The sequence below is a fragment of the Bradyrhizobium sp. 956_D2_N1_4 genome (assembly GCF_052076025.1).
GTDB lineage: Bacteria > Pseudomonadota > Alphaproteobacteria > Rhizobiales > Xanthobacteraceae > Bradyrhizobium > Bradyrhizobium barranii.
In genome coordinates this window covers 7,646,717-7,702,708 of sequence record NZ_CP197237.1, presented here as the reverse complement: position 1 = coordinate 7,702,708, position 55,992 = coordinate 7,646,717, and the positions used below count along the sequence as shown (strand labels likewise).

Here is a 55,992-nt window from a genome sequence, read left to right as displayed (position 1 = left end):
CAAACGCATATCGGACATGGTTCACCCTCTCCACGCCCTATAGCGGGAGCGGGCCGTTCCGGCAACCGATCAGGCCTTCAAAAGGCCCGTGGCGCGGGTCTCCCCAAGCACAGATGCAACGCTAGAGCATGAGCTCCAGGTCTTTCCTGAGCACGATCTGACCATCGCGCTCGACAACATAAGTGGCCTTGTAGGAGCCGCGTTCCCACCCCCCGGGAGGTCGCTTCTTCCCCGCAAAGAGCATGAATTGCGCCTTGTTGGCCTGAAGTGGTGCAGACCGATTTTCCGCGATGACGTTCTCGAGGGGATCCTTGATGACCAGCCATTGCGCATCGCCCGCCTTCAGCCCGATGGCCCGCACGAACGCGACGATCGCCATCGAACCGGCGGACGGCTTTTGGCTCTCGGCACTGCCGTCCTCGATGAGTTCCATCGTGACCGGCCCCGTCGTAAAGCCCGCATTGAGGATGGCTCGTTCCTGGTACTCGAGTTTCGGGCGGAGGGCAGCAAGCCAGAGCGATTGACCGCCCTCGCAAGACTCGGGGCGAACACCATACGCAAAGGGATCGACCACCGCGCCATTGTGCCTCACGGTGAAATGCAGGTGAGGATACTCCGTGAGGCCGGAGAGCCCGACACGGCCGATCGGCTGTCCGAGGTCGACCTTGTCTCCAGGCTTGACCAACACACTGCCGGCGGCGAGGTGGCAGTACTGGGTTTCCCACTGCTCCGGATGTTCGATGACGATGCCATTGCCACATTCGGCCTCGCGCACCGCTTCGCGTCCCGATTTTGTGAAAGCGCCGTCCGGCGCGTCATTGCGTGTACGAAGAACGCGACCGCCTGCCGCCGCGCGCACGTCCACGCCGGCCTTTTGCGCTGCCAGTGAGGGCAAACGAAAATCGGTGCCGTTGTGGTCGTCATAAGTCAGCGTGCCGCACTTGTAATCTCGCGCCGACCGCGACGGATCGAGATCCGTGTAATTCTGGATGTAGCAGGTGCGGCCAGGCTCGCAGGTAATCGGCAGCGCCAATTGAATGCTCTGGGCATGTGCAGGGAAGCCGGCCCCGGCCAATGCCAAGGCAGCGAACGCCCGGTAGAGAAAACCTGCGCAGCTCATGCGCCTCGACATCGCGGAGAACCCCGTACTCAGTCAGGCGAATGCTTGCCAGCCGTCCGCAATCTCATCGGACCCTCTTCGTCCAATCGACCCTCGGAGGCCGGCCGGCTCACCCAGTTCTCGCGCCTGCCGGCGCCAAAAGGCGACTGGGTGAGATGATACAGAAGAAAGAACTCCGACTGCCGATTGATCCCCAGTTTGAGCATGATCCTCTTGGTGTAGGTTCGCACCGTTGCCTCGGTCAGCCCAAGCTCGGCTCCAATATCGCGAGGGCACTGGAATTGAAGAATCCGGGCGACGATTCTTTCCTCAGCCCAATTCAAGCCGAAGGCAGATGCGATGCAGTGCGCGCCCTGCACGTCATCGAATTGCGGCACGACGATGAGGGCCTGTCCCAGCTTGTCATGCGTTGGAACAGCGCCGATCTTGGCGAAGGCGAATTGCTGACGATCCGTCGAAAGCGGTACCGTAGTGTTGAACCATCCATGAGTCCCGCTCTCGATGAGCACTTTCCCGATTGCCCCCCGCAAGCTCTCGGTCACGGAAGCGCATGAGCCAGCAAGCCTGCCTCCTTCCATCCTGAGCAGCTCGCGCTTGGCAAGCAGCACGCGTCCACCACGATTGACTGCGTAAATGTGCAGGCCCTGGTCCACGACGATGGCGGGAAAGGTCAGCTCTTCGAGCCAGAGTTGCGCATCGACCTGCCCCGGCGCTTGCCGGGCAAGTGAATGAGCAGCCTTCCATAACGGGCGCACGGTATGCGCCAAGCCCGGAATCTCCGATGCCGCAAGCGCGGCCGGTCGCCATCCAGCCACGAACACGACCGTGGTTCGCTCATCGGAAGCAAACCTGCCAATGACTGAATGACTCTTTACCGGGGGTTCCGCGCCGATCAACTTGCGGACGAAGGAGGTCCGGGAATTGATCGGCTCGAGCGAGGCGACGTCCTCGGCTGTACCCTTGCGCGCAAATCGCTCAACCATCGCCGCGCATGACGGATCGGCAGGAGCATCTCCGATCCTGGCTTCTTCCAGCCCGGAGGCGGATAGCATGGCTACGTAGCAGCTCCGGCAGCCGAGCAATTCCGCCATGGCCTTCGCGAAATATTCCATTGCGGCCTGTTGCGGGCGTGGCTCCGGACAAGACCCAGACGGACCGCATCCGTCATTGCCTTGCTTCGAGGCGCGCTCGACGCAATCGGAACGAAAATCATCCTGTGCGGAAGGTAGTGCCTTACTGCACTCATGCACGGTCGCCTCCCTCATAGGCCGGCCCACCCCTTACCAGCGCTTAATTCTCCCTGAACGCACGGTTGATCCGTAACGTCATCGGCTGCAAAAGATATTCCGCAAAGGTTCGTTCCCCCGTCTCGACAAATATCTCGACAGGCATTCCAGGCATCAATGTGGAGATGTAGGAGGCCGTCGGCGCGTTGGGGTCCAGCTCAACCTCGGCCAAATAGGAGCTGTCACCGGAATGGGTGTCGGTCAGTGCGTCTGCCGCAACGCCGACCACCCTTCCCTCAAGCATCGGCCGGCGGCGAATGTTCAGCGCGTGAACTCGCACACGCGCCATCTGTCCGACATAGACCTCTTCCCGATCGGCAGGCTTCAATGTCGCCTCGATGACAAGCCGATCTTGCATCGGAACGATTTCCAAAAGGGTTTCCCGAGGTCCAAGCACGGCATTGAGGTCCCTGCTGTTGAGGCCGACGATCCTTCCACTTTCCGGGGCACGCAATTCAGACCGGACAAGCTGGGCACGCAACGCGGCAATTCGATGTCTGAGGTCGCCGATCTCCTCGCTGGTCGCATGCCGCTGCTTGGCGATATCCTGATTTTGGTTGAACCCCAGCTGCCGGCGTCTGTCCTGCAACTCCGCGATCTTGCCCTGCATCTCCGAGATTGACGCGGCATTACGATCGACCTGTCCGGTGGCCTCGGCTTCGGCGCGTTGCAAGGCCAGCAAACGTGGTTTCCGGGCGAGGCCCTTTGCGAGGAGATAACTCGTGTCGGCGATTTCTTCCCGCAACAGCTTGAGTTGCTGTTCAAGCCCTTGGGTGTTGCTCTGCAGGCCGCGGATGGTGTCCGCGTTTTGCAGCATCTGCTGATCGATCACCTTGCGCTCGTTCTCAATCGCGGCCAGTCGCGCGGCAAATTCGGCCTCCTGGGTTTGAATGGCGATACGTGCGGAGAGACGCGTCGCACTTTCCCGCAATTCGTCCGGAAACCGGATTGACTTCGCGGCGTCCTGCTCCGCCGCCAGCCGGGCCTCCATCGCCAGATCAGCAAAGAACTTCGTTTCGAGGGAACCAAGGCTCCCTTCGATCTGCGCGGTGTCGAGCCGTGCAATGAGTTGACCGGCTTCGACGTGATCGTTCTCCCGGACATAGATCGATTTGATGATTCCGCCTTCCAGATGTTGCACAGCCTTGCGCTTCGAATGGACCTTGATGAATCCTGGTGCCACGACAGCGCCGCGGAGCGGAACCGTGGTTGCCCACAAGCCGAAGCCGCAAAATTGCAGGACGAGCAATACACAGCCCCATGCGATGATCCGTCGCATGTCGGATCGCGGTTGCTCCGTCGGCCAGGTCTTCGACGGACCTGCAACAGGCGCGGACATCGCGGAGGCATGACCGGTCTGCGTCATGGAATGACCCTCCTGCCTGGCAACCTCTGAGGTTCGACATTGCGCGGGAGCCCTGGCGAACCCGGTACCGGTGCCGGCCGCTGGGCGCGAAGAACATCATATGGCGGTCCGAAGGCGACCTGGTTGCCGTCCCTCAACAGCAGCACGGCATCGGCGATGGTCAACAGCCGCGGCCGGTGGGTGACGATCACCGACGCCGCGCCGCGCGCTTTGGCCGATTGAATGGCGGAGCACAACGCTTCTTCGCCGTCCGGGTCGAGATTGGCATTGGGCTCATCCAGCAGGATCAATTTGCGATCGCCGAAGAAGGCGCGTGCAAGACCAATGCGCTGACGCTGGCCACCGGATAGCCTGCAGCCGTCGCGGCCGATCTCGGTCTGGTAGCCGGCCGGAAGGGACAGGATCATCTCATGCGCCTGCGCGAGCATGGCCGCGGCGACGATGGCCTCGTCCCGTGCGTATTCGTCGAACCCGGCAATGGCTTCGGCCACCGTTCCATCCAGGAGCTGCACGTCCTGGGGGAGATAGCCGACGAATTGCCCAAGCTGGTCGGGATCCCAGGTATGGAGTGCTGCGTGGTCCAACCGGATCGTACCGCTGGTCGGCCGATCGAGGCCTGCCATCAAGCGCAGCAATGTGGATTTTCCGGCGCCGGTCGGCCCGATCACGACGACAAGCTCGGACGGCCGGCATTGAAATGATATGCCCGCGAGGATGGGACGCTGCGTCCCGCCAATCCGGAATGTCACCCGTTCGACCTTGAGCATGCCGGCTGGCGGCGGAAGCAACGTCTTCCGCGGACGCGCAAGCACCGGCATCGCGGCGTTGCAGACCTGCGTCCAGGCGTCCTGCGCAGATGCCAGCGCGCGCCAGGCCGAGACCAATCCTTCCATGGGCTGCAATGTGCGCGCTATCAGGATCGAGCTCGCGATCAGACTGCCGGACAGCACCTCGTTCTGGAGCACGAGCCAGGCACCGCATCCGATCGCGGCAATCTGCAGAATGGTCCTGACCATTCGCGCGGCGGCGCTGATCGTGTAGATGCGTTCGCTGGCCCGCACCACCGGAGCCAGGGCTTCGTCATTGAGGCTCATGAACGCGCGGATGGCGCCCCGGGTCCAGCCCATCGCCCGCACCACGCTGGAGTGCCGGACGATTCCATCGAGCAAGGCCTGCGTCTTCAACGCGGCCTGCGAAGCCTGCGCAATTTCCCCGCGCGCGATCCAGTGGCTTGCGACACCCATCGCCAGCAGGACCCCCACCCCGATCAGGGCTATGACGCCATACCAGGGGTGCAGGAAGAACAGGATGAGAATGAACACCGGGAGGAATGGAGCATCTATCAGCGATGTGACCGTTCCGCTCGACAGGAAAGTTCTCAACTCGCGAAGCTTGACCAGATCGTGCTGCCGGCCGTCGCCCGGCGCCGCGCCGGTGATGCTGCCTTCAAGGATGATCGGAGCGAGGCAGTGCTCGAACCCGACCGCGAACCGGCTCAACAGGCGGTTACGAAACGTGTCGAAGGCGGCGCTGAAGGCGAGAGCGCCGACGGCGATGACGGTGAGGCCGACAAGCGTCTCGACGCTTCCGCTGCTGAGCACGCGGTCGAACACTTCGATGGAAAAGAAAGGTACGACCAGCAGCAGCAGGTTTACGGACACGCTGAAACAGACGATCCACACCAATGCGAATCGTCCCGGAATCAAGGCCACCAGCAATCTCTGACCAGATGCTGGGATCACACCACGGTTACGCGAATACATAACTTGCCGGCACTATCACTGACTGAAATGAGGGCGGGGCGGCCTGACAGCCGCCCCGCTACTAGTCGGGACTAGACAACGTCAACGGCCGTATAACCGGCGGCAGTGTTGATTTCGGCGATCGACTCGAACGGTGTCGCGCCGCCCGTGATGCCATCGAGCTGGATGGCGCCGAAGCCGAAATCCAGCACGGTGTTGGTGCCGTCGTCGTCCACTACCACTGTAGCCGGGTCAAAGCCTGGCGGAGCGTCGACAACAACGGCATCGCCATCGGCAAAGCTGAGATCGGTGACTTCATCGTTGCCGAAGTTCGTAGCTGTGTTGTCGCCGAAATTGTGCGTATCGGTACCAGCACCGCCCGTCAGCACATCATCGCCGAGTCCACCGTTGAGGACGTCGGCGCCATTGCCGCCGGACAACTCGTCATCGCCGTTACCGCCGTTCAGGGTGTCATTGCCGGCGCCGCCCGACAGGATGTCAGCCCCAGCCCCGCCGTTCAGGACATCGGTGCCGTCGCCGCCATCGAGCGTGTCATCTCCGGCGTCGCCGTCGAGCGTGTCGTTGCCGGTTCCGCCGCTCATTTCGTCATCACCGGCGCCGCCGCTCATGGCATCGTTGCCCGCGCCGCCGGCCATCTCGTCGTCTCCGGCATCGCCGAACATCGTATCGTTACCGGCGCCGCCGTCCATGATGTCGTCGCCCGCGTCGCCGTGCATGGTGTCGTTACCATCGCCACCGTCGAGCGTATCGGCGCCCAAACCGCCGTTCAGGATGTCGTCACCGGTACCGCCGTTCAGCACGTCATTGCCAAGTCCGCCGTTCAGCGTGTCGTTGCCGGCATCGCCATTCAGAGTGTCATCTCCGAATCCACCGTTGAGTAGGTCGTTACCGTCGCCGCCATTCAAGACGTCATTGCCGGCGTCGCCGCTCAACGTATCGTCGCCGGCGTCGCCCCACAGGGTGTCGGCACCCGCACCGCCATGAATGTCATCATTGCCGTCGCCGCCGTGGATGCTGTCGTCGCCGGCGTCACCAAAGAGCTGGTCAGCGCCGTTTCCGCCATCGATGGTGTCGTTGCCTTGGTCGCCATGGATGATGTCGGCGCCGGCATTTCCGTTCAGCGTGTCGTCGCCCGCGCCGCCGTTGATCGTGTCGTCGCCGGCGCCACCGGTGATCGTATCGATACCGGCATTTCCATCAAGGATGTCGTTGCCGGCACCGCCATCGATGGAATCATTGCCCGCACCGCCGCTTACGTCATCATTGCCGTCCAGGCCAGTAATGGTGTCGTTGCCTTGAAGGCCAAAGATCTGATCGTCTAAATTCGTGCCAGGCAACACATCGTCGCCTGCTGTTCCGATGATCAGTGCCATGATCTTCACTCCCTTTGCATGGAAATGCGCGATGCGGGTCGCCTTGCGGCCCGTCACGGACGTCGCAGATTTCGGGTTGGCTTGATGCCCATCACCGATCGATGTGGGCTCCGATCAAGCAACCTTGGATGAAAGGAGAGCGATCCAGCAATCCCCATTTGGGGACAAAAGAATACGGCAAGCTGGTGGACCCAATGACGGCCACGGTCTTCGTCTCAGGCGCGAACGACCCTCAGGTGTTCAAGCAAATGAGTCCATCAAGGTGATGCAAGGTGATGTCGACGTGAGTGCGAGCGGAGATGTCCGCGACGCTCTCCCGATCGCGTACGATGATCGCACGCGCGTGCTGTCCGCGAGAGCCGGATGATGCTCGCGTCAATCCAGGATAGGCTCTCGCGACGATCCGTCTTCAGGGCTGCGGGCCGTCATAGCCCTCGATGATGATGAGGTCGGCGATGGAGTGCGGCTGGCGCACCTTGATGTTGGCTTGGTATTCCGGCGAGTTGTAGCAGGCGATCGCGGTCTCGTAGTCGGGAAATTCAATCACGACGTTGCGCGAGCGGCTGGCGCCTTCGACGGTGGTGAACTTGCCGGCGCGAACGACGAAGCGGCCACCCCATTTCTTGAAGATCGGACCGTTGGCGACGGCATAGGGCTTGTAGCCCTCGTCACTGCTCACATCCACGCGCCCGATCCAGTAGCCCTTTGCCATTGTTCTTCTCCCTGTTTGTTGATGTCTGTCTAAGCATGATCCGACCGGAAAACCGCTGCACGCTTTCTCCGAATCATGCGCCGAGCGCCTGCGCAATCTCGGCCTGGATGGCTTCCGCGATCGCCTTGGGGTCTGGGGCTTCAACCACCGGCCGTCCGACAACGAGATAATCGGCGCCCGCGGCAATTGCGCGGCCGGGCGTCATGATGCGTTTCTGGTCGCCGCTCGCAGAACCCGCCGGCCGGATGCCGGGGGTGACGAGATGCATCTGGTGGCCGACGATCTTGCGCAAGGCGCCGACCTCCTCGGGCGATGACACCAGCCCGTCGACGCCGAGCACCTGCGCCTGCTGCGCGCGCGCTTCGACCAGCTCGGAGACGCTGAGCCGATAGCCGGCCGCATGCAGATCGTCGTCGTTGTAGGACGTCAGCACCGTGACGGCGAGAATCTTCAGGCTCGCGCTGCCGCGGCCTTCGACCGCGCCCTTCATGGTCTGCGGATAGGCGTGCACGGTGACGAAGGTTGCACCCAGCCTGGCCACGCTCTCCACACCACGCGTGACGGTGTTGCCGATGTCGTGCATCTTGAGATCGGCGAACACCTTCTTGCCCTTGTCGGCGAGCTTGCCGATCAGCGGCAGGCCGCCGGCATAAGCGAGCTGATAGCCGATCTTGTAGAAGGTGACGCTGTCGCCGAGCCTTTCGATCATCGCCTCCGCGGCGTCAACGCTGGGCAGGTCGAGCGCAACGATCAGGCGGTCCTTCGGGGCGATCTCGGCTGGCGTCATGTCACCTCACATCATGCGTTGGGAAATGTCGATCAATTGCCGCACCAGCTCCTTCAACGCGGCGATGTCGCCCTCGTTCTTCAGCCTGTCCATATCGTCATAGGCCTGGTCGGCAAAGGCGAGCGTGAGCTGGCTGGCAATCACATTGGCGTGGCAGGAGGTCAGGATCAGCCGCAGCGCCTGGAGTGCACGGGCCGCACCGAGCCGGCTCTGCGAGGCGCCGGCGAGCGCGAAGGCGCGGTTGCGAAACACGTCGCCGCGCGTCTCGTGCAGCTCATGTACGCGGCTGATCCAGTCGATCGCGTTCTTGAGCAGCGGCGGCACCGAGGCGTTATATTCGGGCGAAACGATCAGCACGCCATGATGCGCGCCGATCATGCGCTTGAGATTGATCGCGTGCTTGGGCGCGCCCGACTTGGCCTGGAGATCGCCGTCATAGATCGGCAGCGGAAAATCGGCGAGCGAGATGCGGGTGACGTCGACGCCGGCCTGGGCGAATTCATAGGCGGCGACCGCCGCCAGCTTCGCATTGTGCGAGCCGGTGCGCAGCGAGCCGGGAATGACCAGGATTTTGGGTGCGGACATCCACTTCCATGCGTTCGGCGAAACGAGTCCGCCGCGCAAAAGGGAATGCCGACGGAATTAGTCCTTGCGATACACCCAGACGCGGGCCGGCGGAAGGTTCATCCAGATCCGTTCCGAGGCCTCTGTGGACACGCCGGGCAGCGATTTCGGGATCGGCGGCACCACCGCATAGGTGAACTGCACGAAGGGCGCGCCCGGGGTCAGCGCCGCGAAGGCGTCGCGGACCAGCCGGAGCCGCGTCAGCATCGGTTTTGTCACGAGCGGCAGGCCGGAGACGACGGCGGAGGCCGGCGCGCTGAGCACGTTCCAGAGCGTGTCGCGCAGGCGATAGGCATCGCCCTGCACCACCTTGGCTTGCGGATAGCGGTCGCGCAGCAAGGCGCAGAAGCCGGGATTGTATTCGACGAGGACGAGGCGCTTCTGGTCGACGCCGCGCTCGACCAGGGCCGAGGTGATGGCGCCGGTGCCGGGCCCGAGCTCGACCACGGGTGCGTCTGAATTGACGTCGACGTAATGCGCCATGGTCCGGGCGAGCAGCTTGCCCGAAGGCATCACTGCACCCATGTGCAGCGGCTTTTCGATCCACGACCTTAGAAAGCGCACCTCGTCGTCGAGACGGGGCTTCTTCAACGCACGCGCGGACGATGGCAATGGCATGTCGGGACCGGACGGGACCGCGGGACCGCGGCGTGTCAGAAAATGGTCATAAACAGGTATAGGCCGAAGGCGATACGGTCAAGACGAGTCAGGTTGCCCGATTACTGAATAGATCCTTGACCTTGGCGAAGAAGCCGACCGATTCCGGCTGGGTATTGCCGGAGGAGAGCTTTTCGAATTCCGCCAGCAATTCCTGCTGCTTCTTGGTGAGATTCTGCGGGGTCTCGACGGCAACCTGGACGTACATGTCGCCCATCTGGCGCGAGCGCAGCACCGGCATGCCTTTTGATGCAATGCGGAATCGGCGGCCCGACTGGGTTCCGGCCGGCACCTTCACCTTGGTTTTGCCGCTGTCGATGGTCGGCACCTCGAATTCGCCGCCGAGGGCGGCCGTCACCATCGAGATCGGCACCCGGCAGTGCAAATCGGCGCCGTCGCGCTGGAAGAGCTGGTGCTGGGCCAGCGACAGGAAGATGTAGAGGTCGCCGGGCGGGCCGCCGCGAACCCCGGCCTCGCCCTCGCCGGCGAGCCTGATCCGGGTGCCGTCCTCGACCCCCGGGGGAATGTTGACCGACAGCGTCCGCTCGCGGGTGACCCGGCCCTGGCCGGAGCAGGACGGGCAGGCATCCTCGATCATCTGGCCGCGGCCCTGGCAGCTCGGACAGGTGCGCTCCAGCGTGAAGAAGCCCTGCGACTGTCGCACGCGGCCGGCGCCGCCGCAGCTCGAGCAGGTCTTCGGCTTGGTGCCGGCCTTGGCGCCGATGCCCGAGCAGGCCTCGCAGGTGACCGAGACCGGAATCTCGATCTGCGCGGTCTTGCCGCCAAAGGCTTCCTCGAGCGTGATTTCCATGTTGTAGCGCAGGTCGGCGCCACGCTCGCGGCCGCCACGGCCGCGCTGCCCGGCCATGCCGAACAGGTCTTCGAAGATGTCGGAGAAGGAGGAGGCGAAGCCCGCGCCGAAACCGGCACCGCCGCCGCCCTGCTCGAAGGCCGCATGGCCGAAGCGGTCATAGGCCGCGCGCTTGTCCTTGTCCTTGAGGACCTCGTAGGCCTCGTTGATTTCCTTGAACTTGACTTCGCTGGTGTCGTCCCCGGGATTGCGGTCCGGGTGGAATTTCATCGCAAGCTTGCGGAAGGACGATTTCAGGACGGAATCGTCGGCAGTGCGTTCGACTTCGAGCGTTTCGTAATAGCAGCGCTTGGTGGACGTGGACATGTTGAACTCGGTCTATCCAATCGCGATTCAAGTCGGAGCGGAACAACGTCGCCAGGAGACGATATAGGCAGCCCTTTGCTTCGCGGCAGAGGGCGGCACGGCGACGTTCATCATAACGGCTGGGAATTGATCGATCGTAACGGGGACACGCCCCGCCGAGCCCGACACGACGGCCTCCCCCGTGGGGGAGGAGGCCGGTAGCGCGTGTGGGGTCCAAGCCGTCCGCATCATCACCCTCTTGGGGATCAGGCGGACTTCTTGTTGTTCTTGTCGTCGTCGACTTCGGTGAATTCCGCGTCGACGACGTCGTCCTTGGCCGCATCCTTCTTGGCGTCGGCCTCGGCCTGCTGCTTGTACATGGCCTCGCCGAGCTTCATCGAAGCCTGGGCCAGCGTCTGGGTCTTGGCCTTGATCGCCTCGGCATCGTCGCCCTTCAGCGCTTCCTTGAGGTCGCTGACGGCATCCTCGATGGCGCGGCGCTCGGGCTCGGCGACCTTCGAACCGTGCTCGGCGAGAGCCTTCTCGGTCGAATGCACCAGGCCATCCGCCTCGTTCTTGGCGGTGACGGCCTCGCGGCGCTTCTTGTCCGCCTCGGCGTTGGCCTCGGCGTCCTTGACCATCTTCTCGATGTCGGCTTCCGACAGGCCGCCGGAGGCCTGGATGCGGATCTGCTGCTCCTTGGCCGTGGCCTTGTCCTTGGCCGAGACGTTGACGATGCCGTTGGCGTCGATGTCGAAGGTCACCTCGATCTGCGGCATGCCGCGCGGGGCCGGCGGAATGCCCATCAGGTCGAACTGGCCGAGCATCTTGTTGTCGGCCGCCATTTCACGCTCGCCCTGGAAGACGCGGATGGTGACCGCGTTCTGGTTGTCCTCGGCGGTCGAGAACACCTGGCTCTTCTTGGTCGGGATCGTGGTGTTGCGGTCGATGATGCGGGTGAACACGCCGCCCAGCGTCTCGATGCCCAGCGACAGCGGAGTCACGTCGAGCAGCAGCACGTCCTTGACGTCGCCCTGGAGCACGCCGGCCTGGATCGCGGCACCGATCGCCACGACTTCGTCCGGGTTGACGCCCTTGTGCGGCTCCTTGCCGAACAGCTGCTTCACGACTTCCTGGACCTTCGGCATGCGCGACATGCCGCCGACCAGAACGACTTCGCCGATCTCACCGGCGGTGACGCCGGCGTCCTTCAGCGCCTTGCGGCAGGGCTCGACCGTCTTCTGAACGAGGTCGTCGACCAGCGCCTCGAACTTGGCGCGGGTGAGCTTCATCGTCAGATGCTTGGGGCCGGTCTGGTCCGCGGTGATGAAGGGCAGGTTGATCTCGGTCTGCGTCGTCGACGACAGCTCGATCTTGGCCTTTTCAGCGGCTTCCTTCAGGCGCTGCAACGCGAGCTTGTCGTTGCGCAGGTTGATGCCCTGCTCCTTCTGGAACTCGTCGGCCAGATAACCCACGAGGCGCATGTCGAAGTCTTCGCCGCCGAGGAAGGTGTCGCCGTTGGTCGACTTCACCTCGAACACGCCGTCGCCGATTTCGAGAATGGAGATATCGAACGTGCCGCCGCCGAGATCGTACACGGCGATCGTGCCGGTCTTGGTCTTGTCCAGACCATAGGCGAGCGCGGCCGCGGTCGGCTCGTTGATGATGCGCAGCACTTCAAGGCCCGCGATCTTGCCGGCGTCCTTGGTCGCCTGGCGCTGGGCGTCGTTGAAGTAAGCGGGAACGGTGATGACGGCCTGGTCGACCTTCTGGCCGAGATGGGCTTCCGCGGTCTCCTTCATCTTCTGCAGGATGAAGGCAGACACCTGCGAGGGCGAGTAGGTCTGGCCGTCGGCCTCGACCCAGGCGTCGCCGTTGGAAGCCTTCACGATCTTGTACGGAACGAGCTTCTTGTCCTTCTCGACCATCGGGTCGTCGTAGCGGCGGCCGATGAGGCGCTTCACTGCGAAGAACGTACGCTCGGGATTTGTAACGGCCTGGCGCTTGGCAGGCTGGCCGACGAGGCGCTCACCGTCGTCCGTCACGGCGACGATCGAAGGCGTCGTGCGCATGCCTTCGGAATTCTCGATGACTTTGGCGTTCTTGCCATCCATCACGGCGACGCACGAATTCGTGGTGCCGAGGTCGATCCCAATGACCTTTCCCATGGTCCTGATATCCTTGTTTTTGCGGCAGGTTGGCTGGGCCCAAGAGGCACCCGCTCCAAACCCCCTAAGATCAAACATCCGCGATATTGCGATGGTTGACGCTCATATAGGAGGGGGGGAGGGGCCCGCAAGGACCGAACGCAAGTTTCGGCCATGAAAACATTGGGTTTTGGAAGATCATATCCGGGCTCAACCGCCCTTGCGGGTGAGGAATTATTAACAGGTTCAGGCGTCAGCCGGCCCCCGCCACCGTGATCTGCCCCGCCCTGTTACCGGCGGGCCAAACCCGTTAAAAGGCGGGCGGCCGGACCGCCGCCATCAAGGCGGCTTTGCGCGACAAAGCGGCCCAATGGCCGACCATCGAACGGCCTCAATGTGAACCAATCAGAGTGCCCATGAAGCTCATTCGCCCCCTCGCCGCGCTCGCCGTCCTCGTCGCCACGGCGCTTCCCGCCCTTGCGGCCGATGCCGTTTTCCCGCCCGGCTTGCGCCTCGGCATGGTGCCGCTGGTCGGCCTGAGCACGGCCAAAACGTTTCCGGGCTTCGAGAGCGAGGACGGCAGCGTCAAGGTGCTGATCACCGAGCTACCGCCGGCGGCCTATGGCGAGGTCGTGAGCGCCTTCAATTCCAATCCCGGCGGCACCGCCGGCGTCAAGCAGGACAAGATCGAGACCCCCGCGGGTCTTGCCTATTTCACCATGGAAAGCGGCAAGGCCGGCGAGACGCCGGTGAAGCGCTACTCGATGATCGTGCCGGGCGCCGGTTTCTCCGGCTATGTCGCGGTGCAGATCCCGGAGAACGCAACCAAGATCTACACCGACGAGGCGGTGCGGCAGATGTTTGCGAGCGCCGTCACCCGCAAGCAGGTCTCGGCCGAAGAGCAGATCGGGCTGATGCCGTTCAAGATCACCGATCTCGCCGATTTCAAGGACATCCGCACCCTGGCGCCGGGCTCCAGCATCATCCTGGCCGACGGCAATGAGAGTTCGGGCTATGAATCCAAGCCGTTCATGATCCTCGGCCTGATCGGCGCCACCCCGCAGCAGGCCGACGACCGCGCCCGCTTCGCCCAGGAGGCCGCGCTCCAGATCCCCGGCGTGCGCGAGTCGCGCGTCACCATGTCCGAGCCGATCCGCATCAACGGCCAGCAGGGTTTCGAGACCCGGATCGACGGCGTCAGCGGCAAGGACAAGACGCCCGTGACCGTGGTGCAGTGGATTCGCTTCTCGAGCGGCGGCGCCTCGCTGCGCATCATCGCCAGCGCCCCGCGCGACCAGTGGTCAGCCGCCTTCACCCGCTTCCGCGCCGTGCGCGACGGCATCCAGCCCAAGGGTTAGTCTCAAGGGTTAGCCCAAGCGCTGGACAGAACCGGCTGCATTTTCGGGCTTCTGTTCGTATACGAACGGAACTAGGCTTCCCTTCCGTTGGATCATCCTGGAGGGAGGCGAACGATGCTCGATCGACGACAAATCCTCGCGGCGCTTGGGACAAGCGCTCTCGTAGCCCTTGCTCCAACCGCGCTCCTTGCGGCCGCATCGATCAAGCCGGACGATGCTTCCGCGCTGCTCGTGATCGACGTGCAAAACTGCTTCCTGCCCGGCGGCAGCCTCGCCGTGAAGGAAGGCGAGCAGGTCGTTCCCGTCATCAACAAGATGGCGAAAGCCTTTGCGAACGTGGTGATGACCCAGGACTGGCACACGCCGGGCCACATTTCATTTGCGTCGGTGCACTCCGGCAAGAAGCCGTTCGAGACCGTCGATCTCCCTTACGGCAAGCAGGTGCTGTGGCCCGACCATTGCGTGCAGGGCACCGACGGCGCCGCGCTGTCGAAGGATCTCGCGATCCCGCATGCCGAGCTCATCATCCGCAAGGGTTTTCACAAGGACGTCGACAGCTATTCGGCCTTCCTGGAAGCCGACGGCAAGACCTCGACGGGCCTCGCCGGTTACCTGAAGGGCCGCAAGATCAAGCGCGTCTTCGTCGCCGGCCTTGCGACAGACTTCTGCGTCGCCTGGACCGCGCTCGATGCGCGCAAGGCGGGCTTCGAGGTCTATGTGGTGGAGGACGCCTGCCGCGGCATCGACACGCAGGGTTCGCTCGCAAAAGCCTGGGCCGACATGGCCAAGGCCGGCGTGAAGCGGATTCAGTCCGCGGATATCGCGGTGAGCGCGTAAGGCACGCACATCGGCCAGACCCTCATGGTGAGGAGGCGCGTCAGCGCCGTCTCGAACCATGCAGGCCGAGCTGCGAGAGCCGGGCCTTCATCCTTCGAGACGCGCGCGAGCGCGCTCCTCAGGATGAGGATCACACCGCTCAGTTCACTTCGTTGCTGTTCGCAGCCGGCGCAGCCTTGGTGCCGCCCTTGGCGACGCCGACCAGCGCCGGGCGCAGCACGCGCTCGCCGATGGTGTAGCCGGCCTGCATGACCTGCACGACGGTGCCCGCAGGCACCGACGCATCCGGCACCTCGTACATTGCCTGCTGGAAGTTCGGGTCGAACTTCTGGCCCTGCGGATCGAACTTCTTGACGCCGTGCTTTTCCAGCGCGTTGAGCAGCGAGCGCTCGGTGAGCTCGACGCCCTCGATCAGCGAGGTCAGGCCCGGATCGGCCGCGGCACGGGCCTCGGCCGGAACGGCATCGAGCGCACGCTGGAGATTGTCGGCGATGTCGAGCACGTCGCGGGCGAAGCCGGTGATGCCGTAGAGGCGGGCATCGGCGACTTCCTTGGTGGTGCGCTTGCGCAGATTTTCCATCTCGGCCAGCGTCCGCAGCATGCGGTCGCGCGCCTCGGCGGCTTCCTTCTGCAACAGCTCGACCGAGCCGGGCTCCGGATCGTCGGGCATGATGTAGGGTTTTGACACCACGGGCTCATCGGTCGGTGGGGTCGTGTCGTCGGGCTGCCGGTCTCGATCGGTCATCGGCTCTCTTCTCGAACTCGTCTCAAGGGATTGTTGGCCCGGATATCGTGCCTAAGCTCACGAAAATCAAGCGCCCGTGATCGGAGGAAACGCCGGTCAGCCCCCCAGGAGGCGGCTGACGATGCGCGCGGCGTAGTCCACGGTCGGGATTACGCGGGCATAATTCAGCCGCGTCGGCCCGATCACGCCCAAAACACCGACGATGTGGCCGGCGGCATCCCGATAGGGCGAGATGATGGTGGAGGAGCCTGACAAGGAAAACAGTTTGTTCTCCGAACCGATGAAGATCCGCACGCCCTCGGCGGTCTCGGCGCGTCCCAGAAGGTCGATCACGCCGCGCTTGGTCTCGAGATCGTCGAACAAGAGCCGAACGCGCTCCAGATCCTCCAGCGCGTGCAGATCCTCGAGCAGGTTGGCGTGGCCGCGAACGATCAGCTGGCGGTCCTCGTTCTCGCCGCCGGACCAGCTCGCAATACCGGCCGAAATCACCTTCTGCGTCAGTTGGTCGAGCTCGGCGCGGGCTTCGCCGAGCGCGGTTTCGAGCTCGAGCCGCGCCTCGGCCAGCGTGCGGCCCCGGATCCGCGCATTGAGGAAATTACCGGCTTCCGTCAGCGCCGAGGAGGGAACTCCCGGCGGCAGCGACAACACGCGGTTTTCGACCTGACCGTCCTCGCCGACCAGGATCACCAGGGCTTTTTCGGGTTCCAGCCGGACGAATTCGATGTGTTTCAGCCGCGCATTGGATTTCGGGGTCAACACGACCGCTGCGGCGCGGGTGAGACCGGACAGCCGCGTCAGCGCCTCCGACAGCGCCGCCTCGACCGATTGGGCGTGACCCACCGACGTCAACTGGCTCTGGATCGACTGCCGCTCGGCGTCATTGAGGTCGCCGACCTGCATCAGGGCGTCGACGAAGAAGCGTAAGCCGAGTTCCGTCGGCAAGCGGCCGGCAGAGGTGTGCGGGGCATAGATCAGGCCGAGCTGTTCCAGATCGGCCATGACGTTGCGGACCGAGGCCGGCGACAGCGGCATCGCGATCAGCCGCGAGATATTGCGCGAGCCGACCGGCTCGCCGGTCGCGAGATAGCTTTCGACAATTTGACGAAAGATGTCGCGGGAGCGCTCGTTGAGCTGGGCGAGGCCTGCGCGCGGCGCGATCAGATGGATCGGATCGTGATGGGCCACGGACGGTAACTCCTCTCAGACGCTTATAATTTGTCCATCCCGGAGGGTTCTGACAAGCGTGGCGTTTGCGGGGTGGAAAACTGGGGGTGAAAAAGCCTTGCCGCCCACCCTCACCCCACCTACAAGCACCGCGAATAGCCCTTTTCCGAGAGTTTTGGAGGATTTCCCATGCGGCCAAGCCGCCGTGCGCCCGACGAATTGCGCCCCGTGACGCTGGAGCGCGGCGTGGTCAAATATGCGGAAGGCTCCTGCCTGGTGAAATTCGGCGACACCCATGTGCTGGTCACCGCCACGCTGGAAGACCGCCTGCCGCCGTGGCTGAAGGGCCAGGGCCGCGGCTGGGTCACCGCCGAATACGGCATGCTGCCGCGCGCGACCTCCGAACGAACCCGCCGCGAGGCCTCCGCGGGCAAGCAAAGCGGCCGCACCGTCGAGATTCAGCGCCTGATCGGCCGCTCGCTTCGCACCATCGTCGATCTCGAAGCGCTCGGTGAGCGCCAGATCACGGTCGATTGCGACGTGCTCCAGGCCGACGGCGGCACGCGCACGGCCTCGATCACCGGCGCCTGGGTCGCGCTCGCCGATTGCATCAACTGGATGAAGGCGCGCAACATGATCAAGGCCAAGGTGCTGCGCGACAACGTCGCCGCGATCTCCTGCGGCATCTACAACGGCACGCCCGTGCTCGACCTCGACTATGCCGAGGATTCGGAGGCCCAGACCGACGCCAATTTCGTCCTGACCGGCGATGGCCGCATCATCGAGGTGCAGGGCACCGCGGAACGCGAACCGTTCACACAAGACGAATTCCTCGCGCTGATGGCGCTGGCCCAGAAGGGTATCGCGCGGCTCGTGGACTTGCAGAAACTGGCCGTCGCGTAGTCAATAGGCACATGCACCGCCGAATCACCGGAAAGCTCGTCATCGCCACCCACAATCCCGGCAAGCTCGCCGAGATGAAGGAGTTGCTCGCGCCTTGCGGCATCGAGGCGGTGTCGGCCGGTGAGCTCGGCCTGCCCGAGCCCGACGAGACCGGCAACGATTTCCGCAGCAATGCCGCGATCAAGGCGATCGCGGCGGCGCGGGCGACCAAGCTTCCCGCCTTCGCCGACGATTCCGGCATCGTGGTCGACGCGCTCGATGGCGCGCCCGGCATCTACAGCGCGCGCTGGGCCGGTCCAGCCAAGGATTTTGCCGCCGCGATGGCGCAGATCGAGCGCCTGTTGCAGGAGCGCGGCGCCACCACGCCCGACAAGCGCACCGCGCATTTCGTATCCGCGCTCTGCGTCGCCTGGCCCGACGATCATCTCGAAGAGGTCGAGGCGCGCGTCGACGGCACCTTGGTCTGGCCGCCGCGCGGCACCGCCGGCTTCGGCTATGATCCGATGTTCCTGCCCAATGGCCACGATCGCACGTTCGGCGAGATGACCAGTATCGAGAAGCACGGCCTGCCGCCGCTTGGCCTCGGCCTGTCGCATCGCGCCCGCGCCTTCGTGAAACTGGCGGAGATCTGCCTTGAGCCGCGCTAAGCAAGCTTTCGGCGTCTATGTACACTGGCCGTTCTGCCTGTCGAAGTGCCCCTATTGCGACTTCAACAGCCACGTCCGCCACGCCGCGATCGACGAGACGCGCTTCGCTTCAGCTTTCGCGCGTGAAATCGAAACCACCGCACAGCGTGCGCCCGGGCGTGAAGTCACCTCGATCTTCCTCGGCGGCGGCACGCCGTCGCTGATGCAGCCCGCAACCGTCGGCGCGGTGCTCGATGCCATCGGCAAGCATTGGCACGTCGCCAGCGATGTCGAAGTGACGCTGGAAGCAAACCCGACCAGCGTCGAGGCCACGCGCTTTGCCGGCTATCGCGCCGCCGGCGTCAACCGCGTCTCGCTCGGCGTGCAGGCCCTCGACGATGCCTCGCTGAAGGCGCTGGGCCGCATGCACAGCGCCCGCGAGGCGCTCGATGCCGTCGCCATCGCGCGCCGCTCGTTCGACCGTTATTCGTTCGACCTGATCTACGCCCGCCCCGACCAGACGCCGGCGATGTGGGCCGACGAGCTGCGCCTCGCGATCGATGAAGCGGCCGAGCATCTGTCGCTCTATCAATTGACGATCGAGGAAGGCACGCCGTTCTTCGGCCTGCACCAGGCCGGCAAATTGAAGACGCCGGACGAAGCGGTCGCGCGCGCGCTCTACGACGTGACGCAGGAGACCTGCGACAAGCTCGGCCTGCCCGCCTACGAGATTTCAAATCACGCGCGGCGCGGCGCCGAGTGCCGGCACAATCTGGTGTACTGGCGCGGCGATGAATATGCCGGCATCGGCCCCGGTGCCCATGGTCGCCTCGACATCGACGGTATCAGGCACGCCACCGCCACCGAGAAGCGTCCCGAGGCCTGGCTGATGCGCGTCGAGACCAACGGCCACGGCAACGTCACCGACGATCTCCTCAACAGCGAGGAGCGCGCCGACGAATTTTTGCTGATGGGGCTCCGCCTCGCCGAGGGCATCGACCCCGAGCGCTACAGCGCGCTGTCGGGCCGACCGCTCGATCCCAAGCGCATCGCGCTGTTGCGCGAGGAGGGTGCGATCATCGTGGATGCGACGGGGCGCTTGCGCGTGACCAGCAGCGGCTTCCCGGTGCTGGACGCGGTGGTCGCGGATCTCGCCGCGTAGCGAGCTGCCGTAGGGTGGGCAAAGCGGAAGCGTGCCCACCATTTCCATACGATGCACGGAGAGATGGTGGGCACGGCGCGAAGCGCGCCTTTGCCCACCCTACGGCACCGTCGCCCCGAACTACGCCCCAAAGCTCTTCGGCGAGCCCGCGACCGCCACACCGCCACCCGTCGTCACCTTCATCACGGCGAGGCCGCGCTCGTTGGTGCCATCGGCGCGGAAGCGGAACAGGCCGTCGATGCCGGCGAAGCCGGAAGGGTTGGTGAGCACGTCAGGCGAGAAGCGCGTCGGGCCCTGCGTGCGCGCGAGCGCGGCGACGAGGGCGACCGCGTCATAGGCGAGCGTCGCGGTGCGGATCGGCTCGGCGCCGTATTTGGTGCGGTAGCGGCCGGAGAAGGCGCGGAAGCCGGCCGGGTCCGGCGCGGCGTAGAGACCGCCTTGCAAGTTCGCATTGGCATAGACGCGCGGGTTGTCCCACAGGCCGGTGCCGAGCAGCTGGATGTTGCGCAAATTGGCGCCTGCGGCCGTCATCGCATCGGCCACCGCGACGACGGCATCGCCGTCATCGGCGATGAACAGCGCATCCGCGCTGCCGAGCTGCTGCGCCACTGTGCGTGCCGGCGTCGCGCGATCGGCGCCGTATTTCTCGAAGGCGACAATGCGGCCGCCGCGCCGCGGCACCGCCGCCTTCACCGCGGCCTCGACGACATTGCCATAGGCATTGTCGGGCACCAGCACGGCAATGGAGCGCTTGCCGATGCTGGCGGAATATTCGACGATTCGGTTGACGTCAGACTCCGGCAGGAAGCTCAGCAGAAAGACGCCGCGGCCGGCGATGCTGGAATCGGTCGAGAACGCGATCACCGAGATGCCGCGCGTACGCGCGACCTGCGCCACCGCCGGCACCGACTGCGCGAACAGCGGGCCCAGGATGATCTCGGCGCCTTCGTCGACCGCCTGCTGCGCGCCCGCCTGCGCGCCTTGTGGGCTGCCGTTGTCGTCCTTGATCAGGAGCTGGATGTTGGGATTCTGGAACTCGGCCAGTGCCATCTCGGCGGCGTTGCGCATCGACTGCGCGGCGAGGCCGGCATTGCCGGCGGCCGAGAGCGGCAGGATCACGGCAACCTTCACCCCGCCGCTGCCGGCGGTGGTGGCCTGTTGCGGCGGTCCGGCCGGCTGAGCCGGGGCCGGGGAGGAGCTGCTGAACGGGTTGGAGAACTGGCTGAGACTCTGCTGCACGCCGGCGCAGGCCGACAGCAAGGGGGCGCCGAGCAACAGGCCGAGTGCGCTCCGCCGGGTCGCCCCCGATAATCGGGAGCCCTGAACGGGAGATTTAGGATCGCGCGGGCCCAGCATCACAACTTCTCTTCTGACCGACCGTCGGCCGGCCGGTCACAACATTCTTTCCACGACACAAGCCGCGGATTCAGGCATATTGTCGGCAAATAGTTAACTAAAACAAAAGGATAATGACCACTTAACGCGGCCACACCTCTAGCCCTGGCTAGCTGTCCACCATCCGTCACCCGCATCAAGGCGGCGTTTCCGCCGCGAATGTGGCGCCGACGCTTCATTCCCTCTGCAATGTGATGCCGGATGGATCACATTCCAGTCCTTCCTCACCCCTGACCTGGCGCGATCTTTTTCCGAGGACCGGTTCCCAGCCCCGGGGATCATGCCTAAGTTCGATTCATTATGCGCGTAAAGCCGAGCCCGATAAATACACCTGAAACGACGGATCCCGCCTCGCGCGGTTTCTCCATCGACGCCCATCGGCTGACGGCGCCGAAGGCGGCGCCGGGCCTCCATCTGGTCGCCACCCCCATCGGCAATCTCGGCGACATCACGCTGCGCGCGCTTCAGACGCTCGCCGGCGTCGACGTCATCGCCTGCGAGGACACCCGCATCACGCGGCGCCTGACCGAGCGCTACGCGATCACGGCCCAGCTCAAGCAATATCACGAGCACAACGCGGAAGCGGCGCGTCCGAAGATCCTGGAGGCGCTGGGGCAGGGCGGCTCGATCGCGCTGGTGTCGGATGCCGGCACGCCGCTGATCTCCGACCCCGGTTTCAAGCTGGTGCGCGAGGTCTGCGCAGCCGGCCATGCGGTCTACGCGCTGCCCGGCCCGTCCTCGGTGCTGGCCGCGCTGTCGGTCGCCGCATTGCCGACCGACCGCTTCTTCTTCGAGGGCTTTCTGCCGGCGAAATCCGCCGCGCGAAAGTCGCGCCTTGCGGAGCTCGCCCGCATCGATGCGACGCTGGTGATGTTCGACTCCGGCAACCGCGTCCAGGACACGCTCGCCGAGCTTGCCGAGATCATGGGGACGCGCGAAGCCGCGATCTGCCGCGAATTGACGAAACTGCACGAGGAGATTTCGCGCGCGCCGCTGCAGGAGCTGGCACGCGGAGCGGACACGCTGGAGACGCGCGGCGAATTCGTGCTGGTGATCGCGCCGCCTGCGGCGGACGCGGAGCTGCTGACGCCGGATGCGCTCGACGGCCTGCTGCGCGAGCAGCTCGCCACGCACAGCGTCAAGGATGCCGTCGCGCATGCGGTCGCGCTCTCGGGCCGGCCGCGCCGCGAGGTCTATGCCCGCGCGCTCGAGCTCGCAAAGGGCCTGAGGGACGGCGATGGCGAAGACTGAGGGCGCGGAACCGAAAGTCGCCTCGCCCGAACGCGTCGCCGCGTTCCGCACCGGCATCTCCGCGGAGAGCCGCGCCGCCGCCTATCTCATGGCCAAGGGCTACCGCATCCTCGCCAAGCGCTACCGCACCCCACATGGCGAGATCGACATCGTGGCGCGCCGCCGCAACCTGATCGCCTTCGTCGAGGTCAAGGCCCGCGCGACGCTGGATGACGCCGCCTTCGCCGTGACCCCGCGCCAACAGCAGCGCATCATCGACGCCGCGCAAGGCTGGCTCGTGGCGCATCCCGAGCATGCCGAATTCGAACTGCGATTCGACGCCATGCTGATTGCGCCGCGCTCACTTCCGCGCCATGTGTTGGCGGCATTCGACGCCTCGACCTGAAAGGCAGACCATGAAACTGAACGTCGCCGTCCAGATGGACCCCATCGCCCGTATCAACATCAAGGGCGATTCCACCTTTGCACTGCTCCTGGAGGCGCAGAAGCGCGGCCACGGCCTGTCCTATTACACGCCCGACAAGCTCTCGATGGTCGGCGAGGAGATCGTCGCGCCCATCCAGCTCCTGACCGTGCGCGACGAGCCCGGCAATCACTTCACGCTGGGTGAGCCCAGGCGCGAAGCGCTCAACGGCTTCGACGTGGTGCTGCTGCGCCAGGATCCGCCGTTCGATCTCGCCTACATCACCTCGACGCACTTTCTTGAGCGCATCCATCCGAAGACGCTGGTCGTCAACAACCCCGCCTCGGTGCGCAACGCGCCGGAAAAACTGTTCGTGATGAACTTTCCGCAGCTGATGCCGCCGACGCTGATCTCGCGCGACCTCGACGAGATCAACGCGTTCCGGGATAAGCACGGCGCCGTCGTCATGAAGCCGCTGCACGGTCATGGCGGCGCGGCGGTGTTCCGCGTGATGCCGCAGGACATGAATTTCGGCTCGCTGTTCGACATGTTCTCGGTGACCTTCAAGGAGCCGTGGGTGATCCAGCAGTTCATCCCCGAGGTGAAGCACGGCGACAAGCGCATCATCCTCGTCAACGGCGAGTTCGCCGGCGCGGTGAACCGCGTGCCGGCCGCCGACGACCTCCGCTCCAACATGGTGCGTGGCGGCGCCGCGCAGGAGACCGAGCTCACGCCACGCGAGCGCGAGATCTGCGCGACGGTTGGCCCGGCGCTGCGCGAGCACGGCCTGCTGTTCGTCGGCATCGACGTCATCAACGGCAACCTCACCGAGATCAACGTGACATCGCCGACGGGCATCCGCGCCATCGCGCGGCTCGGCGGGCCTGATGTCGCGGCGAAGGTCTGGGACGTGATCGAGCAGAAGCGGGCGAAGTAGCACCGGCCTGTAGCCCGGATGGAGCGCAGCGAAATCCGGGATCACACCGCGCGCTGCACGACCCCGGATTGCGCTTCGCTCCATCCGGGCTACGGACATCAATGGAAACACGAGGAACGACGCTCCTCACCCTGAGGAGCCGCGCTTGCGCGGCGTCTCGAAGGGCGAAGCCACCGGCCGGGCCTTCATCCTTCGAGACGCTTGCTACGCAAGCTCCTCAGGATGAGGAGCGACTACCGCGCACGCTGCGCGAAGCGCCCATGACTAAACCACCCATTCACCATGACGTCGCGCGCATCGTTCGAACGAACGTCCCGCCCTGCGTGAATCTACGGGGCCATTGGCCGAGCGGATAACGCGACGTTCACCATCTGCCCAGAACGCGCATCGTCACGGGCCATCACACTCGGCCTCGCAACACCCCTTATACTTTTACTCCCTACTCATCGACGCAGGGGAACCCGCCACGTGCGGTTCGAGTGCCCCGCGTAAGAGTAGAAGCGTATGAACACCGCACGCATTGTCGTTCTCGTCATCGCGCTGGGCGCCGGCGGCGTCGCTGCGTATCTGGCGAGCGGCTTTGACAACAAGCCCGCGCCCGCCCTTCCCGTCGCCGAGAAGTTGCCGACGGTCGAGGTGCTGATCGCGAAGAACGACATTCAGCTCGGCCAGGCGGTGAAGCCCGAGGATCTGCAATGGCAGTCCTGGCCGGCGGCGACCGCGAGCAGCGCCTTCATTCGCCGCGACAGCAGGCCCGACGCCCAGACCCAGATCGCAGGCTCGATCGCGCGCGTGCCGTTGATGCAGGGCGAACCGATCCGCGAGCAGAAGCTGGTGCGGGCCGAGGGCTCGGGCTTCATGGCCGCGATCCTGCCCTCCGGCATGCGGGCCGTCTCCACCGAAATTTCAGCCGAGACCGGCGCCGGCGGCTTCATCCTGCCGAACGACCGCGTCGACATCGTCCTGACGCGGCGCCTGAAGAACCCCGATGGCGCCAACGGCGCGACCGGCGGCAACGACCTGATCCTGTCGGAGGTCATCCTGAGCAACATCCGTGTGCTCGCGATCGACCAGGCTCCGAAAGAAAAAGACGGCCAGAACGCCGTGCTCGGCAAGACCGTCACGCTCGAGCTCAAGCCGGACCAGGTCGCGACGCTGTCGGCCTCGCGCCAGGGCGGCACGCTGACGCTCGCGTTGCGAAGCATCGCCGATGCCAACGCGTCGGAGATTTCGATCGAAGACCTGGCGGCCAAGCGGCCCGGCGGCGTGAACGTGATCCGCTACGGGGTGCAGGCACGGCAACTGACGTCACAGAAGTGATGATGGGGACACCATGAACTACGGGGATGATCGGACGGGCCTGCGCATTCGGAGGAAGCGCGCGCGCTCGTTCTGGACGGGGGCGGTGCTGATGCTGGGGCTGATCGCAGCCCCCGATTTCGTCAACGCGGCGGATGCGCCGGTCGGCGACCAGGCGCCGATGCAGGCGCCGGATCTCGGCGTGTCGCCGGTTTCGACCATCGCGCCTGCGCGCACGCGCTCGCTGTCGCTCGGCGTCGGCAAGTCCGTCGTCATCGACCTGCCGCGCGAGGTCAAGGACGTGCTGGTGGCCGATCCCAAGATCGCCAATGCAGTGATCCGCTCGTCGCAACGCGCCTATATCATCGGCGGCCAGGTCGGCCAGACCAACGTCGTGTTCTTCACCGCCGACGGCCAGCAGGTTGCTTCCTACGACATTGCGGTGAAGCGCGATCTCAACGGCATGCGCACGGCGCTGCGCCAGTCGCTGCCGGGCGTGCAGATCGAAGGCGTCGGCGACAGCGTGATGCTGACCGGCTCGGTGTCGAGCCCGATCGAGGCCCAGCAGGCCGGCGATGTCGCCGCAAAGCTCGTTGGCGGCGCTGACAAGGTCGTCAACAACATCGTCGTGCGCGGTCGCGACCAGGTGATGCTCAAGGTCGTCGTCGGCGAAGTCCGCCGCGACATCGTCAAGCAGCTGGGCGTCGACCTCAGCGCCAGCCTGAATGCCGGCACTGCGGTCGTGAACTTCAACAACTCCAACCCGTTCTCGGTCAGCGGCGGACCGATCGTCGGCAGCAACGGGCTCGGCGTGGCCGGGCTCGCCAAGGGCGTCGCCACCGTCAGCGCCACGATGCGCGCGATGGAGAGCGCCGGCGTGATGCGTACGCTGGCCGAACCGAGCCTGACCGCGATCTCGGGCGAATCCGCCACCTTCATCGCCGGCGGTGAATTTCCGATCCCCGCAGGCTATTCCTGCGATCCGGTCACGCACGTCTGTACCACCCAGGTCACCTACAAGAAGTTCGGCATCTCCCTGAACTTCACCCCGCTCGTGCTCAGCGAAGGCCGTATCAGCCTGCGCGTGATGACCGAGGTCTCGGAGCTGTCGAACACGAACGCGATCACGCTGACGCAGGCGGTGTCCTCGACCTCGAGCAACTCGATCACGATCCCCTCGGTCCAGACCCGCCGCGCCGAGACCACGCTGGAAATTCCCTCCGGGGGCTCGATGGCGATGGCCGGCCTGATCCAGCAGAAGACCAAGCAGGCGATCAACGGCCTGCCCGGCGTCGACCAGGTGCCGATCATCGGCGCGCTGTTCCGCAGCCAGGACTTCGTCAACAACGAGACCGAGCTGATGGTGATCGTGACGCCCTACGTGGTGCGCGCGGTCGCCCAGAAGGAATTATCGCGGCCCGACGACGGCTTTGCGCCGGCCTCGGACGCGCAGACGGCGCTGCTCGGCCGCATGAACCGGCTCTATGGCATCGCGCGCAGCGTCGATCCGATCGAAGGCAGCCGCGGCGATTTCGGCTTCATCATCGACTGAGACGGACGGTTTGGGGACCGGGACAGGAAACGGGGCAAGAGGGGACAAAGCGATGACGAAGACGATTGCCGATCGACGTCGCAAGCTGCGGATCGCGCTGGCGCTGACGGGGCTCTCCGTCGTGCTCGGCGCCTGCAACACCACCGGTGACATCGTCACCCAGACGGTGCCGACCGACTATCGCCAGCGCCACCCGATCGCGGTGCAGGAAGCCAAGAAGTCGATCGTGATCTTCGTCGGCAAGGCGCGCGGGGGCCTCTCCACCGCGCAGCACGCGGACGTCGCGGGCATTGCCAGGGACTGGGTGCGCGAAGGCACCGGTTCAGTGGTCGTCGACGTGCCGAGCGACGCTGCGAATTCACGCGCCGCAGCGGCGACCTATCACGAAATCCGGTCGGTGCTCGCATCCGGCGGCGTGCCGTCGCGCGCCATCGTCCAGCATCCCTATCGGCCCGAGGATCCCGGACTGCTGCCGACCATCCGCCTGAGCTATTCGAAGATCGCCGCGGTCGCCGGCCCCTGCGGGCTGTGGCCGGAAGACGTCGGTCCGAACATCCTCGACCCCGGCTACAACGAGAACCGGCCGTACTTCAATCTGGGTTGCGCCAGCCAGCGCAACCTCGCGGCCATGATCGACAACCCCGCCGACCTCGAGCAGCCGAGGGCGGAGACGCCTGCCTACACCGCACGGCGCGAGATCGCCTTCGAGCGCTACCGCAAGGGCATGGCGACCACGACCATGTATCCCGAGGCCGAAAAGGCCAAACTCAGCGACACAGGCAAATGACAAGTCTTCACGACGACGAAGAAGCGGACGACCCGCGGCACCCCGAGGACCACATTGCGCCGGTTCCTCGCATCTCGGTGCAGGCCTTTTGCGAGACCGAGCAGACGCTCGCCGCGATCACCGCGGCCGGGCAAGATCGCCGTCTCGCCAAGGCGCATCTCACCGCCAAGGGCGGCGGCCTTGCCGCGGCCATCGAAGTCTATGACACGATGCCGACGCCGAACGTCATCGTGATCGAATCCGACGGCACACGCGATATCCTCGAGGGCCTCGACGATCTCGCCGGCGTCTGCGATCCCGGCACCCGCGTGGTCGTGATCGGCAACCCCAACGACACCGCGCCCTATCGCGAGCTGGTCCGCCGCGGCGTCAACGACTACGTGGTGGGACCGGTCGAAACGCTCGACGTCGTCCGTTCGATCTGCAGCCTGTTCTCGGCGTCGGAAGCCATCATCACCGGCCGCGTCATCGCGGTGGTCGGCGCCAAGGGCGGCGTCGGTGCGTCCACGGTCGCGCACAACGTGGCCTGGACCATCGCGCGCGACCTCGCGCTCGATTCCGTCGTGATCGATCTCGACCTCGCCTTCGGCACCGCCGGCCTCGACTACAACCAGGACCCGGCGCAGGGCATCGCCAACGCGGTGCTCTCGCAGGACCGGCCGGACACGGCGCTGATGGAGCGCCTGCTCGCCAAATGCACCGAGCGCCTCAGTCTGCTCGCTGCGCCCGCGACGCTCGACCGCGTCTACGATTTCGGCGCCGAAGCTTTTGATGCGATCTTCGACACGCTGCGCATGACCACACCCTGCATCGTGCTCGACGTTCCCCACCAATGGTCGGGCTGGACGCGCCGCGCGCTCGTCAATGCCGACGACATCGTGATCGTGGCCGAGCCCGATCTCGCCAATCTGCGCAACACCAGGAACATGCTGAGCGTGCTCAAGGCGGCACGGCCCAACGACCGGCCGCCGCTGTACTGCATCAACCAGGTCGGCATGCACAAGCGCGCGGAGATCGACGTCAAGGCGTTCGCCAAGACCATGGAGAGCCAGCCGATCGCGGCGATCCCGTTCGACTCGAAACTGTTCTCGACCGCGGCCAATAACGGCCAGATGATCGCAGAGGTCTCCAAGAACCACCGCACCACCCTTCTGTTCCAGAACATGGCGAACCGCCTCGCCGGGCGTGGCGAGGTGAAGAAGCCGAAGCGCTCGCTGCTCGGGCCGCTCCTGAAGAGGCTCAAGGGCAGGGCGGGTCGCGGGTCAGCCCCGCATCGCAAGGTGTCGTAAGCACCAACGCGAACGAGAAACGAGGGCGGGCTACTTGTCCGCCCGCTGCTGCTTCTTCGCCAGCAACTGCCGTAGCGCCGTGACCTTTGCCGCGGCCTGATCCGGCGGCAGGTCGGCCTTCACGATGGTCTCGGCCTCGGCCTGCTTTCCCTGCAGTCCCACGACGAGCGCCAGATTGGCGCGCACGCGGGAATCGGCGCGATTGCGCTCATAGGCGCGGCGCAGCGTTTCCTCGGCCCGCGGCAGATTGTTCTGGAGCATGTAGGACAGGCCGAGATTGGACAGAACCTGCGGCTCCTCGGGCACGATCTTCAGCGCTGCCGAATAATATTGCTGCGCCTCTTCGTTCCGGCCGAGCTGATCGAGCGCCGCGCCTTGCGCCGACAGGATGCGCCAGTCGGGATCCTCAGGCGTATGCGCGCGGCTGAGCACATCGAAGGCCTGCTGGAAATTGCCGCTGTCGGCGAGCGCGCGGCCGTAGCCGGCGAGCAGCGCCTTGTTGCTGGGATGGGCGAGCACGGCCTGCTCCATCACCGCAACGGCCTGGGCGCGCTGGCCGGTCTCGCGCAGCGCCATGCCATATTCGAGCGCGACGTTGGGATCGGAAGGCTTGGCGCGATAGCGCTCGCGAAGCGCGTCCATGTCCGGCTTCGGATCGGCCCTGCCAGCCGTTTCCGACTTGCCGCCGAGCGCGCCGGTGATGTCCTCCAGACTCGTGGTCTGGCAGCCGCCGAGGGCAAGCATCACGAGCGCGGAAAGCAGGAATCTCGCCGGCGGAGAGGCAAGGGACGAACGCTTGGGCATACTCTGATCACTCGGCGACTGATCAGCGATGCTTACCGATTAACGCTAAAGTCCAGTTAAGGAACCCGGTCCGTCCGGCTCAATCGGTGAACTCGGCGCCGAATTCGCAGCCGATGCGCCAGCGCAGGCGGCATTGGCGGGAATAATCGGGCGCGAAGATGATGGTGAATTGCGGCGGCACTTCCAGAAACTCCGCCACCACTTTCACGCCGCCATCCGAGATATCCGTGATCGTGCAATCCCTCGGCAGCGAGCCCGCGCCAAAGTGAATCTTGGCGAGCCGAGTGCACACCCGTCGTTCGCTTCTGCGGCGATTTGCAAGCATTTTAATTGTTCACCCGTTAGATCACGGCCCATCCCGCAGCTCTAGGAGTAGCGAACATTCGTTGGGATGTGCTGATGAGAGCCGCTCGCATTCGAGGCGTAGTGTCTGCGTGATGTTTACGACCGGTTAGGGTTTTCCGGGCCCTCGGACTGTTCTCGTATTGTTCTTGCAAGAAAGATCGGGCTCTGCTACCCCTAATTGTGCGAGAGGGCAGGCTGGTTCGAGCATGGTTCAGCGGGTTTCTACCGTCGCCTTTGAGGGGATAGAGGCCCGCGCGGTCGACGTGCAGGTGCAGGTCGCGCCCGGCCTCCCTGCGTTCGCCATCGTCGGCCTGCCCGACAAGGCGGTGTCGGAGGCACGGGAGCGCGTTCGCTCGGCGCTGATTGCCTCGGGGCTGGCGCTGCCGGCGCGGCGGATCATCGTCAATCTGGCGCCCGCCGACCTGCCCAAGGAGGGCAGCCATTACGACCTGCCGATCGCGCTCGGGCTGATGGCCGCGATCGGCGCGATCCCGCCGGATGCGCTGACCGGTTTTACCGTTCTCGGCGAACTCGGCCTCGACGGCTCGATCGCGCCGGTGGCCGGCGTGCTTCCCGCCGCGATCGGCGCCAATGTGCGCGAGGAAGGCTTGATCTGTCCGGCGGCCTGCGGCTCGGAAGCGGCGTGGGCGAGCCCGGACATCCAGATCATCGCGGCGCAATCGCTGATCCAGATCGCCAACCATTTCAAGGGCACGCAGGTGCTGTCGCGGCCCACGCCGCGCGTGCACGAGGTCGCCGCCTCCCCGCTCGACCTGCGCGACATCAAGGGCCAGGAGAGCGCCAAGCGCGCGCTGGAGATCGCGGCCGCTGGCGGACATCACCTGCTCATGATCGGCGCGCCCGGTGCGGGCAAGTCGATGCTGGCGGCGCGCCTGCCCTCGATCCTGCCGCCGCTGTCGCCGGGCGAATTGCTCGAAGTCTCCATGATCGCTTCCGTCGCCGGCGAGATCGAGGGTGGCGCGCTGACCGCGCGGCGGCCGTTCCGCTCGCCGCATCATTCCGCGAGCATGGCCGCGCTCACCGGCGGCGGCATCCGCGCAAAACCCGGCGAGATCTCGCTCGCGCATCAGGGCGTGTTGTTCCTCGACGAGCTGCCCGAGTTCGATCCGCGGGTGCTGGATTCGCTGCGCCAGCCGCTGGAGAACGGCGAGGTCTCCGTCTCCCGTGCCAATCATCGCGTGACTTATCCTGCGCGCTTCATGCTGGTCGCGGCGATGAATCCGTGCCGCTGCGGCCATGCGTTCGAGCCCGGCTATGCCTGCAAGCGCGGCCGCATCGATCGCTGCACCGGCGACTACCAGGCGCGCATCTCCGGTCCGCTGATGGACCGCATCGATTTGCGCATCGAGGTTCCCGCGGTGACCGCAGCCGATCTGATCCTGCCGCCGGCGGCGGAAGGCTCGGCGGAAGTCGCCGCGCGCGTGGCAGCCGCGCGCGACATTCAGCTCGCGCGTTACGCGGATGCGGGCCTGCCGCATGTTCGCACCAATGCCGAGGCGCCGGCCTCGGTGTTGGAGGACGTCGCCAAGCCGGATGCGCAAGGCGCCAAATTACTGCGCGACGCCGCCGAGACCATGCGGCTGTCGGCGCGCGGCTATCACCGCGTCCTGCGGGTGGCGCGCACGCTCGCCGATCTCGACGGCGCCGACAAGATCGGCCGGCTGCATCTCGCCGAGGCGCTGTCCTACCGCGCACTCGCGGAGGATGTGCGGCAGATGGCCTGATCCTTCCGCGCATCAACCCGGCGGTAACGAGTTTCCTTTACGCTCTGCAAACCATAAGGCCCACGCGTTCCCCTATGAGTTCCACACAGGGCCGGGCGAGTAGAGTGTCATGTTGCGTTTCAAGATCCTGGCCTCGGTTGTTCCCCTGCTGGCGGCCGCGGTGTTCGCCCGCGGCGAGATCGGATCGGTCTCGCATCCCTGCATCGCGCTGGGCGAGACTTCAGTCGAGCTGACATCCCTGTTCTGGACGGCCGGCGTCCATGTCGCCTTCACCGACGATCTGTCGCGGGCCACGGTGCGGGTTCAGATCACCGACGATCCGGACGCGGCGGACTTCGCGGTCGTGGACGACGGTCTCGGCTCCGAACCGGATTCCTGTCAGGCCAATCCGGCGACGCGCCTCGTCACGATTGCCACGGAGCCGGTCGACGGCGGCCCGGTGATTTACCTGTCCACCGACGGGCCAGCCGATTACCGCATCTATGTGCGCTCGAAGACGTTTTCGCAGCGCGAGGCTGCGGCGCTGATCGTCGGCGCCAATGGCGGCCACCGCCCGCTTCCGCTCCAGGCCGCCTCGCTCTGAAGCGTTAACACCTCGTCAACCCTGTTTGGAGGCCGAACCAAAGCCTCAAGCTGTTCGCAAGGTCGACGAGACATCGTCGCAATTGGCGACACGGGGTTTCGGAGCAAGAGTCGGGGTCGATGGCGATGGATCGGACGTTCCGGATCAAGGTGCGCATGCGCCGCTTCAGGCGACAGCATCCCCGCATCGCGTTCGCGATCCGCTCCTTCATGATTTTCTCGGCAACCTTCGGCGGCGCCTATGGCTTCGTCTCCGGCAGCCGCTCCGAGAACTCCGGCTACGACCCCAATACGTTTGCGGTCGGCGCGAGCTTCCTGTTCGCGCTCGCCTGCCTCGGCCTTGCCACGCTCAGCATGCGGCTGCGCTTCGTCAACAAGCGGATGCGTAAGCTCGCCGCCCACAACGAGACGCTGATCGACCGCAATTGGGAACTGAAGGAGGCGGAGGAACGCGCGCGCAGCCTGTTCGAACAGCAGGGCGACCTGATCGTGCTGCGCGACCACCAGGGCCGCATCACCTTCGCCAACGACGCCTATTGCGCGCTCGCAGGACAGGCGCGCAACGTGCTGGTCGGCACGCGTTTCGATTTCGACGTCCTCGAGCAGGGCGACAGCGCCCGCGAAAGCAACGGCACGCGCATTCACGACCAGAGGATCACCACCCCGCACGGCGCGCGCTGGATCGCCTGGCGCGAGGGCTATGTCCGTCTCGATGCCGGCCAGCCCGCCGAACTGCAGAGCGTCGGACGCGACGTCACCGACCGCACCGAGACCGAGCGCGCGCTGTCGGACGCGCGCGACCAGGCCGATGCCGCCAACCGCGCCAAGTCGCGCTTCCTGGCGATGGCCTCGCATGAGATCCGCACGCCGCTCAACGGCATCATCGGCATGGGCGGCCTGTTGCTCGACACCACGCTGACGCCGGAGCAGACGACCTATGCCAGGGCGGTGAAAACCTCCGGCGAAGCGCTAATGGCGCTGATCGAGGAACTGCTCGACTATTCCAAGATCGAGGCCGGCAAGCTCGATCTCGATCAGCGCCCGTTCGCGCTCCCGACCATGATCGAGGAGATCACCGAGCTGCTCGCACCGCGCGCGCAGGCAAAGACGCTCGAGATCGCCGCCTATGTCGACGAGCGCCTGCCGCTCGAGGTCGTCGGCGATGCCGCGCGGTTGCGCCAGGTGCTGCTCAACCTCGCCGGCAACGCCATCAAGTTCACCGCGACCGGCGGCGTCGCGCTGATCGTCGAACCCGGCATCTGGCCGAACGAGATCAGTTTTCTGGTGCGCGACACCGGCATCGGCATCGCACCCGAAGCGCGAACGCGCATCTTCCGCGAGTTCGAGCAGGCCGATGAGCGCGTCGCCCGCACCTATGGCGGCACCGGGCTCGGCCTTGCCATCAGCGAACGCATCGTCAAGCGCATGGGCGGCCGCATCACCCTGGAGAGCGAGCCGGGCAAGGGTTCGACCTTCGAGGTCGCGATCCCGCTTCCGCCATCGCAATCCGGCGCGGGACAGACGGCGTTCCCGAGCCCTGATCTCACCGGCAAGTCGATCCTGCTGATCGCCGACGGCATCGAGGCCTCGCTGATCGCGCGGCGGCTGGAGCGCTGGGGCGGACAGATCTGCCTCGTCTCGGATGGAGCCGTCGCAGAGGCGCTGCTGCCGGAGCGCTCATGGCATGCGGTGCTGGTCGATCGTGCGATCGGCGCCGCCATCGCCGACCATCTCGGCGAGGTCGCGCGCAAGCATGCGACGCAGCGGCTGGTGCTGCTGACGTCGAGCTCGCGTCACGAGACATTTTCAGCTTCCTTCACCGGCTTTCTGATCAAGCCCCTTCGTGCGGCTTCGCTCGCGGCACGTCTCGCGCTGACGCCGGAGGTCGCCTCGCCCGAACTGGCGCCGGAGCCGCCGGCTGCCTCGCCCGCTGCCGTCGTAACGGCAAAGGGCCTGTCGATCCTCGTCGCCGAGGACAACGAGATCAACGCGCTGCTGATGCGCTCGCTGCTGACCAAGCTTGGCCACCGCGTCGTCATCGCCGTTCATGGCGAGGCGGCGCTGGAATCCTGGCTCGCCGCGTCATCCGCCGGCACGCCCTACGATCTCGTGCTGATGGATATCCAGATGCCGCAGCTCGACGGCATCGAGGCGACAAAACGCATCCGCACGCATGAGGCAGCCAAAGGCGGCCACCACACGCCGATCCTTGCGCTCACCGCCAATACGCTGGTGGAGGATCGCTATGCCTGTTTCGAGGCGGGCATGAACGGATTTCTGATCAAGCCGCTCGACCGCGACAAGCTGGACGAGGCGCTGGCCGGGCTGGCGGCGGCGCGGCATCTGATGGTGTAGGAAGGTCTCTCCTCCGTCATTGCGAGGAGCCCTTGCGACGAAGCAATCCAGAATCCCTCCGCGGAAAGATTCTGGATTGCTTCGCTGCGCTCGCAATGACGATGTGGCTGCAGGCGTGCGCCAAACACCAATGTCGTAGGGTGGGCAAAGCGCCGCGTGCCCACCATTCACGTTCGAAATGGAGATAGACGGTGGGCACGGCAGCCTACAGCCGTCGCAGCGCCACGCTTGCCACGGTGTGGTCGGCGCCCTTCTTCAGGATCAGCGTCGCGCGGGGGCGGGTCGGCAGGATGTTGTCCTCGAGATTGGCGAGGTTGGTGCGTTCCCAGATCGCGATCGCGGTGGCGGTGGCTTCCTCGTCCGACAACAGCGCGTAGCGGTTGAAGTAGGATTTTGGATTGGTGAACGCGGTGTCACGCAGCGCCAGGAAGCGCTTGATGTACCATTGCCGCAGCGCCGCCTCGTCGGCGTCGATATAGACCGAGAAGTCGAAGAAGTCGGAGACCACGGGCACCGCCTTGCCGTCGCGCGGCAGCTTGCCGGTCTGCAGCACGTTGACGCCCTCGACGATCAGGATGTCGGGCTGGTCGATCTCGGCCCACTGGTTCGGCACGATGTCGTAGGTCAGATGCGAATAGACCGGCGCGCGCACGTGGCGGCGGCCGGCCTTGATGTCGGAGAGGAAGCTGAGCAGCAGCGGCAGGTCGTAGCTCTCCGGAAAGCCCTTCTTCTGCATGATGCCCTGCCGCTCCAGCACGGCGTTGGGATACAGAAATCCGTCGGTGGTGATCAGTTCGACCTTCGGACGCGGCGACCAGCGCGCCAGCAGCGCCTGAAGCACGCGGGCCGTGGTGGATTTTCCGACCGCGACCGAACCGGCGACGCCGATGATGTAGGGCATCTTGCGGTCGCGGATGTTGAGGAACTGGCGCTCCGCGTAATACAGGCGCTGCATCGCATCGACATAGATCGACAGGAGGCGCGACAGCGGCAGGTAGATGTCCTCGACCTCCTGCAAGTCCAGGCGATCGTGCAGCGAGCGCAGCCGGTCGAACTCGCCGGGCTCCAGCGTCATCGGCGTGTCGTCGCGCAGTCGCGACCACTGCTCGCGCGTATAGACGCGGTACGGATTATACTGCTGCTCGGGTGCGCGGATATCCATGACGCGACCTTTCCGTTGGGATCTACTAACCCTTGCGGGACGCCTTTTCTTCCAATCCGGACATATTCGTCCGCTTGTCCAGTGCGGCCTCGACCTCCTCCAGCTTTACGCCGCGGGCCTTGAGCAGCACAAGGAAGTGATAGAGCAGGTCGGCACTTTCAGCGATCAGATGCGCGCGATCGTTTTCGACTGCTGCGATTACGGTTTCGACTGCCTCCTCGCCGAACTTCTTGGCGCAATGCTCGGCGCCCTTGTCCAGGAGCTTGCGGGTATAGGACGCCTCGCCGCCGGCCGCCGCGCGGGCGTCGATGGTGTCGGCCAGATCGTGGATCGTGAAACGCGACATCGGAATTACTCGAAAACACACAAGGCCACGGAGGCCATTCCCCGCAGGCCTATGTAGCATTTTTATGAACGGGAGTCGTCAGGCATCGAGGCGCATGGCCAGTCCGCGCCGGGCCATGTGCTCCTTGGCTTCGCGAATGGTGAATTCCCCGAAATGGAAGATCGAGGCGGCCAGCACTGCCGTGGCGTGGCCGTCGCGGATACCGTCGACGAGATGATCGAGATTGCCGACGCCGCCCGAGGCGATCACGGGAACGGGAACGCTGTCGGCGATCGCCCGGGTCAGCGGGATGTCGAAGCCCTGCCGGGTGCCGTCGCGGTCCATGGAGGTGAGCAGGATTTCACCAGCGCCGAGCGAGACCACTTCCTGGGCATATTCGATGGCATCGATGCCGGTCGAGTTGCGCCCGCCATGGGTGAAGATCTCCCAGCGGTCGCCGCCCGGACGCTTGACCCGCTTGGCGTCGATCGCGACCACCACGCACTGTTCGCCGAATTTCTCGGCGGCTTCCTTGACGAACTCGCGCCGCGACACCGCGGCGCTGTTGATCGAGACCTTGTCGGCGCCGGCGCGCAGCAGCGTCTTGATGTCGTCAACCTTGCGCACGCCGCCACCGACGGTCACGGGCATGAAGCAGGCCTCCGCAGTACGCCGGACCACGTCCAGCATGATGCCGCGGTTCTCGTGGGTCGCGGTGATGTCGAGGAAGGTGAGCTCGTCGGCACCGGCGGCGTCATAGGCGATCGCGGCTTCGACGGGATCGCCGGCATCGCGCAGGTCGACGAAGTTGACGCCCTTGACGACCCGGCCGTCCTTGACGTCGAGGCAGGGGATCACGCGCACCTTGAACATGTGTCAGCTCCTAGGCGGCGCGCGCGTTGCGGATCAGGGTGAGGGCGGCGGCGGGATCGAGCCGACCGTCGTAAAGCGCGCGGCCGGCGATCGCGCCGGCGAGCTTCCTGGCGCGCGGCGTCAGCATCGCCTTGACGTCCTCGATCGAGGCGAGGCCGCCGGAGGCGATCACGGGAATCGAGATCGCATCCGCCAGCGCGATGGTCGCCTCGAGATTCAAGCCTTTAAGCAAGCCGTCGCGCGCGATGTCGGTGAAGATGATGGCGGCGACGCCTGCATCCTCGAAACGCTGTGCGATCTCCAGCACTGTCACCTGCGAGGTCTCGGCCCAACCTTCGACCGCGACCTTGCCGTCACGGGCGTCGAGCCCGACCGCGACGCGGCCGGGGAATTTCCTTGCAGCCGCCTTCACCAGTTCAGGGTCGCGCACCGCGGCGGTGCCTATGATGACGCGGGTGATGCCCTTGTCGAGCCAGGCTTCGACGGTCGCGAGATCGCGAATGCCGCCACCGAGCTGCACCGGGATCTTGATCGTCTTGAGCATCGCCTCGACCGCCTGCGCATTCACCGGCTTGCCGGCAAAGGCGCCGTCGAGATCGACGACGTGGAGATACTCAAAACCCTGTTCGACAAAGCTCTGCGCCTGCGCTGCGGGATTGAGGTTGAACACGGTCGCGCGCGCCATGTCGCCTTGCTCGAGGCGCACGCACTGGCCGTTCTTGAGGTCAACAGCGGGAAAGAGAATCACGGTTTCCATCGCAAAAAGTTCGAGATCAGGGCCAAGCCGAAACGCTGGCTCTTCTCGGGGTGGAATTGGGTGCCGATGGCGGTGTCCTTCGCGACGATCGCGGTGACCGGTCCACCGTAATCGGCGCGCGCGAGCACGTCCGCCTCGTTGGCGGCGTTGAGGTGGTAGGAGTGCACGAAATAGGCGTGCTGGCCCTTGGGGCCGAGCGGCAGCCTGTCCAGCACCGGATGCTCCTGCAGCAGGTCGAGCGTGTTCCAGCCCATGTGCGGGATCTTCAGGCTCTCGTCGCGCGGCATGATCTTCTCGACGTCGCCGCCGACCCAGTTCAGGCCCTCGGTGATGACGTGTTCCTTGCCGCGGCTCGCCATCAGCTGCATGCCGACGCAAATACCAAAGAAGGGCCGCGCCTTGACGCGGACCGCTTCGGTGATCGCCTCGACCATGCCGTTGACGGCATCGAGCCCGCGCCGGCAATCGGCGAAGGCGCCGACGCCCGGCAGCACCAGACGGTCGGCGCCGTAGGCCTGATCCGGATCGCTGGTGACGAAGACCTTTTGCGGAATCTCCAGGCTGCGCGCGGCGCGCTCGAACGCCTTGGCGGCGGAATGCAGATTGCCTGAACCGTAATCGATGATCGCGACGCTCATCTTGACCCTCCCGGTTCCGGAAACAATCCAATGATGCCGCCCGACGGCAGCGGTGGCGGATTTGAGAATTGCTGACCCGGCACGTTGCGGGTTGGCGGCGGGCCGCCGCGATCGACGGCCCATTGATCGTTGACGATGCCGCGCTGCTTCTGGCTCCAGCGCTCGAAGAAACGCCGCTCGGCGGTGTCCTCGTCGTCGGAGATGACGACGTCAAGCTGGCGCCACTTGCCGCGCGACAGTGTCCAGCGGCGCAGGCTCGAGGCCTCGAAACCCATCAGCACCGCGATGATCATATTGGCCAGGAAGATCGAGCTGCGGCCAACGCCGAGGCTATGCAGCCCTGCATCGAATGCAGCCAGGAAAATCACCCAGCCGATCAGCGCCAGCCAGAGCCTGTTCCAGAGCAGCCAGAACGGACCCAAAACCATCGCCCAGAAATGAAAACCGTCGCGCACGAAGACGAACTTGTCGGTCGCGCGCAGATCTGCTCCGGCAGGGGAGGGAGCATGAACTGTGTAGACAGGCATGGTGATGCCCCGTTCCTAGGAATTCAGTGATACCGCAAGCGGCGCGTGCCGCGGGCCGAAAGACGTCAGCCGCCGAGCGAACCCTTGGTGGACGGGATTTCGCCCACGGCCTTCGGATCGATCGCGACGGCAGTGCGCAGCGCCCGCGCCAGGCCCTTGAAGCAGGACTCGGCGATATGGTGGCTGTTATCGCCATATAGGGTCTCGACGTGGAGAGTCACGCCGGCGTTCATGGCGAAGGCCTGGAACCACTCGCGCACCAGCTCGGTATCGAACTCGCCGATCTTGTCGCGGGGGAAGTCGGCCTTGAACACCAGGAACGGACGGCCCGAGATGTCGATGACCACGCGCGACAGCGTCTCGTCCATGGGCATGTGCACGCCGGCATAGCGGGTGATGCCCGCCATGTTGCCGAGCGCCTGCTTGACCGCCTGGCCCAGCGCGATGCCGGTGTCCTCGGTGGTATGGTGATGATCAATGTGCAAATCGCCAACCGCCTTGACCGTGAGGTCGATGCGGGAATGGCGGGCGAGGAGATCGAGCATATGGTCGAAAAAGCCGATGCCGGTCGCGATATTGGACACGCCGGTGCCATCGAGGTTCACGGTGACCTCGATGTCGGTTTCCTTGGTCTTGCGCTTGATCGTCGCGGTGCGCATTGAAAAGCGGTTTCCATTCTGGTTTTGGACCGAAAACGGCGGTCTTTTAACAGTCAAATGACGCCTTCGCTACTGCGGGAACGGCTGGCCGGGCCTCTACTTCTGCCTATGGTGAGCGAAATGGGCCCGGAGCGGCCCGTTGTACGGTCGGTCCCGACCGCCTAAATCAGGTCCGACAACGAGGTATTTGATGCAGGATTCCCAGAACAGCGCACCGGGCTGGCACGGCACCACGATTTTGACGGTCCGCAAGGGCGGCAAGGTGGTGATCGGCGGCGACGGCCAGGTCTCGATCGGCCAGACCGTGATCAAGTCCAACGCCAAGAAGGTGCGAAAACTCGGCAAGGGCGACGTCATCGGCGGCTTTGCCGGCGCCACGGCTGACGCCTTCACGCTCTTCGAGCGGCTCGAATCCAAGCTCGAGCAGTATCCGGGGCAGCTGACCCGGGCTGCGGTGGAGCTCGCCAAGGACTGGCGGACAGACCGCTATCTGCGCCGCCTGGAGGCTATGATGATCGTGGCCGACAAGGACGTCTCCCTGGTCCTGACGGGCACCGGCGACGTGCTGGAGCCCGAGGCCGGGGTCATGGCGATCGGCTCTGGCGGCAATTACGCCCTGGCCGCTGCGCGGGCCTTGATCGACACCGACAAGGATGCCGAGACCATCGTCCGCCGCTCCCTCGATATCGCCGCCGACATCTGCGTCTACACCAACCGCAATCTGACCATCGAAAGCCTGGCGACCGGCTAGGCCAGACCGAACAGGACATGGCGCCCGCCTACACCTTCCGCCCGATGAGCCCGGCCGATTTGCCGCTGATCCGGCGGTGGCTGGGCGAGGTGCATGTGCGGGAGTGGTGGGGCGATCCGGACGAGCAGTTCTTGCTGGTGAGCGGCGATCTCGATGAGCCGGCGATGGACCAGTTCATCGTGTTGGCTGGCACCCACCCGTTCGGCTATCTTCAATGCTATCGCCTGACAGCCTGGAATACCGGCTTCGGGCCGCAACCGGAGGGCACCCGTGGGATCGACCAGTTCATCGGCGAAAGCGACATGATCGCGCGCGGCCACGGCTCCGCGTTCATCCGCCAGTTCGTCGACGGCCAGTTGCGGCAGGGCCTGCCACGCATTGTCACCGATCCCGATCCGCTCAACGCACGCGCCGTGCGCGCTTATGAGAAGGCCGGCTTCGTCCGCGACCGCATGGTCGAGACGCCGGACGGGACGGCGCTGCTGATGGTGCGCGAGCCGTGACGCTGACGAGCACGCACGAGAGCAAGGTCGCCGTACCGCCATTGGCCTGGGTCGGCATCGCACTGCTGCTGCTGGCGCTGCAGGCCTCGATCTTGTTCGCGATGGGGCGGGTGCCGATCTGCACCTGCGGCTATGTAAAGCTCTGGCATGGCGTGGTGAACAGCTCCGAGAATTCGCAGCACATCGCCGACTGGTACACCTTCTCTCACATCCTGCATGGCTTCCTGTTCTACGGCTTGACCTGGCTGCTGTTCGCGCGCCTGCCCTTCCTACAACTGTCCTGGCCGGCACGGCTGATCGTCGCCATGCTGATCGAAGGCGCCTGGGAGATCGTCGAGAACTCGCCCTTCATCATCGAACGCTACCGTGCCGGCACGATCTCGCTGGATTATTTCGGCGACAGCATCGTCAATTCGATTTCTGACAATCTGGCCATGATGATGGGGTTCCTCGCCGCGCGCGTGCTGCCAGTCTCGGTGACCGTCCTGCTCGGGCTCGCCTTCGAGATCATGCTCGCGCTTCACATTCGCGACAATCTGACGCTCAATATCCTGATGCTGATCCATCCGATCGACGCCGTGAAACAGTGGCAATCGGGCCCGCCCATCATCTGACGTAAAATGCGGCTTGTCCCGACCCGCATCTGATCCTAGCTAAGGTCCCATGACAGACTTCTCTCCCCGCGAAATCGTCTCCGAACTCGACCGTTTCATCGTCGGCCAGGCCGATGCCAAGCGCGCGGTCTCGATCGCGCTGCGCAACCGCTGGCGGCGGCAGCAGCTCTCCGGCTCCTTGCGCGAAGAGGTACTCCCGAAGAACATCTTGATGATCGGCCCCACCGGCGTCGGCAAGACGGAGATCGCGCGACGGCTCGCCAAGCTCGCGAACGCGCCGTTCCTGAAGGTGGAAGCGACGAAATTCACCGAGGTCGGCTATGTCGGCCGCGACGTCGAGCAGATCGTGCGAGATCTCGTCGAGGTCGCGATCGCCCAGGTGCGTGAGCGCAAGCGCAAGGACGTGCAGGCACGCGCGCAGCTCGCCGCCGAGGAGCGCGTGCTCGACGCGCTGGTCGGCGCCAATTCCAGCCAGGCAACGCGCGAATCGTTCCGCAAGAAGCTGCGCGCTGGCGAGCTCAACGACAAGGAAATCGAGATCGAGACGCAGTCCTCGGGCGGCGGCATGCCGATGTTCGAGATCCCGGGCATGCCCGGCGCGCAGATGGGCGCGGTGTCGCTCGGCGACATCTTCGGCAAGCTGGGCGGGCGCAGCAAGACGCGGCGACTGACGGTGGAGAACTCGCACGAGATCCTCGTCAATGAGGAATCCGACAAGCTGCTGGATACCGACCAGCTCACGCTGGAGGCGATCAGCGCGGTCGAGAACAACGGCATCGTGTTCCTGGACGAGATCGACAAGATCTGCGCACGCGACGGCCGGGTCGGCGGCGACGTCTCGCGCGAGGGCGTGCAGCGTGACCTGTTGCCGCTGATCGAAGGCACCACGGTCTCGACCAAGCACGGCGCGGTGAAGACCGATCACATCCTGTTCATCGCGTCCGGCGCCTTCCACGTCGCGAAACCGTCCGACCTGTTGCCGGAATTGCAGGGCCGCCTGCCGATCCGCGTCGAACTGCAGGCACTGACCCGCGACGACATGCGGCGCATCCTGACCGAGCCCGAGGCCTCGCTGATCAAGCAATATATCGCGTTGCTGCAGACCGAGGGCGTGACGCTCGACATCACCGCCGACGCCATCGACGCCCTGGCCGACGTCGCGGTCGCCGTCAATTCCACCGTCGAGAACATCGGCGCGCGGCGGCTCCAGACGGTGATGGAACGGGTGCTGGACGAAATCTCCTTCACCGCCCCCGACCGCAGCGGCGAGACCGTCAAGGTCGATGCGGATTTCGTGCAGAAGCACGTCGGCGACCTCGCCAAGAACGCCGATCTGAGCCGGTTCATTTTGTAATTCGGCTGCGGCCACGCTATGGATGCCGCTGTCGTCCCTGCGAAAGCAGGGACCCATAACCACCAGCGGCTCTTGTTGAAACAGATGGCGACCACGATCCCGGCTCGAACGACTTCCTGTGGTTATGGGTCCCGGATCTGCGCTCGCTGTGCTCGCTTGTCCGGGACGACGGCGGAGGTAGATCGCGTCAGTTCGGGTGCGGCGTGATCGCCCAGATTCAGAAAAATCCCTGGCGTCTCCTGCTCGCGATCAACGCCGCGGTCATCGTCGGCGTGTTCGTCCACAAGATCCAGCTGCCGCCTTACGTCCCCTACATCCACCTCCTCGTCGACTATCATTTCGGCTTCATCAAGCGCGCGCTGATCGGGGCCATCGTCGCGCTGTTCACGGACAAGGTGCCGGTTTGGCTGGTGTTCGCGCTCGGCGGAGCGACGTGGCTGGTGACGCTGGGGCTGTACGCAAGGCTATTCCAGAAAACGTTCGGCTTCACCGCGAGAACGCTGCCGCTGTTCGTCTTCATCGCGGGCTCGCCGTTCTTTCTCAAGAACTTCATGCACACGCTCGGCCATTTCGACATCTATGGCTGCGCGCTGGCGATCATCCTGCTGCTGATGCCGGCGGGCTCGCTGCTGTTCGTCGCAATGGCCGCGCTGTTCTCGATCGTCCTCGTGCTGATCCACCACATTCATCTGCTGATGTATGTGCCGACGATCATCGCCATCGTCGTGATCAGGCACTACCTCGCCTACAGCGTCACCAAGACGAATGTCGCGTTTGGTTTGGTGGCATTGCTTGGCGTGAGCGCGCTGTTCTTCGCGGCGCAATTCCTGGGAACGATGCCGATCCCGGAAGCGGATTTCGTCGCGTATCTGAAGACCCGGATGGCCGATCCGGCGCGGACCGACCTGCTGCAATTCGCCTACATCTGGTACCAGCCGCTGGCGAAGGAGGTTTCGGATACCTGGGGCCGCCTGCCGCACAACATCCTCGGCGTGCCGGTGTTTGCCCTGCTGATCTGGTTGCAAACGCCACTCTGGCGCTATTTTGCGAGCCTGATCGGCGCGCTCGCGAACGACCTGCACCGGCGCCTCGTCATCGCAGCGCTGATCGGCATCAGCCTCGCCTATCTCGTGATGTTCGCGATGGTGTTCGACTATTCGCGCTGGATCTCGAACTGGGCGGTCTGCCTGTTCCTGATCCTGCACGCGGTGCAGATGCTGCCGGCCAAATACAATGCACCGCTGATCGCGTCGGAGGATCAGAAGACAAATATCTTCGGCCTGATCCTCACGCTGATCCCGCGCGTCGGAATCGTCCGGCCGTTCTAATACCTCGCCCGGCGTATCCGCACATAGAGCGCGCCCTCGCCGCCGTGGCCGATATGCGCCTCCTCGAAGCCGACGACGAAGGCGCGGAATTCCGGCAGGCTCAGCCATTCCGGTACCTGGCGGCGGAGCACGCCGCTTTCGCCACCGCTCCGTCCCTTGCCAGTGATGACGAGCACGAAGGTCAGGCCGTCATCATGGGCGCGGTGCAGGAAGCCGGTCAGGGCCCGGTGGGCGCGTATCTGGGTCATGCCGTGCAGATCGAGCCGCGCCTCGATCTCGCTGCGGCCGCGCGACAATTTTGTGCGCTCGCGCTTGCCCAGCGGTGCCAGCGGCGGCATGGCCGGCTTTGCCACGCGAACCGCCGGCGCGGCAGCGATCGGCCGTGGCGATGGCGCAGATCGCGTAGCCGGCGCTGCCGGTGAAGGCTCAGTGCGCGGCGGGGTGTGTGTCTTTGCCACGCGATGCTTCCGCAGCGGCTTGACCTGTTTTGCGACCGCATCCCACAGCGCGCGCTCCTCCTCGCTCAGCGCACGGCGGCGCGGCGAGGTACGAGGCTCCAGCACGGGCGGACGGGACGATCGCTTCATTGCTGCCGATGGGGACGATTCTTGACTGGCCGCCGCGGCTCCTGAACGGGCTCTATCACGGGACGCGGCACCGGCAACGGGACCGGATTGGCAACGGCGACGGTCTCACCCTTACCTTGCGCCACGGCTGCGGCCGGAGCCGCCGGCTTGGTCTGATCCTTGGGCGAATCCTTGGCAGGATCGGTCTGCGGAAACAGCCTTGCGATCTTCTCCGAGGGACGCGGGTCCGGCACCGGCAACTTCGCGGCGCGCACAGTGGGATCGAGGCCCTTCGGTACCAACATGACGAAGTGCATGGGATGGCGCAGCCGTCCCGAGACGCGGCCGGCGTCCGCGCCGGCGCCGAAATAGAGATCGGCGCGCGCGGGGCCGATGATGGCCGAGCCGGTGTCCTGCGCGATCATCAGCCGGTGGAACGGCGTCTTGGAGCGTTCGGAATCGATCGGCAGCTCGCCCTCGATGAAGAACGGCGTGCCGTAGACGTGCAGCGCCTTGTCGACCGCGATCGAGCGGCCGGCGGTCAGCGGAATGCCCTGCGCACCCACCGCTTCTTCCTTGTCGGACAGATTGACCTCGCGGAAGAAGATGTAGGAGCGGTTCTGGCGGCGCAGATCCTTGGCGCCGTCGGGGTTCTGCGCCATCCACTCCCTGATCTTCTGCATCGACATCTCCTCCTTCGGAATGATGCCGCGCTCGATCAGGACACGACCGACGGCCGTGTAGGGATAGCCGTTGTAGGCGTCGTAATTCAGCCGGACCGTGCCGCCGTCGTCGAACTTGATCCGCGCCGAGCCCTGGATCTGGGCGAACAGCAGATCGGTCGGGTCCTTCAGCCAGGCGATCTCCAGCCCGCGGCCGGCGATCTTGCCGTCCTCGATCTCGCCGCGATCGTAATAGGGCACCAGCTTGCGGCGGCCGATCTTGCGATAGACCGGACCCTTGTTCGGCAGGCTGACCGAGTCCTGCTTGTAGCCGCGCACGAACAGGTTCGACGGGCGACGATAGACCGGCACGTTGAAGACGTCGGTCTGCGTCCGCGATCCCTCCAACACCGGTTCGTAATAGCCGGTGACGAAACCGTCGGGCTCGCCGAGGCGCGAGATCCGCAGCGGCGCAAAATTCTCCTCGAAGAAAGTCCTGGCTTTGGCGTCGTCGATGAGCTCGAGCGATTTGGCGGCCCGGCAGGGCTCGCTCAGCGAGCCGCCAAGCGCCTTCGGTTCAGCCGCACCGGTCTGCGCGTTGATCGTCCGACAGCTCGCGCGGAACGTCTTGTAGGCGGCCAGATGGTCGTCGTCGCTCCAGCCTTTCACGTCCGTCCAGGTCAGCGGCAGATATTGCGCACCGGGGATTTCGAACGGCAAAGGGAGCTGCGGATAGGGCAAGGCGCGCGGCGGGGCGGCGGCAAGTGCCGGGAGATGATGGTGATGGCTGCGATAGTGACGCCGCGCCGCCTCGGCGCCGAGCGAAAACGACGACAGCACGACGGCACCTGCGCAAAGCGCCGTCGCGCTGTTCTTGAGGAAATTCTTAATTCGCGCTTCCGGTGCCAACCAGCTTCCAGTTTGGATCGCGAGAGGTGATATCGCGGGCGAAGGTCCAGATGTCGGTGATGTCGGCGACCGTGTCCGCACTACCGTCGACGATATTGCCGCTCTTGTCGCGGGTGGCCGAGATCATCTGCGAGACGAATCGTATGGTGAGCTGAGCCGTGCGGTCGCGCAGCTCGGCGCCAACGAGCTCGGCCTTGTCGATCGAGACGAAACGCGTCTCGGTCTTCTGCTCATACTTCTCGCGTTCCTTGATGGCGGCGTCGAAGCTGTCATAGACCTCCGACGACAGCAGGTCGCGCAACGCGCGGCGGTCGCCATTGGCAAAGGCCAGCACGATCATCTCATAAGCGCCGCGGGCGCCCGAGATAAAATGGCGCGGATCGAAGGTGGAATCCTTGTCGACGATGGCGTCGAGACCCTGGGCGAGCGCGGTGCCCGGCTCGGTCAGGCCCTTCCAGCGATCGGAGGGCGGGGCCGGCTCGGCGGTCGGCGCCAGCGGGGCCTGGTCGATCACCTTGCCCGGCATGGTCACGACGTTCTTGTCCTGGGCACCCCCCAGCGCATTGCGGGCGGCGGTGCGGTCGAACGGCGGCCGCTCGTTACCCGTCCGCTGTCCCAGCACGCTGCGCAGCCTCAGAAAGATGAAGACCGCCAGCGCCAGGAAGATGATGGTGTAGATGTCCACGTCGTATTCGCTTTCTGGTCTTCGCCGAAAGGGGCCGTCTCGGGTCGTCGCCGGGAAAATCAATCCGGCCAGTAGACCGTTCCATACGGGAACGGCAAGTCTACATCACCATTTTAGGTCCGCGCGTCTGGTCCTCGGGATGTAGGCACGAAATCTTGCCCGGCCAATGGCGCCTTTTGGCACAGCGCCGAGTGTAGCGCGTTTTATGCTTAAGGGGAAACCCGATCCTGCCCGGAAATCGCGCATCTTCAATCGTTTAACGCGCGATTTCGTCAGGATGGCCGGGTGAACGTCACAATTGCGGGGGCGGCGCGGATACCCGATCCGGGGCCGTTCGTCCTTGTGGAGTGAGGCGGCCCTATGTTAGCCAACCGCCGCGAAATTCAGCCCAAATCGGGTAAGGAGAGACTCTCATGACCAACGGCAACGGCACCCCTCCCGAGGCGGCCCAGGCTGCCCAGCTCAACGTTCTGGCGCAGTATATCAAGGACCTTTCGTTCGAGAATCCGAACGCGCCGACCTCGCTCCAGCAGCAGGGCCAGCCGCCCCAGATCAACATCCAGATCAACGTCAGCGCCATCAATCTCAGCGAAACCGAGTTCGAGGTGACGCTGTCGGTCGAGGGCAAGGCCGAGACCGCCGGTAAGATCATGTTCTCGTTCGAGCTCGCCTATGCCGGCGTGTTCCGCATCACCAACGTGCCGAAGGAGAATTTGCATCCGCTGGTCATGATCGAATGCCCGCGTCTGCTGTTCCCGTTCGCCCGCGAGATCATCGCGACCGCCGTGCGCGACGGCGGGTTCCCGCCCCTGATGCTGGATCCGGTCGACTTCGTCGGTCTCTATCGTCAGAACATGGAGCGGCAAATGGCCGCTCAGCAGACGAGCGGTCAGGCCTAAACAGCCGGAGGGGCGGCTGGAGCGGGCAGGAACTCGTTCCAGATCGCCTTGTCGCCGAGCGTAGCGATGAAGGCCCGATGGGCCTCGCGCTCGGCATCGGAAATCCGCGGCGCGAGCGGCACGGTCCGCTGCCGCCGCGGCACATCGCCAGCCGCATTGGCGCGAATGTCCTCGCCTTCCGAAGCGAGGAGCAATTGCGATTGCCGCGCCCCGACCAGATCGACATAAACTTCGGCCAAGAGTTCGGCGTCGAGCAGCGCGCCGTGCTTGGTGCGGTGTGAATTGTCGATTGAATAGCGCGAGCAGAGATCGTCGAGCCGGTTCGACACGCCCGGATGCTTGCGCCGCGCCAACAGCAGCGTATCGACCAGCCGCTCGCGCGGGATCGCGACACGTTTGACCTTGTCGAGCTCGGCGTTGATGAAGCCGATGTCGAACGAAGCGTTGTGGATCACCAGCGGCGCATCGCCGATGAACTCCAGAAACGCGTCGACGACCTCGTGGAACAGCGGCTTGGTCGACAGGAACTCGGCCGACAGCCCGTGCACCGCAAAGGCTTCCGCCGGCATGTCTCGTTCGGGATTGATATAGACGTGATACGTCTGGCCGGTCGGCATGCGGTTGAAAATCTCGACGCAGCCGATTTCGACCAGGCGATCGCCGCGGAGCGGATCGAGGCCAGTGGTTTCGGTGTCGAGAACGATTTCACGCATGATCAAGAGGCCGTGTGAGGCAGCGAATCAGGCTCGCCGCTGCGGCATCTTAACGACCTCGGCCAGAATGTGCGTGATTTGGGCCCGCACGGGTTCAAGTCCGTGTGACGTATCCACTACGAAATCAGCCCGCTTGCGCTTCTCGGCATCCGGCGTCTGCTTGGCGATGATCGCGTCGAGCTTGGCCTCGTCCATCGTGCCGCGCTCCAGCACACGCTTGCGCTGGAGTTCCGGCGAGGTCGACACCACGACGACGGCATCGACCCGCTTCTCGCCGCCGGTTTCGAACAGCAGCGGGATATCCAGGACCACGACAGGCGCCTTGGCTGCTTCCGCATCGGCGAAGAATTTTTGCCGGGAGGCGCCGAGCATCGGATGAACGATCTGCTCGAGCTGCTTGATCGCGGCCGGATCGTGCACGACGCGCGCGGACAGTTTTGGGCGATCGACCTTGCCGTTCGCGGTGGTGCCGGGAAAGGCGGCCTCGATCGCCGGCGCGGCCTCGCCCTCGTAGAGCTGGTGGACGGCGGCATCGGCGTCATAGACGGGAACGCCGGCCTCCGCGAACAATTTCGCGGTGGTGGATTTTCCCATCCCGATCGAGCCGGTCAGTCCAAGGATCCGCATCAGCAGGCAGCCGTTTCTGTCATTCACACCGCAACTAGCCGTTCGCGCCGCAGGAACGCAAGCAACGGCAGCAGCGGCAGGCCGAGAATGGTGAAATGGTCACCCTCGATGCGCTCGAACAGATGGCAGCCGAGACCTTCGAGCTGATAGGCGCCGACGCTGGTCGTCACCGCATCGCCGGCGGCGTCGAGGTAGGCGGAAAGCTCCGTCTCGGTCATCGGCCGCATGGTCATGCGGGCCACCGAAACATCCTCGAAAACGATCTTGCCATCTCGCGCCACGGCCACTGCGGAATTCAGCGCGTGGCTTTTGCCGGCGAGGTCGAGCAGTTGCGTCATCGCCTGTGCGCGGCCTGCGGGCTTGTTGAAGAGACGCTCGCCGAGAGCCAGGGTCTGGTCGGCACCGATCACATAGCTCCCCGGATGACCGGCCGAGACCGCCTTGGCCTTCTCACGCGCCAGCAGCAGGGCGATGTCATGCGGGCCTGAAAGCTTCGAGGCGGCCTGAATGCCGCGCTCGTCGATATCGGCCGTAATCGCCTTGAACTCCAGTCCGGCACTGGCCAGCAGCATCTTTCGCGCGCTGCTCTGCGAGGCCAGTATCAACGGAGTTTCGCCGCGCCAGAGAGACATCGCCGAAACTATCCCGTGGGCCGGTTGCGCTGGCGATCACTGTAAAGCTTCATGATCGCCGCGGCGGTTTCCTCGATCGATCGCCGCGTGACGTCGAGCAGCGGCCAGTCGTGTTTGGCGCTCAGCTTGCGCGCGAACGCGACCTCGTCGGCGACCGCCTGCCTGTCGGTATAGGTGTCGCCGCTGGTATCGGCACCCATCGAGAGCAGGCGGTTCTGGCGCACCTGGATCAGGCGTTCCGGCGTCGCATGCAGGCTCACCACCAGCGGCCGCGTCAGGGTCTCCAATTGTGCCGGCACCGGAATGCCCGGAACCAATGGCACGTTGGCGGTGCGGATGCCGCGATTGGCCAGATAGATCGACGTCGGTGTCTTGGAGGTGCGTGAGACGCCGACGAGCACCACGTCGGCATCATCGAGGCCTTCGACATGCTGGCCGTCGTCGTGGATCATCGTGTAGTTCAGCGCGTCGATGCGCTTGAAATATTCCGCATTGAGGACGTGCTGGGCGCCGACGCGGCCCGTGGTCGCAGCACCGAGATAGGCTTCGAACAACTGCATCACCGGACCGATGATCGACAGGCTCGGAACGTTGATCTGCTTGCACTTGTCCTCGAGCCGGGAGACCAGATCCTTCTCCAGCAGCGTGAACAGCACGATCCCCGGCGCCTCCTCGATCTCGTCGAGCACGCGATCGAGCTGCTTCTGGCTGCGCACCAGGGGATAGACATGCTCGACCGGGGTGACGTTGGCGTACTGCGCCGCGACGGCGCGCGCGACGGTGATCAGCGTCTCTCCGGTGGAGTCGGAGACCAGGTGGAGATGGAAATAATTGTTCGAGGTCGGCACAAAAGCCCTTTGTATGGAGGCGGTGTGGTTTGTGGATTTCTGTGGACCTTAACCCCTCGGAAAGGGTTGCGCGACACCAGGGGCGGGACAAGTGCCAATTTTCTTCACACCACTGCCCATCGGAACAAGTCCGGCGACCCGTTGAGAGGAAAACGGGATTGCGCGGACAACCCCCTTGATAAGCTGCCGACAGAAACGCGCAAGCCTTTGAAGCTGGCCGACTTATCGAAGGCCGCCGGAAGCATCAGGGATATGTTGATGGATGTGAACAAGCACACGTGAACGTGCGGACGGAATTGTGTGAGTCCTATTCACGGTCACATAGACTCAAACCTTAAGAATCTAAGATTCTAGATTAGAGGAAGGCGCTACGGACGGATAAGTGTGTAGGGTGAGACCTTAACGAGTTCTTACTATCCCCAGCGTTCCCTGCGCTGGACAGAAAGCCGGGCGCAGAAAATGTTCGAAGACGTCTATCTCTGGATCAAGGCGCTGCACGTGATCGCCGTCATCTCCTGGATGGCGGGCATGCTGTATCTGCCGCGGCTGTTCGTTTATCACTCCGAGGCCGAGATCGGCTCGAAGCAGTCGGAAACGTTCAAAGTGATGGAACGCCGGCTGCTCAAGGCGATCATCAACCCCGCCATGATCGTCACATGGCTTGCTGGGCTCTATCTCGCCTGGTCCGGCCACTGGTTCTCGTTCGGCTGGCTGCACGTAAAACTGGCACTGGTCCTGGCTATGTCTGGGGTCCACGGCTTTTTTTCACGCTGGTGCAAGGATTTCGCCGCCGACCGGCGTCCGCGTAGCCAGAAATTCTATCGAATTATCAATGAGGTGCCGACTGCTCTGATGATTTTGATCGTCATCATGGTGATCGTGAAGCCGTTCTAGGCAAGGCTTGCGATGAATCGCTCAGCGCTTCGGCTTGCGGAGTGGAAAGCGATTTTCTATATTGGCGATATCCCACCCAACGCAGGCGGATGTGGTTTTGTCTGAGCTTTCCAGAGGCCGGACACCGCATCAGGTTTGAAGCCTCACCGGCGCTCTCCTTGCCAGACCTGCGGACCTTACCTTCTCGCGTCCGCATTTCAGAGCCTCCTCGCACCCCCTCCCAAGGTTACCCCACAGGACCACCCCAATGCGGGAAATTAAACTCCAGGACCTCAAGTCGAAGACGCCGGCCGAGCTTGTCTCGTTCGCGGAAGAGAATGGGGTCGAGAATGCCAGCACCATGCGCAAGCAGGAGCTGCTATTCGCCATCCTCAAGCAGCTCGCGATTGCTGAAACCGACATCGTTGGCGAGGGCGTCGTCGAGGTGCTCTCCGACGGCTTCGGATTCCTCCGCTCGCCGGACGCCAATTATCTGCCGGGACCGGACGACATCTACGTTTCGCCCTCGCAGATCCGCCGCTTCGGTCTGCGCACCGGCGACACCATCGAAGGCCACATTCGCAGCCCGAAAGAGGGCGAACGCTATTTTGCGCTGCTGAAGGTCAACACGCTCAATTTCGAAGACCCGGAAAAGGCCAAGCACAAGGTCAATTTCGACAACCTCACGCCGCTGTTTCCGAATCAGCGTTTCCGTATGGAAATCGACGACCCGACGCGAAAAGACCTTTCTGCAAGGGTGATCGATATCGTCGCACCGATCGGCAAGGGCCAGCGCGCGCTGATCGTCGCGCCGCCGCGCACGGGTAAAACCGTGCTGATGCAGAACATCGCGCATTCGATCGCGCACAATCACCCCGAATGCTATCTGATCGTGCTGCTGATCGACGAACGTCCGGAAGAAGTCACGGACATGCAGCGCTCGGTGAAGGGCGAGGTCGTTTCGTCGACCTTCGACGAGCCGGCGGTTCGTCACGTCCAGGTCGCCGAGATGGTGATCGAAAAAGCAAAACGTCTGGTCGAGCATGGCCGCGACGTCGTCATCCTGCTCGATTCGATCACGCGCCTGGGCCGCGCCTACAACACCGTGGTGCCGTCGTCCGGCAAGGTCTTGACCGGTGGTGTCGACGCCAACGCGCTCCAGCGCCCGAAGCGCTTCTTTGGTGCCGCCCGCAATATCGAGGAGGGCGGCTCGCTGACGATCATTGCAACCGCGCTGGTCGATACTGGCAGCCGCATGGACGAAGTCATCTTCGAAGAGTTCAAGGGCACCGGTAACTCCGAACTGATCCTGGACCGCAAGGTCTCGGACAAGCGCACCTTCCCGGCGATCGACATCTCGCGCTCCGGCACCCGCAAGGAGGAGCTCATCACCGATCCGCAGGTGCTCAAGAAAATGTACGTGCTCCGCCGCATCCTGAACCCGATGGGCACCATGGATGGGATCGACTTCCTGCTCGACAAGCTGCGCTCGACCAAGAGCAATTCAGAGTTCTTCGACTCGATGAACACCTGAGTGCGATGCAGCATGAGATCAGAGGGCGCCTTCGGGCGCCCTTTTTCTTTTTGTGCGGCTTTGCTGCGGAAGAAATGCAGCATGGGGACGGGACGAAGGAAAGTCCGGGAATTCCGGAAGCTGTTGATATATTTGCGTAATACTTGACTTTGGCTGATTAGTTGATGCCCGAGCGGGGCTATTCTGCAGCAAAATACTGCGCCTTATATTGCATCGCAATATTGCCGTTGCTGCGGGCCAGAGCGCAGCAAAAGGGGGTGTCGGCATCGCGAGAACGGGCCGTTTGCCTTTTCGTCGCCAGCCGGACAAATAGGCCATGCATCCGCGAGACCAGACCATCTTTGCGCTGTCGTCCGGCCGTGCGCCGAGCGCGATCGCTGTGGTGCGGGTCTCGGGCCCGCAGGCCGGCCTGGTCCTGACGAAGCTCGCGGGCAAGCCGCCGGCGCCGAGACAGGCCAGCCGCCGGCTGCTCCGCGATGGCGCGGGCCAGCCGATCGACGACGCGGTCGTGCTCTGGTTTCCGGCGCCGGCCAGTGCGACCGGCGAGGACGTCGCCGAATTTCACGTCCACGGCGGCCGCGCGGTGCTGGCGGCACTCCTCGCCGCGATTTCTAATATTCCGAATACGCGTGCGGCCGAGCCCGGCGAGTTCACGCGGCGCGCGTTCGAGAATGGCAAGCTCGATCTCACCGAAGCCGAGGGCCTCGACGATCTCATTCACGCCGACACTGACCGGCAGCGCCGCCAGGCACTGCGCCAGTTGCAGGGCCTGCTCGGCGATCGCGCGCGCGACTGGCGCGAGCGCATCATTGAGGCGTCGGCGCTGATCGAGGCCGGCATCGATTTTTCCGACGAGGGCGATGTGCCGGCCGAGCTGAGGGCACCGGCGGTGAAAGCGATCAAAGCGCTGCATGACGAAATCGCAGAAGTCCTTGCGGCACAGGGACATTCTGAACGCCTGCGCGACGGCCTGGTGGTCGCGATCGCCGGCGAGCCGAATGTCGGCAAGTCGACGCTGATCAATCAGCTCGCGCGCCGCGAGGTCGCGATTGTCTCGCCCTATGCCGGCACCACGCGCGACGTGATCGAGGTGCAGCTCGATCTCGACGGCTATCCGGTCACGGTGATCGACACGGCTGGCATCCGGGAGACCGACGATCCCGTGGAACAGGAGGGCGTGCGCCGGGCGCGAGCCCGAGCCGACGACGCCGACCTCGTGCTGTGGCTGGTCGAGGGTGGCCACGCCGTCGATCCGGGCGCGATGCTATCGCTGGTGAAGTCCGGCCCCGGGCGTGATCAATCGAGCGGCTCGGTCTGGATCGTCCGCAACAAGATCGATCTGGGCGAGGCGGGGGAGGTCGGGCCGCGCGGCGAGTTCGGGATCTCGGCGAGCCGGGGGGACGGCGTTCCCGACCTGATCGACGCGCTCGTGAAATTCGCCGCCGAGTTTTTCGGGACCACCGAGGGCGCATTGGTGACCCGGGCCCGCCAGCGAGATCTGCTGCGCCGGGCCTCAGGCAGCTTGCGCCGGAGCCTGGAGCTTGTAGAAGACGGCGAAGAGCTTGCCGCCGAAGAGCTGCGCGCTGCGGCCTATGCCTTGGGTCGGCTGTTGGGCCGGGTCGACGTCGAGGACGTCCTCGAGGCCATCTTCCAGAAATTTTGCATCGGAAAGTAGGACTAGTTCTTCATTGTAGAACTAGCGCTTGTTCCAGTCCTTGCGTTTCACCTGAAACGGGGGCTCGTTTCGTAGCCCGGATGAAGCGAAGCGCAATCCGGGACGGCTCCGCAGCCGGAACACCTTTCCCGGATTTCGCTGGCTCTCCATCCGGGCTACAAGCTTCCCGCTGTTTCACTGAAACAGGTGGTGGGCGGTTCCGGCCTGTTTCACGTGAAACGCGAGCGGCCCTCATTACGGCTTCTGGGCCCGCAGACTTGGGCGGGATTTCACTGCTCAAGCGGTCTTGGCTGTGAACGACGCTCGTGCCCCAAACTCGTCATTGCGAGGAGCCCTTGCGACGAAGCAATCCAGACTGCCTCCACGCAGGGTTTCTGGATTGCTTCGCTCCGCTCGCAACGACGGAGCAGACCCATCGCCTGTGCCCTCTCTACCCCCGTCCGGAGCCGTGCGAGATCTCGCCAGGAGCTCTCTCCCGGTTAGACCCATCTTGTTTCACGTGAAACGGCAGTCCGTTCAGTGGCGGTTCTACTGCGCATGGGGTTGTTTTCGCGAAAGTGCGCATCGCCTCCTGCCACCCCGTTTCACGTGAAACAACCGCCTCACCCAGTTTCTACTTCCGGCTTCTCCGCCTCTGCGATAGAAGTCCGCCCATGCGAACAGAGCGAGAGAGTTTCGACGTCATCGTGATTGGCGGCGGCCACGCCGGCTGTGAAGCCGCGGCTGCTTCCGCCCGGATGGGTGCGACGAGCGCTCTGGTGACGCACCGTTTCTCCACGGTCGGCGCGATGTCCTGCAACCCCGCGATTGGCGGTCTCGGCAAGGGCCATCTGGTCCGCGAGGTCGACGCGCTGGATGGTCTGATGGGCCGGGTCGGCGATGCCGGCGGCATCCAGTTCCGCGTCCTCAATCGCCGCAAGGGACCGGCTGTCCGGGGCCCCCGGGCTCAGGCCGACCGGAAGCTCTATGCCGCAGCCATGCAGGCCGCGATCCGGGAGACTGCGGGTCTCTCGGTGATCGAAGGCGAGGCGGATGAACTGATCGTGGTCGAGGGACGGGTGACCGGACTACGCCTGGCGGACGGCCGGGAGCTTCGGGCAGGGGCAGTTGTCGTCACCACCGGCACCTTCCTCCGCGGTCTGATCCATCTCGGCGAGAAGAACTGGCCCGCCGGCCGGGTCGGCGAAGCCCCGGCGATGGGTCTTTCGAGCTCCTTTGAGCGGGCAGGCTTCACCCTTGGACGGCTCAAGACCGGGACTCCGCCGCGTCTGGACGGCACCACGATCGACTGGTCAGCGGTCGAGATGCAGCCTGGAGACGAGCCGCCGGAGCCGTTCTCGGTGATGAC

56 protein-coding genes (2 of these 56 only partly in view) are annotated in these 55,992 nt (G+C 64.6%); 25 read left to right on the top strand and 31 right to left on the bottom strand.

Annotated features, from left to right (window positions below; genetic code table 11):
- The 12 genes from dapB to dnaK form a co-directional block, all read right to left on the bottom strand.
- A protein-coding gene (dapB, locus tag AB7535_RS36410; RefSeq protein ID WP_028148808.1) for a 4-hydroxy-tetrahydrodipicolinate reductase crosses the window boundary here: on the bottom strand, window positions 1-18 show its 5' end (the start). 798 nt of this gene lie to the left of the window's left edge; 18 of the gene's 816 nt are visible here — the first part of the coding sequence; the start codon lies at window positions 16-18; the stop codon falls past the left edge of the window.
- Between the two features lie 103 nt (window positions 19-121).
- Complete coding sequence (locus AB7535_RS36405; RefSeq protein ID WP_354114576.1) at window positions 122-1,120, bottom strand: M23 family metallopeptidase; 999 nt, start codon at window positions 1,118-1,120, stop codon at window positions 122-124.
- Window positions 1,121-1,149: 29 nt separating this feature from the next.
- A complete protein-coding gene (locus AB7535_RS36400; RefSeq protein WP_224580537.1) occupies window positions 1,150-2,232 on the bottom strand; it encodes a helix-turn-helix transcriptional regulator in 1,083 nt (360 codons plus the stop codon).
- Window positions 2,233-2,410: 178 nt separating this feature from the next.
- Window positions 2,411-3,772, bottom strand: coding sequence for an HlyD family type I secretion periplasmic adaptor subunit (locus tag AB7535_RS36395; RefSeq protein ID WP_085404977.1), 1,362 nt, complete (start codon window positions 3,770-3,772; stop codon window positions 2,411-2,413).
- On the bottom strand, window positions 3,769-5,484 hold the full coding sequence (locus AB7535_RS36390; protein ID WP_245344266.1) for a type I secretion system permease/ATPase: 1,716 nt from the start codon (window positions 5,482-5,484) through the stop codon (window positions 3,769-3,771). The genes AB7535_RS36395 and AB7535_RS36390 overlap by 4 nt, the downstream gene beginning before the upstream one ends.
- Window positions 5,485-5,606: 122 nt before the next feature.
- On the bottom strand, window positions 5,607-6,908 hold the full coding sequence (locus AB7535_RS36385) for a calcium-binding protein (RefSeq protein WP_354114577.1): 1,302 nt from the start codon (window positions 6,906-6,908) through the stop codon (window positions 5,607-5,609).
- A 409-nt stretch (window positions 6,909-7,317) separates the two neighbouring features.
- Window positions 7,318-7,620: a DUF1330 domain-containing protein gene (locus AB7535_RS36380; RefSeq protein ID WP_063980243.1), complete on the bottom strand. Its 303-nt coding sequence runs from the start codon at window positions 7,618-7,620 to the stop codon at window positions 7,318-7,320.
- 73 nt (window positions 7,621-7,693) lie between these two features.
- Window positions 7,694-8,407, bottom strand: coding sequence for an orotidine-5'-phosphate decarboxylase (gene pyrF, locus AB7535_RS36375; protein WP_354114578.1), 714 nt, complete (start codon window positions 8,405-8,407; stop codon window positions 7,694-7,696).
- Between the two features lie 6 nt (window positions 8,408-8,413).
- Complete coding sequence (locus AB7535_RS36370) at window positions 8,414-8,992, bottom strand: NADPH-dependent FMN reductase (RefSeq protein WP_085405104.1); 579 nt, start codon at window positions 8,990-8,992, stop codon at window positions 8,414-8,416.
- A gap of 57 nt (window positions 8,993-9,049) precedes the next feature.
- Window positions 9,050-9,649, bottom strand: coding sequence for a class I SAM-dependent methyltransferase (locus AB7535_RS36365; protein WP_028148799.1), 600 nt, complete (start codon window positions 9,647-9,649; stop codon window positions 9,050-9,052).
- Between the two features lie 88 nt (window positions 9,650-9,737).
- Window positions 9,738-10,865: a molecular chaperone DnaJ gene (gene dnaJ / locus AB7535_RS36360; protein WP_063980245.1), complete on the bottom strand. Its 1,128-nt coding sequence runs from the start codon at window positions 10,863-10,865 to the stop codon at window positions 9,738-9,740.
- A gap of 245 nt (window positions 10,866-11,110) precedes the next feature.
- Window positions 11,111-13,012, bottom strand: a complete 1,902-nt coding sequence (dnaK, locus tag AB7535_RS36355; RefSeq protein ID WP_028148797.1) for a molecular chaperone DnaK — start codon at window positions 13,010-13,012, stop codon at window positions 11,111-11,113.
- Window positions 13,013-13,407: 395 nt separating this feature from the next.
- Here dnaK and AB7535_RS36350 point away from each other — a divergent pair, with 395 nt between their 5' ends.
- Window positions 13,408-14,349, top strand: coding sequence for a hypothetical protein (locus AB7535_RS36350; RefSeq protein WP_208083799.1), 942 nt, complete (start codon window positions 13,408-13,410; stop codon window positions 14,347-14,349).
- A 114-nt stretch (window positions 14,350-14,463) separates the two neighbouring features.
- On the top strand, window positions 14,464-15,186 hold the full coding sequence (gene pncA / locus AB7535_RS36345) for a bifunctional nicotinamidase/pyrazinamidase (RefSeq protein ID WP_028155509.1): 723 nt from the start codon (window positions 14,464-14,466) through the stop codon (window positions 15,184-15,186).
- Window positions 15,187-15,325: 139 nt separating this feature from the next.
- On the opposite strand, the gene grpE is transcribed toward pncA, so the two are convergent.
- Window positions 15,326-15,931 (bottom strand): nucleotide exchange factor GrpE, encoded by a 606-nt coding sequence (gene grpE / locus AB7535_RS36340; RefSeq protein ID WP_063980247.1) that lies wholly within the window; start codon window positions 15,929-15,931, stop codon window positions 15,326-15,328.
- 96 nt (window positions 15,932-16,027) lie between these two features.
- Window positions 16,028-17,116: a heat-inducible transcriptional repressor HrcA gene (hrcA, locus tag AB7535_RS36335; RefSeq protein ID WP_063980248.1), complete on the bottom strand. Its 1,089-nt coding sequence runs from the start codon at window positions 17,114-17,116 to the stop codon at window positions 16,028-16,030.
- A 168-nt stretch (window positions 17,117-17,284) separates the two neighbouring features.
- Here hrcA and rph point away from each other — a divergent pair, with 168 nt between their 5' ends.
- Genes rph through hemW form a run of 3 tightly spaced genes read left to right on the top strand, consistent with a single transcriptional unit; the run spans window position 17,285 to window position 19,786 of the window.
- On the top strand, window positions 17,285-17,998 hold the full coding sequence (gene rph, locus AB7535_RS36330; RefSeq protein ID WP_014490830.1) for a ribonuclease PH: 714 nt from the start codon (window positions 17,285-17,287) through the stop codon (window positions 17,996-17,998).
- An 11-nt stretch (window positions 17,999-18,009) separates the two neighbouring features.
- Complete coding sequence (gene rdgB, locus AB7535_RS36325) at window positions 18,010-18,645, top strand: RdgB/HAM1 family non-canonical purine NTP pyrophosphatase (RefSeq protein ID WP_354114579.1); 636 nt, start codon at window positions 18,010-18,012, stop codon at window positions 18,643-18,645.
- Window positions 18,632-19,786, top strand: a complete 1,155-nt coding sequence (gene hemW, locus AB7535_RS36320) for a radical SAM family heme chaperone HemW (RefSeq protein WP_063980250.1) — start codon at window positions 18,632-18,634, stop codon at window positions 19,784-19,786. Before rdgB ends, hemW begins: the two co-directional genes overlap by 14 nt.
- A gap of 120 nt (window positions 19,787-19,906) precedes the next feature.
- On the opposite strand, the gene AB7535_RS36315 is transcribed toward hemW, so the two are convergent.
- Window positions 19,907-21,142 (bottom strand): penicillin-binding protein activator, encoded by a 1,236-nt coding sequence (locus AB7535_RS36315; protein WP_354114580.1) that lies wholly within the window; start codon window positions 21,140-21,142, stop codon window positions 19,907-19,909.
- A 339-nt stretch (window positions 21,143-21,481) separates the two neighbouring features.
- Between AB7535_RS36315 and rsmI the strand changes: the two genes are divergently transcribed.
- The 7 genes from rsmI to AB7535_RS36280 all read left to right on the top strand — a co-directional run bounded on the left by rsmI (window position 21,482) and on the right by AB7535_RS36280 (window position 28,699).
- On the top strand, window positions 21,482-22,432 hold the full coding sequence (rsmI, locus tag AB7535_RS36310) for a 16S rRNA (cytidine(1402)-2'-O)-methyltransferase (protein WP_354114581.1): 951 nt from the start codon (window positions 21,482-21,484) through the stop codon (window positions 22,430-22,432).
- Window positions 22,419-22,817, top strand: a complete 399-nt coding sequence (locus AB7535_RS36305; protein ID WP_071908793.1) for a YraN family protein — start codon at window positions 22,419-22,421, stop codon at window positions 22,815-22,817. The genes rsmI and AB7535_RS36305 overlap by 14 nt, the downstream gene beginning before the upstream one ends.
- Before the next feature lie 10 nt (window positions 22,818-22,827).
- Window positions 22,828-23,772, top strand: a complete 945-nt coding sequence (gene gshB, locus AB7535_RS36300) for a glutathione synthase (RefSeq protein WP_085404969.1) — start codon at window positions 22,828-22,830, stop codon at window positions 23,770-23,772.
- A gap of 504 nt (window positions 23,773-24,276) precedes the next feature.
- Complete coding sequence (gene cpaB / locus AB7535_RS36295; protein ID WP_014490823.1) at window positions 24,277-25,092, top strand: Flp pilus assembly protein CpaB; 816 nt, start codon at window positions 24,277-24,279, stop codon at window positions 25,090-25,092.
- Between the two features lie 13 nt (window positions 25,093-25,105).
- Window positions 25,106-26,623 carry a type II and III secretion system protein family protein gene (locus AB7535_RS36290; RefSeq protein WP_354114582.1) on the top strand — a complete coding sequence of 506 codons (1,518 nt, stop codon included), beginning with the start codon at window positions 25,106-25,108 and terminating at the stop codon, window positions 26,621-26,623.
- Between the two features lie 52 nt (window positions 26,624-26,675).
- A complete protein-coding gene (locus tag AB7535_RS36285) occupies window positions 26,676-27,410 on the top strand; it encodes a CpaD family pilus assembly protein (RefSeq protein ID WP_166062026.1) in 735 nt (244 codons plus the stop codon).
- On the top strand, window positions 27,407-28,699 hold the full coding sequence (locus tag AB7535_RS36280) for an AAA family ATPase (RefSeq protein WP_354077161.1): 1,293 nt from the start codon (window positions 27,407-27,409) through the stop codon (window positions 28,697-28,699). The genes AB7535_RS36285 and AB7535_RS36280 overlap by 4 nt, the downstream gene beginning before the upstream one ends.
- A 30-nt stretch (window positions 28,700-28,729) precedes the next feature.
- On the opposite strand, the gene AB7535_RS36275 is transcribed toward AB7535_RS36280, so the two are convergent.
- On the bottom strand, window positions 28,730-29,503 hold the full coding sequence (locus AB7535_RS36275; protein ID WP_085404965.1) for a tetratricopeptide repeat protein: 774 nt from the start codon (window positions 29,501-29,503) through the stop codon (window positions 28,730-28,732).
- A 79-nt stretch (window positions 29,504-29,582) separates the two neighbouring features.
- Window positions 29,583-29,828 (bottom strand): PilZ domain-containing protein, encoded by a 246-nt coding sequence (locus AB7535_RS36270; protein ID WP_027534981.1) that lies wholly within the window; start codon window positions 29,826-29,828, stop codon window positions 29,583-29,585.
- A gap of 226 nt (window positions 29,829-30,054) precedes the next feature.
- On the opposite strand from AB7535_RS36270, the gene AB7535_RS36265 reads away from it, so the two are divergent.
- From AB7535_RS36265 to AB7535_RS36255, 3 genes are all read left to right on the top strand, one after another.
- Entirely contained in the window at window positions 30,055-31,593 is a 1,539-nt protein-coding gene (locus AB7535_RS36265) for a YifB family Mg chelatase-like AAA ATPase (RefSeq protein WP_166347158.1), read from the top strand.
- 109 nt (window positions 31,594-31,702) lie between these two features.
- Window positions 31,703-32,176 (top strand): hypothetical protein, encoded by a 474-nt coding sequence (locus AB7535_RS36260; RefSeq protein WP_166062172.1) that lies wholly within the window; start codon window positions 31,703-31,705, stop codon window positions 32,174-32,176.
- Window positions 32,177-32,295: 119 nt separating this feature from the next.
- Window positions 32,296-34,530: a PAS domain-containing hybrid sensor histidine kinase/response regulator gene (locus tag AB7535_RS36255; RefSeq protein WP_354113564.1), complete on the top strand. Its 2,235-nt coding sequence runs from the start codon at window positions 32,296-32,298 to the stop codon at window positions 34,528-34,530.
- Between the two features lie 205 nt (window positions 34,531-34,735).
- On the opposite strand, the gene coaA is transcribed toward AB7535_RS36255, so the two are convergent.
- From coaA to hisB, 7 genes are all read right to left on the bottom strand, one after another.
- Window positions 34,736-35,692 (bottom strand): type I pantothenate kinase, encoded by a 957-nt coding sequence (gene coaA, locus AB7535_RS36250; RefSeq protein WP_028150152.1) that lies wholly within the window; start codon window positions 35,690-35,692, stop codon window positions 34,736-34,738.
- 25 nt (window positions 35,693-35,717) lie between these two features.
- A complete protein-coding gene (locus AB7535_RS36245; RefSeq protein WP_028150153.1) occupies window positions 35,718-36,038 on the bottom strand; it encodes a phosphoribosyl-ATP diphosphatase in 321 nt (106 codons plus the stop codon).
- A 78-nt stretch (window positions 36,039-36,116) separates the two neighbouring features.
- Window positions 36,117-36,890, bottom strand: a complete 774-nt coding sequence (gene hisF, locus AB7535_RS36240; RefSeq protein ID WP_028150154.1) for an imidazole glycerol phosphate synthase subunit HisF — start codon at window positions 36,888-36,890, stop codon at window positions 36,117-36,119.
- A gap of 10 nt (window positions 36,891-36,900) precedes the next feature.
- Window positions 36,901-37,638 carry a 1-(5-phosphoribosyl)-5-[(5-phosphoribosylamino)methylideneamino]imidazole-4-carboxamide isomerase gene (gene hisA, locus AB7535_RS36235; protein WP_354113576.1) on the bottom strand — a complete coding sequence of 246 codons (738 nt, stop codon included), beginning with the start codon at window positions 37,636-37,638 and terminating at the stop codon, window positions 36,901-36,903.
- Window positions 37,635-38,285: an imidazole glycerol phosphate synthase subunit HisH gene (gene hisH / locus AB7535_RS36230; protein ID WP_063980267.1), complete on the bottom strand. Its 651-nt coding sequence runs from the start codon at window positions 38,283-38,285 to the stop codon at window positions 37,635-37,637. Before hisH ends, hisA begins: the two co-directional genes overlap by 4 nt.
- Window positions 38,282-38,812, bottom strand: a complete 531-nt coding sequence (locus tag AB7535_RS36225) for a DUF2628 domain-containing protein (protein WP_028150157.1) — start codon at window positions 38,810-38,812, stop codon at window positions 38,282-38,284. The genes hisH and AB7535_RS36225 overlap by 4 nt, the downstream gene beginning before the upstream one ends.
- 65 nt (window positions 38,813-38,877) lie before the next feature.
- A complete protein-coding gene (hisB, locus tag AB7535_RS36220) occupies window positions 38,878-39,471 on the bottom strand; it encodes an imidazoleglycerol-phosphate dehydratase HisB (protein WP_028150158.1) in 594 nt (197 codons plus the stop codon).
- A gap of 190 nt (window positions 39,472-39,661) precedes the next feature.
- Here hisB and hslV point away from each other — a divergent pair, with 190 nt between their 5' ends.
- The 5 genes from hslV to AB7535_RS36195 all read left to right on the top strand — a co-directional run bounded on the left by hslV (window position 39,662) and on the right by AB7535_RS36195 (window position 44,021).
- Window positions 39,662-40,222 carry an ATP-dependent protease subunit HslV gene (gene hslV / locus AB7535_RS36215; RefSeq protein WP_028150159.1) on the top strand — a complete coding sequence of 187 codons (561 nt, stop codon included), beginning with the start codon at window positions 39,662-39,664 and terminating at the stop codon, window positions 40,220-40,222.
- A 17-nt stretch (window positions 40,223-40,239) separates the two neighbouring features.
- A complete protein-coding gene (locus AB7535_RS36210) occupies window positions 40,240-40,725 on the top strand; it encodes a GNAT family N-acetyltransferase (RefSeq protein ID WP_063980269.1) in 486 nt (161 codons plus the stop codon).
- Window positions 40,722-41,339 carry a DUF2585 domain-containing protein gene (locus AB7535_RS36205; protein ID WP_063980270.1) on the top strand — a complete coding sequence of 206 codons (618 nt, stop codon included), beginning with the start codon at window positions 40,722-40,724 and terminating at the stop codon, window positions 41,337-41,339. The genes AB7535_RS36210 and AB7535_RS36205 overlap by 4 nt, the downstream gene beginning before the upstream one ends.
- Window positions 41,340-41,388: 49 nt before the next feature.
- On the top strand, window positions 41,389-42,693 hold the full coding sequence (gene hslU, locus AB7535_RS36200; RefSeq protein WP_063980271.1) for an ATP-dependent protease ATPase subunit HslU: 1,305 nt from the start codon (window positions 41,389-41,391) through the stop codon (window positions 42,691-42,693).
- Window positions 42,694-42,896: 203 nt separating this feature from the next.
- The gene (locus AB7535_RS36195; RefSeq protein WP_439037524.1) at window positions 42,897-44,021 is read left to right on the top strand and encodes a hypothetical protein; all 1,125 of its coding nucleotides are present in this window, start codon (window positions 42,897-42,899) and stop codon (window positions 44,019-44,021) included.
- On the opposite strand, the gene AB7535_RS36190 is transcribed toward AB7535_RS36195, so the two are convergent.
- From AB7535_RS36190 to AB7535_RS36180, 3 genes are read right to left on the bottom strand one after another with little or no spacing between them, the layout of a single operon-like run.
- The gene (locus AB7535_RS36190; RefSeq protein ID WP_354113561.1) at window positions 44,018-44,608 is read right to left on the bottom strand and encodes a Smr/MutS family protein; all 591 of its coding nucleotides are present in this window, start codon (window positions 44,606-44,608) and stop codon (window positions 44,018-44,020) included. The two genes, AB7535_RS36195 and AB7535_RS36190, sit on opposite strands and share 4 nt — an antisense overlap.
- Window positions 44,605-46,158: a murein transglycosylase A gene (mltA, locus tag AB7535_RS36185; RefSeq protein WP_354113560.1), complete on the bottom strand. Its 1,554-nt coding sequence runs from the start codon at window positions 46,156-46,158 to the stop codon at window positions 44,605-44,607. The genes AB7535_RS36190 and mltA overlap by 4 nt, the downstream gene beginning before the upstream one ends.
- Window positions 46,136-46,843 (bottom strand): Tim44/TimA family putative adaptor protein, encoded by a 708-nt coding sequence (locus AB7535_RS36180; RefSeq protein WP_063980275.1) that lies wholly within the window; start codon window positions 46,841-46,843, stop codon window positions 46,136-46,138. The genes mltA and AB7535_RS36180 overlap by 23 nt, the downstream gene beginning before the upstream one ends.
- Before the next feature lie 413 nt (window positions 46,844-47,256).
- On the opposite strand from AB7535_RS36180, the gene secB reads away from it, so the two are divergent.
- Window positions 47,257-47,742: a protein-export chaperone SecB gene (secB, locus tag AB7535_RS36175; protein WP_028150166.1), complete on the top strand. Its 486-nt coding sequence runs from the start codon at window positions 47,257-47,259 to the stop codon at window positions 47,740-47,742.
- Here the strand turns inward: secB and dnaQ are convergent.
- From dnaQ to AB7535_RS36155, 4 genes are read right to left on the bottom strand one after another with little or no spacing between them, the layout of a single operon-like run.
- Window positions 47,739-48,455, bottom strand: a complete 717-nt coding sequence (dnaQ, locus tag AB7535_RS36170) for a DNA polymerase III subunit epsilon (protein WP_354113559.1) — start codon at window positions 48,453-48,455, stop codon at window positions 47,739-47,741. The genes secB and dnaQ overlap by 4 nt on opposite strands.
- Before the next feature lie 27 nt (window positions 48,456-48,482).
- On the bottom strand, window positions 48,483-49,082 hold the full coding sequence (gene coaE, locus AB7535_RS36165) for a dephospho-CoA kinase (RefSeq protein WP_028150168.1): 600 nt from the start codon (window positions 49,080-49,082) through the stop codon (window positions 48,483-48,485).
- 23 nt (window positions 49,083-49,105) lie between these two features.
- Window positions 49,106-49,714, bottom strand: a complete 609-nt coding sequence (locus tag AB7535_RS36160; protein ID WP_085404951.1) for a Maf family protein — start codon at window positions 49,712-49,714, stop codon at window positions 49,106-49,108.
- Window positions 49,715-49,722: 8 nt separating this feature from the next.
- Window positions 49,723-50,562 (bottom strand): pyruvate, water dikinase regulatory protein, encoded by an 840-nt coding sequence (locus tag AB7535_RS36155; protein WP_028150170.1) that lies wholly within the window; start codon window positions 50,560-50,562, stop codon window positions 49,723-49,725.
- Between the two features lie 459 nt (window positions 50,563-51,021).
- Between AB7535_RS36155 and hemJ the strand changes: the two genes are divergently transcribed.
- From hemJ to mnmG, 4 genes are all read left to right on the top strand, one after another.
- Window positions 51,022-51,456, top strand: a complete 435-nt coding sequence (gene hemJ / locus AB7535_RS36150; RefSeq protein ID WP_028150172.1) for a protoporphyrinogen oxidase HemJ — start codon at window positions 51,022-51,024, stop codon at window positions 51,454-51,456.
- A 247-nt stretch (window positions 51,457-51,703) separates the two neighbouring features.
- Window positions 51,704-52,969, top strand: coding sequence for a transcription termination factor Rho (gene rho, locus AB7535_RS36145; protein ID WP_045004625.1), 1,266 nt, complete (start codon window positions 51,704-51,706; stop codon window positions 52,967-52,969).
- A 316-nt stretch (window positions 52,970-53,285) separates the two neighbouring features.
- Complete coding sequence (gene mnmE, locus AB7535_RS36140) at window positions 53,286-54,644, top strand: tRNA uridine-5-carboxymethylaminomethyl(34) synthesis GTPase MnmE (RefSeq protein ID WP_439037523.1); 1,359 nt, start codon at window positions 53,286-53,288, stop codon at window positions 54,642-54,644.
- A gap of 653 nt (window positions 54,645-55,297) precedes the next feature.
- Window positions 55,298-55,992 carry the start of a tRNA uridine-5-carboxymethylaminomethyl(34) synthesis enzyme MnmG gene (gene mnmG / locus AB7535_RS36135; protein ID WP_354113557.1) on the top strand. It continues 1,186 nt past the right edge of the window, so 695 of the gene's 1,881 nt are visible here — the first part of the coding sequence; it begins with the start codon at window positions 55,298-55,300; its stop codon lies beyond the right edge, outside the window.

Excerpts from the sequence above, each read along its gene's own strand:
- AB7535_RS36405 (WP_354114576.1), bottom strand. The coding sequence starts at position 1,120 with ATGAGCTGCGCAGGTTTTCTCTACCGGGCGTTCGCTGCCTTGGCATTG.
- AB7535_RS36400 (WP_224580537.1), bottom strand. The coding sequence starts at position 2,232 with ATGGAATATTTCGCGAAGGCCATGGCGGAATTGCTCGGCTGCCGGAGC.
- AB7535_RS36395 (WP_085404977.1), bottom strand. The coding sequence starts at position 3,772 with ATGACGCAGACCGGTCATGCCTCCGCGATGTCCGCGCCTGTTGCAGGT.
- AB7535_RS36385 (WP_354114577.1), bottom strand. The coding sequence starts at position 6,908 with ATGGCACTGATCATCGGAACAGCAGGCGACGATGTGTTGCCTGGCACG.
- AB7535_RS36380 (WP_063980243.1), bottom strand. The coding sequence starts at position 7,620 with ATGGCAAAGGGCTACTGGATCGGGCGCGTGGATGTGAGCAGTGACGAG.
- pyrF (WP_354114578.1), bottom strand. The coding sequence starts at position 8,407 with ATGACGCCAGCCGAGATCGCCCCGAAGGACCGCCTGATCGTTGCGCTC.
- AB7535_RS36370 (WP_085405104.1), bottom strand. The coding sequence starts at position 8,992 with ATGTCCGCACCCAAAATCCTGGTCATTCCCGGCTCGCTGCGCACCGGC.
- AB7535_RS36365 (WP_028148799.1), bottom strand. The coding sequence starts at position 9,649 with ATGCCATTGCCATCGTCCGCGCGTGCGTTGAAGAAGCCCCGTCTCGAC.
- dnaJ (WP_063980245.1), bottom strand. The coding sequence starts at position 10,865 with ATGTCCACGTCCACCAAGCGCTGCTATTACGAAACGCTCGAAGTCGAA.
- dnaK (WP_028148797.1), bottom strand. The coding sequence starts at position 13,012 with ATGGGAAAGGTCATTGGGATCGACCTCGGCACCACGAATTCGTGCGTC.
- AB7535_RS36350 (WP_208083799.1), top strand. The coding sequence starts at position 13,408 with ATGAAGCTCATTCGCCCCCTCGCCGCGCTCGCCGTCCTCGTCGCCACG.
- pncA (WP_028155509.1), top strand. The coding sequence starts at position 14,464 with ATGCTCGATCGACGACAAATCCTCGCGGCGCTTGGGACAAGCGCTCTC.
- grpE (WP_063980247.1), bottom strand. The coding sequence starts at position 15,931 with ATGACCGATCGAGACCGGCAGCCCGACGACACGACCCCACCGACCGAT.
- rph (WP_014490830.1), top strand. The coding sequence starts at position 17,285 with ATGCGGCCAAGCCGCCGTGCGCCCGACGAATTGCGCCCCGTGACGCTG.
- rdgB (WP_354114579.1), top strand. The coding sequence starts at position 18,010 with ATGCACCGCCGAATCACCGGAAAGCTCGTCATCGCCACCCACAATCCC.
- AB7535_RS36315 (WP_354114580.1), bottom strand. The coding sequence starts at position 21,142 with ATGCTGGGCCCGCGCGATCCTAAATCTCCCGTTCAGGGCTCCCGATTA.
- rsmI (WP_354114581.1), top strand. The coding sequence starts at position 21,482 with ATGCGCGTAAAGCCGAGCCCGATAAATACACCTGAAACGACGGATCCC.
- AB7535_RS36305 (WP_071908793.1), top strand. The coding sequence starts at position 22,419 with ATGGCGAAGACTGAGGGCGCGGAACCGAAAGTCGCCTCGCCCGAACGC.
- gshB (WP_085404969.1), top strand. The coding sequence starts at position 22,828 with ATGAAACTGAACGTCGCCGTCCAGATGGACCCCATCGCCCGTATCAAC.
- cpaB (WP_014490823.1), top strand. The coding sequence starts at position 24,277 with ATGAACACCGCACGCATTGTCGTTCTCGTCATCGCGCTGGGCGCCGGC.
- AB7535_RS36290 (WP_354114582.1), top strand. The coding sequence starts at position 25,106 with ATGAACTACGGGGATGATCGGACGGGCCTGCGCATTCGGAGGAAGCGC.
- AB7535_RS36285 (WP_166062026.1), top strand. The coding sequence starts at position 26,676 with ATGACGAAGACGATTGCCGATCGACGTCGCAAGCTGCGGATCGCGCTG.
- AB7535_RS36280 (WP_354077161.1), top strand. The coding sequence starts at position 27,407 with ATGACAAGTCTTCACGACGACGAAGAAGCGGACGACCCGCGGCACCCC.
- AB7535_RS36275 (WP_085404965.1), bottom strand. The coding sequence starts at position 29,503 with ATGCCCAAGCGTTCGTCCCTTGCCTCTCCGCCGGCGAGATTCCTGCTT.
- AB7535_RS36270 (WP_027534981.1), bottom strand. The coding sequence starts at position 29,828 with ATGCTTGCAAATCGCCGCAGAAGCGAACGACGGGTGTGCACTCGGCTC.
- AB7535_RS36265 (WP_166347158.1), top strand. The coding sequence starts at position 30,055 with ATGGTTCAGCGGGTTTCTACCGTCGCCTTTGAGGGGATAGAGGCCCGC.
- AB7535_RS36260 (WP_166062172.1), top strand. The coding sequence starts at position 31,703 with ATGTTGCGTTTCAAGATCCTGGCCTCGGTTGTTCCCCTGCTGGCGGCC.
- AB7535_RS36255 (WP_354113564.1), top strand. The coding sequence starts at position 32,296 with ATGGCGATGGATCGGACGTTCCGGATCAAGGTGCGCATGCGCCGCTTC.
- coaA (WP_028150152.1), bottom strand. The coding sequence starts at position 35,692 with ATGGATATCCGCGCACCCGAGCAGCAGTATAATCCGTACCGCGTCTAT.
- AB7535_RS36245 (WP_028150153.1), bottom strand. The coding sequence starts at position 36,038 with ATGTCGCGTTTCACGATCCACGATCTGGCCGACACCATCGACGCCCGC.
- hisF (WP_028150154.1), bottom strand. The coding sequence starts at position 36,890 with ATGTTCAAGGTGCGCGTGATCCCCTGCCTCGACGTCAAGGACGGCCGG.
- hisH (WP_063980267.1), bottom strand. The coding sequence starts at position 38,285 with ATGAGCGTCGCGATCATCGATTACGGTTCAGGCAATCTGCATTCCGCC.
- AB7535_RS36225 (WP_028150157.1), bottom strand. The coding sequence starts at position 38,812 with ATGCCTGTCTACACAGTTCATGCTCCCTCCCCTGCCGGAGCAGATCTG.
- hisB (WP_028150158.1), bottom strand. The coding sequence starts at position 39,471 with ATGCGCACCGCGACGATCAAGCGCAAGACCAAGGAAACCGACATCGAG.
- hslV (WP_028150159.1), top strand. The coding sequence starts at position 39,662 with ATGCAGGATTCCCAGAACAGCGCACCGGGCTGGCACGGCACCACGATT.
- AB7535_RS36210 (WP_063980269.1), top strand. The coding sequence starts at position 40,240 with ATGGCGCCCGCCTACACCTTCCGCCCGATGAGCCCGGCCGATTTGCCG.
- hslU (WP_063980271.1), top strand. The coding sequence starts at position 41,389 with ATGACAGACTTCTCTCCCCGCGAAATCGTCTCCGAACTCGACCGTTTC.
- AB7535_RS36190 (WP_354113561.1), bottom strand. The coding sequence starts at position 44,608 with ATGAAGCGATCGTCCCGTCCGCCCGTGCTGGAGCCTCGTACCTCGCCG.
- secB (WP_028150166.1), top strand. The coding sequence starts at position 47,257 with ATGACCAACGGCAACGGCACCCCTCCCGAGGCGGCCCAGGCTGCCCAG.
- dnaQ (WP_354113559.1), bottom strand. The coding sequence starts at position 48,455 with ATGCGTGAAATCGTTCTCGACACCGAAACCACTGGCCTCGATCCGCTC.
- coaE (WP_028150168.1), bottom strand. The coding sequence starts at position 49,082 with ATGCGGATCCTTGGACTGACCGGCTCGATCGGGATGGGAAAATCCACC.
- AB7535_RS36160 (WP_085404951.1), bottom strand. The coding sequence starts at position 49,714 with ATGTCTCTCTGGCGCGGCGAAACTCCGTTGATACTGGCCTCGCAGAGC.
- hemJ (WP_028150172.1), top strand. The coding sequence starts at position 51,022 with ATGTTCGAAGACGTCTATCTCTGGATCAAGGCGCTGCACGTGATCGCC.
- rho (WP_045004625.1), top strand. The coding sequence starts at position 51,704 with ATGCGGGAAATTAAACTCCAGGACCTCAAGTCGAAGACGCCGGCCGAG.
- mnmE (WP_439037523.1), top strand. The coding sequence starts at position 53,286 with ATGCATCCGCGAGACCAGACCATCTTTGCGCTGTCGTCCGGCCGTGCG.